A 56436-nucleotide genomic window follows, 5' to 3' on the forward strand; every position below is an offset into this window, starting at 1 on the left:
CGAGCTGAATGTTTACGCTTTCCACATGACGAGTGGTGCCGGCCCTGTTATTAACGTCGCCAAAATCGTGGCGGCGCAGCAGGGTGCGAATCAGCGACGTTTTTCCGGTGTTGGCGTGACCCACCACTAAAAGCGATATCGACACACATTACTCCTTGATTAACAGTGGGGAAAACGTCACCTGGGCTTCATTGGCCAGTCGTTGCCAGTCTTCCATAAAAGCGGCGGACTCGGCGTCTGCGACAACCAACATCAGCGCCGGATACGACTTGCTCGCTGCAGTAAAAAACCGTCGTGTGCCTCGATCTGGGCTTTGTGCGCCATTGACCAGCACATACACAGGCGATGGGCTGGACGACCCAAGAAATTGCGCCTGTTCATCACGGCTATTTAGGGTCGCCACCGATGAAACCTGACTCAGCTCGACAGGCGCGGCGTCGCTCCATTCGAACAGCTTCCAATCGCCAGACAGTGCTGCAGGGAAAATAGCACCCTGCTGGTGGGTGGAGTCGGTTAATGACACCGTTAGGTGAGGCTGTGTTTGTTCATCGATGATGTGTCGAGTCTGCGTTTCTTTTTGTTGGTAACGGCTTTGAATGATTCTTTCGGCGGTAGTGAGCGGCAAGGTCGCACGACGCCAGCGATAGATCAGACCACAAACAATCGCAAGAAAGAGTCGCGGTAAAACCCCATACAAGAAGATGCTGGCCAGCAGAAAGTTCGCCCAATGTTGTCGAGTGCTAGCGCTTTGCGATACCAAATCCACGCGGCTGGCCAATACATCCAACTTATTGGGGAGGGCTAAGCCAAACCACTGAGGAACAACGCTAAGCGACTGAGTGAGCTGAAGAAAGGCTTGATCGCTCAATAGTGTGGTTTCCCATACAAAATCCACCTGATTGGTGAGCAATAAAAGCAAGGTCATCAACCAGCCGGCGAATAAATAACCACACCATGCGGTGTGTGATACACCACTGACCAGCCAAGTGTTGCTGTGTGACGGACATTGCCACTGTAAAAAAGCGTCGCTGACGTGATGGTCTATGTTGGTGTGCTTGGCGATTTTCTTGTTGAGGAAAAGTAGGCTATTAAGCAAAAAACCTTGCCCAGCGGGACGACGTTTCATGGTCGCGACCAAGGTAATGCTCCAAATGAGCAGATTTAGGCAATGAAAGCCTAACATGACAATTAACAGCCAAAAAATATTGACCTGATTAGATTCGCTAGTGGCAAACGCTGAGGGCACAGCAAGAAACCCCAGCACAAAAGACACAACCAGCAAGATCAGCACTGCGCGATGAAAGTGGCGTATGAGCTGGCCAAACTGCGCTGCGTAGCTGTTTTCTAACGGATAGTTGTCTAACTTATCGAGGGCGCTGGGTAAATTTTCGGCATGAGTGGAGAGGCGAAAATCTGTGTGTGTTTCCAGCCAAGCGGCAAGCGCCAGTTTCGCTCTTGGCATCAAAAAGGTCATTTTATCGTGTTACCCTTAATCGCGTTGTCATAGTAGTCGCTGTTATCGCCAGTGCCATGGTGAAAAATGGGTTATCAAACTGAGCTAAAGTGTAGGTAATTGTTAATTCAGATTGCTTAGATTGATAAATCCACTCTACTATAAATTTCTATGTCGTAAAACGATGCTGTTTATTAAGGGACAAAGTCATGCGTTTCAATTCTATACGGGTCAAAAGTTCGTTGCCTATTATGGTGATGGGCATCACTTTTATCATTGCTCTTGTGTCAATGGGTTACATCATCAAGCAGTTGGGAGATGGACTCAATAACCAAGCGGATATTTACAGCAAAGCATCGTCGGTGATTTTAAACGCCGACCGAGATTTGTACCAAGCGAAATTGGCTGAGCAGCGCATTATTGTGGGTGTGGGCAATTTAGCTGATGAAGAGAAAGACCGTGTTGAAAACGCCGATCAAGTTAAAGAGCGCATTCAACTGTTCCGCCAATATTTGGCGATGGAGCCAGAGGTGCAAAAGTCATTGGGAGACATTGATAGTGCTTTTTCTATTTGGCTGAATGCGTCCAATCGCGTTGTGACTGCAGATGCCCAAGCGCCGTCTTTTCAAGCCGCTGAGCAAAAAGCCAACGCTAGCTTTCAAGCGTTAAGAGCGCGTTTAGACAAAGCCGGTGAAGCGGTGAACAATCACGCGGCATCGAGCAAAAGTAAATTGATCGCGCAAGAAGAAGCGTTTCTGAAGTTCGCCATCACCATAGTGGCACTTGGCTTAATCATCGCGATCTGGTTTAGCTACAAAACCCCGAAAACCTTAACCAATCAAGTCAGTTACCTTGCCCAGCGTATTCGTGAAATTTCCGAAGGCGATGGCGATTTAACCCAAAAAATCGACTTTACCACGAAAGATGAATTAGGTGATTTGGCTAATGAATTCAACGGATTTGTTGATCGTTTGCGCGGCATCATCAGCAGTATTCACAAGCAATCGGATGAATTGGGTGAAATGACCGGACAGCTGACTCAAGTTTCGAGTAAAACCTCGGGCATCACCACAGCATTGGCCAATGCGTCCGCGTCTATTGTGAGTGCCGGTCACGAAATGGACATGTCCAATCAACAAATGGCCACGGTGGCGCAAGACACTGCCAACGAAGCCAAAAATTCCAATAGTTTAACGCAAGACGGTATGGCGGCAGTGAATAAGTCTCAGCGCGCGATTACCGAATTGGTGTCAGACATTGAAAGTGCCCTTGAGCGTTCTGCTGAATTGCAACGCAGCTCTGAAAGCATCACCTCTGTGTTGGAAGTGATTGGTAACATTGCTGAGCAAACTAACCTACTAGCGCTGAATGCGGCGATCGAAGCGGCTCGTGCCGGTGAGCAAGGCCGTGGTTTTGCGGTGGTGGCTGACGAAGTGCGAACCCTAGCGACCCGAACACAAGACAGCACCAACGAAATTGAAACCATGATTGAAAAGCTGAAGCTCAATGTGACAGAGTCATCCAAAGCGATTCAAAGCAGCCGCGACAACGCGCAATCGACGGTGAGCAATTTTGGTGAAGTGACCGAGATTTTCAATAGCTTGCAAGCCTCTTTTGGTAAAGTGCAAGAAATGGCCGCGCAAACCGCACAAGCCACTCAGGAGCAATCTATCGTAGCCAACGACATCAATCGAAATATGGTGTCATTGAAAGATCAAACCGACTCGGTGCAATCGGTTTCCGATGTGCTCAAGCAGCAATCGGACGACATTACTAAGTTGTTCAAAGCGCTGGATCAGCAAGTGGGCAGCTTCAAGGTATAACTCTGGATTTATCCGCTTTTTGGCACGACAAAAGCGTCACAATTGGCGCTTAGTCGTAGCTGTACAAAGCGTATCCCGTTATCATACGCCGCTATTGAAGCGGCGTTTTTTGTTGCTTCACCCATAATGCGAACACGCTTAGGATTGTCATGAAAAAAAACTTTGTTCTTTCCCACCCTAAATTGTCTTACCAGCGCATCATCGAAGCGGCGAAAAACGAAGTAAAGCAATACATTAAGCAGCAAAGAACCAAAGCGCTACCAGAAGGCGCGGACTTTTGGGGGTTTAACTGCAAATTTGGCCAAGTGGCTGACAAAGCGCGCTCTATTCACGAAGGCGATATTAATACCAACATCAGCTCAGCTCAGAGCCAGCATTGGAAATCCTTTTACCTAGAAGTGATTCCAACGCCAAAAACACGCGCTAAAAGAACTCAAGATTAAACACAGATCAATGTCGATCACTCGCCGTATGAACAGCACAAGGATACTTTTTTGAAGGAATTCGAGTTAATTCAACACATCTTTCAAGCCTCTGTGATGGCCGATACGCGAGGCCGAGACGATATATTATTGGGCATCGGCGACGACTGTGCCCAAGTGGCTGTGCCGACGGGTCAAAGTCTGGTATTTTCCATGGACACCTTGGTGGAAGGGCGACATTTTCCTTTCGACGCGGACCCGGTCGACATTGGCTATCGTGCGGTGGCTTCTTGCGTGAGTGATTTGGCGGCCATGGGTGCTAAACCGGCGTTTTTCACTCTGGGGTTAACGATTCCTGACTCCGATCCTCAATGGTTGGCTGGACTGGCGCAAGGCATGGCAGAACTGGCAGAACCCATTGGTTTGGCGCTGGTAGGTGGCGACACGACCAAAGGCCCGCTGACCATCACGCTGCAAGTGCATGGTTACGTGGAAGCGGACTTGGCGGTGAAACGCAGTAGCGCGCAAGCGGGCGACGATATTTATGTGACTGGATTGCTTGGCGACGCCGCCGCTGCAGTGCCGATTGTGACTGGCGAATGGCAGGTGTCGAGCGAGCGCTTCGATTACTTTTATGAGCGTTATTGGCGACCAAAACATCGGCTGATTTTTGCGATGGCGATGAAACGAGTAGCTCACGCCATGATGGATATCTCCGATGGCTTGGCACAAGACCTTCAGCATATCCTCAAAGCTTCCGGCAAAGGCGCTATTTTAAACGCCAGTGCCTTACCTATTTCTACGCCCTTGCAACAATGGCAACCGGATGCGGCCATCGCGTTAGCACTTACCGGCGGCGACGATTACGAACTTTGCTTTACGGCCTCGAAAGCTCAGGCTGACGAAGTGTCTTTGATCGCTCAAACCCTTGGTTTGGAATGCACGAAAGTGGGTGAAGTGACCGAGGACGGTTTTAGCATTCAAGGCTACGACGGTGACATGACCGGCTGGCAGCATTTTTGATAGAGTGTGTTCGAGAGGCATTAACTCACACACGGTACGATTTCACGAACAAACAGGTAATTACACATGGCGAATTCAGCACCTGCGTCGGTTTGGCGTAACCCAATCCATTTTTTAGCCTTTGGTTTAGGCTCTGGCGCGGCACCAAAAGCCCCAGGTACATTTGGTACCCTTGCTGCTGTGCCGATTTTTATCTGGCTGTTGCAAGGCTTAGGCACTACCGAATACCTTTTCATGTTGGTTTCTACCTCGTTAGTGGGTATTTACTTATGTGGCAAAACTTCTAAAGACATGGGCGTACACGACCACTCTGGCATCGTGTGGGATGAATTTGTCGGTTATTGGATTACCATGTTCCTCGCCCCTGCCGGCTGGATGTACATAGTGTTAGGTTTTGTTCTATTTCGCCTATTTGATATCTTAAAACCTTGGCCGATTTCTTGGGTCGACAAACACGTACACGGCGGCTTTGGCATCATGTTCGACGACATATTAGCAGGCTTAATGTCATTTGTTGTCTTGCAGGCCTTGGTACACTTTGTTTTTTAAACATCTTTTTACACGCTAAGATGCTTATTATAGTAAGCCACAAAAGCACCTATCTCATTAGGTGCTTTTGTGGCTTTATAGAATGGATTCAAGGCCTTTTTTATCAATTAAATAGAGAAGTCGAGCGGCTGCGCCGTTTGGTTGAGATTTCCCTTGCTCCCACTTTTGTATGCTTTCTATACTCATGGCCAGCACACTAGCAAGAACACCTTGACTGATGTGTGCTTTTAACCTGATCTCTTTGATGCGTGATGCCGTCATTTCTATTGGTTTGTCATGCAAAGCTAGGGCATCTATTTTTCGCATTGTAATCTGGCTTACGGCTCCTTTTTCATGAAAGCGCCTTGCCATTACCTGCACACGATCAATACGTTCATCCTTCATAAGACACCTCTTTAAGCAGACCTGCTTCTATTATTTCAGCCATTTTTTGTTCTGACATTGTTAGTAAATCTTCAGCGAATAGTTTGTATGCTTCAAGCAGCTTATCTGGGATTTCTTTCCCCTTTTTAGGAATGTCTGCTTTACGCCAACCAGCAATAAAGATCATTCTCTCATGTAATTTAACGGCAACGATGCTTCTATTTGAGTCACGTTTACTTTGTTTTAGTGACGCGATTCTCTTTTTAAATGACTTATTAGGGACAAGTTCTCCATCATGGAGTCCAAAAGACAGTTCTTTCGCGGCAGCGGCTACTTTAGCGTCTATTAATTTGGCTCGTTTCATAAAAACTAAGAAATCATCGGTAACATACACTTTCATTGAATCGCATCCATTTCGAAACTATGGTAATTAATACTATGGTTTTATGAGGAGTCAAGTGAGTGAAGACGGGTGAAGAGAGTATTCGTTATTCAAGTTAAGTGATAGGCCCGCCAGCCTACCACTCTCCTTGTCTATCCATGCTAGCGTTGAACTGGCACTGGCTTATTGAGTTCTTTTCGTTTTCTCAAGGATTCATAAAAAGGTGCGTAGACAGGTCGGTCGACATATTGGCCATCGCCAGATTGGGCTATCAGGACGTTGTCGTGCCACGCCAGTTTGCCGTTGCAAATGGTGGTTTCAGGGACACCGTTTATTTCCATGCCTTCAAAAATGCTGTGTTCGATTTTCGAGTGATGGGTTTTGGCGGATAGGGTTTTGCTCGCTTTTGGGTTCCAAATGACGAGATCGGCGTCGGCACCTACCCGAATGCAGCCCTTGTTTGGGTAGATATTAAAGATCTTCGCGGTGTTGCTGGAGGTGAGGGCAACAAATTCGTTCATGGTGATTTTGCCCGCGTTGACGCCTTTTTCCCACAACACCATCATGCGTTCTTCTACCCCAGCGGTGCCGTTGGGGATCATCGCAAAGTTGTCTTTGCCCATGGCTTTTTGCTCGGCGCAAAAAGCGCAATGGTCGGTGGCGGTGGTTTGCAGTGTTCCCGCTTGAACGCCTTTCCATAGGGCATCTTGGTGTTGTTTAGGGCGAAATGGAGGGCTCATAACATGAGCGGCCGCAGTGGCCCAATCGGTGTTTTGGTACACGCTGTCGTCGACGGTTAAATGCCCCGCTAGCACTTCACCAAATACCGTTTGACCGTGATCCTTGGCGTAGCGAATGGCATCGACGGCTTCTTCTGTGGACACATGCACTAGATAAATTGGCGCTCCCAAGGTGTTCGCAATACTAATGGCACGATTCGCCGCTTCGCCTTCTACCGACGGTGGACGAGACAGCGGGTGCGCTTCTGGCCCTGTCATGCCTTCGGCTAATAATTTGTTTTGTAGGTGATACACCAACTCGCCATTTTCTGCGTGAACCGTCGGCACAGTACCCAGTTCTAAGCAGCGGGTGAAGCTGGAAACCAAGATGTCATCGGTGGCCATGATGGCGTTTTTGTAGGCCATAAAATGTTTGAAGCTATTCACACCGTGTTTTTCCACCAAGGTGCCCATTTCTTCGGCGACGCTGTCGTCCCACCAGGTAATCGCCACGTGGAAGCTGTAATTCGAGTGAGCTTTTTCCGCCCATTCGCGCCATTGTGCATAGGCTTCCAGCAGAGATTGCTGTGGGCTAGGGATAACAAAATCAATAATAGTCGTGGTGCCGCCAGCTAATGCGGCGGCTGTGCCTGAAGCGAAGTCGTCTTTGGCGACTGTACCCATGAAGGGCAACTGCATGTGAGTATGGGGATCAATGCCGCCTGGCATGATGAGCTTGCCTGTGGCATCGATGGTTTCGACACCGTCGGGCAGTACGTTAATGTCGCCAATTTCGACGATCTTGTTGTCTTTGCATAGAATATCGGCTTTGAAGGTTTCTTCATGGGTGACAATGGTGCCACCTTTAATCAACAAACTCATGAGTCGTCCTTTTTAAAAGTCGGCCCGAAGGCCGAGTGGATAAGATGAAATTAAACGGCGTATTCGCCAAAGATTAAGATTGCAGCGCCTCAGATTGGCTGGCGTGGGAAGCTTGCATATTGCCCAAGATGAAATACACCAAGGCACCCGTGAAAGCGCCTGTGAACCAGCCATAGCTATAAAACCAGCCCAACGCCGGCACGTTTAGCGCGACCAAGGTGATCAATACCGGCGCGGCAAAAGCCATTAAGCCCGCGGTGTTAAAAGAAGGGTACAAGCTATTTGGCGTGTAGAGGGCGACCAAATCTAGGTGCTGACGTTTGATCAGGAAGTAATCCACCATCATGATGCCAGCAATTGGGCCTAGTAAGCTGGAGTAACCCAATAACCAGTTGGAATACATGCTTTCAACGCTGACATCAGATTCCAACCAGCCCATTTTTTTCAGCAACTCCCAGCCCATCAGCAAGATGCCTACTGCACCGGTGAGTAATACGCCACGGGTGTGGTTGATGTATTTTGGCGCGATGTTTTGAAAATCATTGGTAGGGGAAACGATGTTGGCGGCGGTGTTGGTCGACAAGGTGGCGATGATGATTAATACCATGGCCACGGCGACCCAAGCTGGGCTGTCGATTTTGCCAATCAAGGAAATCGGATCGGAAATCGTCTCGCCAACAAGCGCGGTGGACGCAGCGGTCAATACCACACCTAAAGCCGCGAAGAAAAACATGGTGACAGGCAAACCAATGATTTGACCAATTACCTGATCTTTTTGTGATTTCGCGTAGCGGCTAAAATCGGGAATGTTGAGCGATAAGGTCGCCCAAAAGCCCACCATGGCGGTCAATCCACCAAAGAAATAGCTCATAAAACCGGCGTCTTCAGGACGGTTAGCAGGCGTTGCCAACACTTCGGTGAAAGACACTTTATCGCCTGCCCACATCATCAAGCCGATACTAACGATCAATAAAAGCGGTGCAGACAAGGTTTCCAGCCATTTGATGGACTCAGAACCACGAATTACCACCACCATTTGCAGTGCCCAAAAGAGGAAGAAGCCGATGACTTCACCCACGCCACCTAAGCTGGCCCAGCCAGATGAGATCGCGGACAAAAATAAGTGAATCGCCAAGCCGCCGAACATGGTTTGAATACCAAACCAGCCACAGGCGACAAAGCCACGAATCAGACAAGGAATGTTCGAACCCACTACGCCGAAAGATGAGCGCAGCAAGACAGGAAACGGAATGCCAAATTTAGTACCGGGAAAGGCGTTCAGTGTTAAAGGGAACAATAAGATGACGTTGGCGATGAAGATGGTAAACAGCGCTTCCATGACCGACAAACCAAAGTAGGCGGTTAACACGCCACCGAGCGTATAAGTGGGGACACAAATCGACATACCTACCCACAAGGCGGCAATGTTCCATTTGTTCCAAGTACGATCTTTGATTTTTGTTGGTGCTAAATCATCGTTGTATGCGCTGCTTTCCTGCAGATCGTTATCGACCTCCAGTTCGTAAAATTCCCCTTGCTTAACAGACTTGCTGGTCATGGTGCCACCTCTTCTATTGTTTGGATTGTTTTGGGTTATCTGGACGGTTTTAATTGGTTATTGCTTCTCTTGTTCGTTGGCGATGCGTTCGCTGGCTTCGAGCATGGCATGCAGCAACACATTAGCGCCGGCGGCGCATTCTTCAGGCGAGCTGTATTCCGCTTCGTTGTGACTGATGCCGTTTAAACAAGGAGTGAAAATCATCCCTGTTGGCACTAAGTCGGCCATGTAACAGGCGTCATGACCGGCACCCGCGTAAATGTCCATGTGGCTGTAACCGAGTTTTTCCGTGGCGGCTTTCACATCGTCGGAAGCATTAAATTCCACTGGTGCGAAATACCAGAAAGGGTCTAAATTGACGTCTAAGCCATATTCTTTGGCGATCTGATCACAAAATGTCACCAACTCTTCGTGCATGGTGAGCAATACATCGGGCTTGGGGTTGCGCAAATCAGCACTGAAATTCACCTTGCCAGGAATGGTGTTGCGCGAATTCGGCCAAACGTTCATATAACCCACGGTGCCCAAGCCATTGTCATAGCGCAGCGCGATCTTATTGATTTCAGTAACGATGGCCGACGCAGCGAGCATGGCGTCTTTGCGCAAATGCATGGGCGTGGTGCCAGAATGAGAAGGGCGACCGACGACTTCCACGTTGTACCAGCGAATGCCTTGGCCAAGTCGAACGATGCCGATGGATTTTTCTTCGTCTTCGAGAATTGGACCTTGTTCAATATGTGCTTCAAAAAACGCCCCCATGTGGCGGCTGCCAAGCTCCATCTCTCCTAAATAACCGATGCGCTCTAACTCGTCGCCAAGGCGGATGCCATCCACATCGGTTTTATTCAATTCGGTTTCCAAATCAAAGCGACCGACATAGGTGCCGGAACCTTGCATCGCCGGCTGAAAGCGCGAGCCTTCTTCGTTGGTCCATACCGAAAACTCCATTGCAGTGGGCGTTTCTATTTTGTTGTCATGTAGAGTTCGCAATACCTCAACACCGGCCAATACGCCAAAGACACCGTCGAATTTACCGCCCGTTGGCTGAGTGTCTAAATGACTCCCCGTGCCAACCGCTGGTAAGCTGTTGTCTGTGCCAGGGCGACGAGCGAAAATGTTGCCAATTTTATCCACTTCCACAGTACAACCACAGGCTTCGCACCAAGCAACAAACAGGTCACGGGCTTGCTTATCTAAGTCTGTGCCGGCAAGACGATTGCAGCCGCCTTTTTCTGTGCCGCCAATGTCACCCATTTCCATTAAGGTGTCCCAAAGGCGTTGCTCGTTAATGCGAAGATCTTGCATGGTGTGCTCCTATTACCGGTTAATATTTACCAAAAGGTAAAAAACAAAGACAAAAAAATTGCCGAATGACTTGTCTTAACGGTCAGCAATAAGCAGGCCAAGTTTTCAAGATGTTTGGAGTGAAAGGCTCGTTTGCCCGTTGTGAATGTGCTATTTTAAAGGGCGAAATTGAGATAATATTTAATAAAAACAGTGCTTTATAAATTTAATATTATTTTTAAAGCTTGCAAAGGCGGACGCCAGCGTGATGGAAAAGAAAACGAAACGCACCAAACAATCGATCAATCGTGAAGAATTAGAGTCGCGTATATTGCGCTCGGCGGAAGCTCTCTTTGCTGAAAAAGGCTACAGTGGCTCATCAATGGAAGCCATCGCAATGAGCGCTAATATTTCTAAACAAAACCTGATTTATTACTTTCCAAACAAAGAGTTACTCTACCAACGGGTGCTCAAAGAAATGCTCGACATTTGGATTGAAAAGCTGTCTTTTCTAGAGGCGCACGGCGATACGCCTGAAGCCGTTATTCGTCGTTATGTGCATGAAAAAATGCAGCTTTCCCGCCTGTATCCCAATGGTTCTAAAGTGTTTGCCCATGAAATCATCAGCGGCGCACCCGTGTTAAAAGAATACCTGATTAGTCATCTAAAGCCGCAATTTGACCGTGACGTAGAAATTGTTAAGTCATGGATAAATAAGGGGTTAATTCAAAATGTTGACCCAGAGCATTTGTTTTTTACCATCTGGGCGGCCACGCAAACCTATGCGGATTTTTCTGTGCAAATGGAAGTACTGTTAGGGCGAACCAAATTAGACGAAAACGATTTTTCCCGAGCGGAAGAAGCCGTGACCAGCTTTGTTATGCGCGCTATTGGTGCCAAAAAAAATAATGAATAATTTTTTTTGTCTTTTCTAAAGGAATAAAACGCCATATTGAATCGATTTCTCCTTCGTAAAATGTGTAAAAAAAGTGCGTTATTTCATAATCTTAACCATTTAGTTAACTTTTTGCTTATCTAAACTTTATTCGGCAAGAACCGTTTTAGTGCGCGTTTTGCACTAATAAAAACAATTTACTCTGCACAAAATGATTGCTATTAATTTTTATACCAAATGGTAAAAAAGTTAATTTTACGGTGTGTCCGTCTTTCATTGATAACCAACTGTGTGGAGTGAATATGATCTCTTTTTTTGATGCTATGTCTTATGAGTTTGCCACTGGGCCAGACTTGTATGCACTCTGCCAAGCGGCGGGAACCGTGCGAGACGCCGCTTGGGGTAAGCAGCTTACCTACTCCAAAAAAGTCTTCATTCCACTCACCAATATGTGCCGTGATCGCTGTGGTTATTGCACCTTTGTGCAGTCACCTGATTCGCCCGCTGCCAACTACATAACCCCAGCGCAAGTGCTGGACACCGCACGTCAGGGCGACAAACTCGACTGCAAAGAAGCGTTGTTTAGTTTGGGTGAACGCCCTGAACAGCGACATCAAAAAGCCCGCGATGTACTGGCGTCTTTGGGTTACGACAACACCCTAGATTACTTACACGACCAATGCGAAAGCGTACTCACTCACACCCGTTTGCTGCCTCACATCAATGCGGGAGCCTTGTCTTTTGCTGAGCTGAAACGCCTCAAACCCGTGGCCGCGAGCATGGGTATGATGTTGGAAAATATTTCTACTGATTTACTCAAAAAAGGCCAAGCGCATTATGGCTGCCCTGATAAAACCCCCAAACGCCGACTCGATACCATAGAACAAGCGGGACGTCTCGATATTGCTTTTACCACGGGGATTTTGATCGGCATTGGCGAAAACTGGGAGAACCGCGTACGCAGTCTAATCGCCATCCGTGATCGACATTTAGCCTATGGGCACATTCAAGAAGTCATCATTCAGAATTTTCGCGCCAAAGCAGGCACCGCCATGGCCGGTTGCCAAGAACCCGATTTAGACGACATGAAACGCACCATCGCTGTGGCACGTTTGATTTTACCCGATGACATCAGTATTCAAGCGCCACCCAATTTAGAAGTGGAATACGGCAGTTACATCAACGCAGGCATCAACGATTTTGGCGGCATTTCGCCCCTCACTAAAGATTTTATCAACCCAGAAAGAGCTTGGCCGCAAATCCAACAGGTGGCGACTGCCTGCGCCGGTTTGGGCTATTCCTTGGCGGAGCGATTGACGATTTACGATCGCTTTCATCGTCAACACGACAAGTACCTCACCGCGCCGTTAACCCAACGGGTTAGCCGCCAATTACAGGGAGCCATCGCATGAATTTATCACAGTTTACGTCTCATCAAGGGCACATCAGTGCGCCTATCAAAGCCATTTTAGCGCGCAGTTTATTAGGCGAAGAGCTGAGTGTAACCGACGCTTGTACCTTATTTGCTACCCAAGGCGCCGACGCTCAAGCGGTGCTGGACACCGCCAATCAGGTGCGTGAGAAACGAGTGGGCAATACAGGCACTTTCGTGATCACACGCAATATTAATTTTACCAATGTCTGCTACATGGGCTGTCGTTTCTGTAATTTTGCCAAGGAAAAAGGCGACAAAGAAGCCGAATTTTTAACCGTAGAACAGGTGGCCGATCGTGCCGAAGAAGCGTGGCAGCGAGGCGCTACCGAGGTGTGCATTCAAGGGGGCTTGCACCCAGACATTGGCCCAGATTATTACCGTGAGTTAATTATCGCGGTGAAAAAACGCGTGCCGGATATTCATATTCATGCCTTTTCGCCTTTTGAAATTTGGTATGGCTGTAAAAAAGGCCGCTTGGAACCAGAAGTGTTTTTGACTGAATTAAAAGCTTTGGGGCTAGGGTCCATGCCCGGCACCGCCGCCGAGATTCTGGACACCGAGGTACGCAAGCAACTCACCAAAAACAAGCTCACCACAGAAGAATGGGTGCGCATCATCAAGGCCGCCCATTCGGTAGGCGTGAAGACCACCTCGACCATCATGTACGGCCACGTTGATCAGCCGATTCACTGGGCAAATCACTTAAAATTATTGCGCGACATTCAAAAAGACACCGGAGGTTTTACCGAGTTTGTGCCACTGGGATTCATCCATTATGAAACCCGTTTGTACAAAGACAATCCAGACAAGGTGCGCCCCGGCCCCACGCAAGATGAGCACTTTAAAATGCACGCCATTGCCCGGCTAATGCTGCAAGGTCACATCGATAATATTCAAGCGTCTTGGGTCAAAATGGGCCCAGAAGTGGCGACTAAAATGCTGCAATCGGGCGCCAACGACTTAGGCGGCACCTTGATGAACGAAAGCATTTCTCGTGCGGCGGGGGCTACCCACGGCCAAGAAGTATTTCCAGAAGACATGGTGGCGAACATTCACGCTGCCGGCTTAAACGCCATACAGCGCACCACCAAATATGACACGGTGAAAGACTACGGCACGCGACCTCTGGCGACGAATCGTATCGCGATTCAAGGGGTGGCTTAATGAAGATTACCTTATTGGCTGGCGGGGTCGGCGGCGCAAAGGCCGCGGAAGGCTTAGCAAACAGTCGTTTTGCTGAGCACACCAAGATCATTGGTAATGTGGCCGACGACGACGAGTTTCATGGATTATGGGTATCTCCCGACATCGACACACTGATTTATTCCCTTGGTGATCAAATTGACCGCCAACAAGGATGGGGACGCAAAAATGAAAGCTATCAAGTGCTGGGTGAGCTGCGCGCTTTTGGGCAAGAAACCTGGATGACACTGGGGGATTTGGATTTGGCCACGCACATTTTTCGTACGCACCTGAGACGCTTAGGGGTCAGTGCCAGCGAGATCACTCAACGTCTGGCCATGCGTCATGGCGTGTCCATGCCTATTTTATTGCCCACCGACGATGTGGTGCAAACTCGAGTAAACACCCCAAAAGGCTGGTTGTCGTTTCAAGAATTTTTCGTTCGTGAACACTGCCAATTGGACGTTCTCGACATTGAATACCACGGCGTAGAAAAGGCCACACCGACTCCGTCAGCACTGGAACAAATTGTCCACAGCGACGTGATCGTGATCGCACCGAGTAATCCGATTGTCAGCATTGGCGCGATTCTCGCCGTCCCCGGTATTCAACAGGCCATCGAAGCAAGTTCGGCTTATGTTATCGGTATCTCTCCGTTAATTGGCGGTAAAACGGTAAAAGGCCCTGCGGATAAAATGCTCGAAAGTGCAGGGAAAAGCATCGATTCAAAAGGTATCTATGATTGTTATACGTCTTTCATAGACGCCTTAGTGATTGATGAAAGCGATAAACACGACGCCGCTTGGCTGGAGTCTCAAGGGATCAAGGTGCTGGTCACGCCCACTTTAATGGCCACCACAGAAGACAAAACACGCTTACTCACCGAGACGGTCGAGTTTGCCTTGTTACAGCAAAAGCAGAGGGCCGCCTAAATGATAGCCGTAATCGATCATATTTTAACCGACAAACTGTGTGTGGTGATTCCGATGAAAGCCCCCAAACGCGCTAAACAGCGCTTGATTGGCAGCTTGCCCAACACATCGCGAGAACAGTTAGCGATGACCTTATTTGAAAACACCTTACGTTTCTTTCAGCGCCATTTTCCGACCCTAGATGTGCTGGTGGTGAGTGAATCCCTTGAGGTGCTGCAAGTCGCACAAGGTTTCTCGGCCAATACTCTATTTGACGATGGTCAAGCGGGGCTAAATGGCGCGCTGACGTTCGCCTGCGATTGGGTAAAACAAAGCGGCTACGACAGTCAGCTGGTTATCCCGAGCGACATTGCGGTATTGGATAAACGTGAAATTCTCACCTTAATTGACGCTATGGCTCACGCTCAGGTGGCAATAGCGGTGGCCAAAGATGGCGGCACCAATGCCTTATTAACCTCGCCACCAGACGCCATCGATTTTGAATACGGCTGTGATTCGGCGGTGGCACATCAAACGAATGCACGCAATAACCGATTGGTTTGTCGTGCTTTGCATTTGCCTTACCTCGCGCTAGACATTGATCAAGGCGAGGACTTAAAGCAAGCCGCTGTGCAGTCTCCCGAGCGTTTTGCTGTGTGGAAAAAGTGTTTTATCTCACCCGTGAAGGAGCATCGCTATGTCTGACTCTATAAAAGACGAAATGACCATGTTTCGACTGATGGGCTTGCCGGATTTTCAAACTGGCGACGACTTGGCGCAAAAGATCATTGATACCTTTAGCGCGCAAAACAAGACCCTTCAGTCAGGGGATATTTTAGTGGTCGCTCACAAGGTGGTGTCGAAAAGTGAAGGCGCTTGCGCTTATTTAGACGACATTACACCGAGTGCCGACGCCATCGAGTTGGCAAAAAGCGTCAATAAAGACCCGCGCAAAGTGGAAGTGATCTTGTCCCAATCCAACCGCATTGTCCGTGCGATGAAGCGGCCCGACCAAGAGGAAGGCGTGCTGATTGCCGAGCACAAGAATGGTTATATTTGTGCCAACGCGGCGGTGGATGAATCCAATGCGGATCACCCTGGCCAACTGATTTTACTCCCTGATGATCCTGATAAAAGCGCGCGCGCATTGTGCCAACGATTGGAAACCCACTTCGGTTGCAATCTTGGTGTGGTGATCAGCGATACCTTTGGTCGCCCTTGGCGTTTGGGTCAAACCAATGTGGCGATTGGTCTTGCCAACGTGCCAGGAGTGATGCACATGTTGGGCGAGGCAGACGCATTTGGTCGCCCATTGAGCGTAACGGCACCGGCTTTTGCCGATGAATTGGCCGCCGCGTCCGGCTTATTAATGGCGAAAAGCGCCAAATCCCCCGTGATTATTTTTCGTGGCCTTTCTTGGCCAAAAACCGACAGCTCGAGCCGAGATCTTATTCGCGCTCACAATGAGGATCTTTTTCGATGAAAGCAGACACAACAAACACAGTGGCCATTATTGGTGGCACAGGCCCGCAGGGCAAAGGCTTGGCGTTACGTTTGGCGCAAGCGGGCGTGAGCGTGGTGTTGGGATCCCGTGATCCCTTCAAAGCACAAGAAACCGCCGAGGGTTTAAAAGCCTTGTTGACCGATAGCGAGGCAGACATTAGCGGCATGAGCATGGAAGACGCCACTCAAGCAGCGGGGGATTTGGTGATTTTGTCCGTGCCTTATTCCGCTCACGACACCACGCTGACCACCCTAGCGCCTTTGTTGGTGGGCAAGGTGCTGGTCGACATTGTGGTGCCACTGGCACCGGGGAATCCAAAAGCGGTGGTCATGCCCGAAGCCGGCTCGGTCACAGAGTCAGCACAAATATTGTTGGGCGACGATATTCCTGTTGTGGGCGCGCTGCATAACGTGTCGGCGATTACGTTGAACGATTTATCTAGACCGATTAACTGCGATATTTTGGTGTGTGGCAACGATTTGGACGCGAAAAAGCGCGTGATGGCCTTGATCGAAAAAATGGGCACAAAAGCCTACAACGCGGGACTGGCAGACAGCGCCCGCTGCATCGAAGCCATTACGCCCATTTTAATCCGCTTAAACATCTCGAAAGACGTGCCTTTTAGTCACGCGGGCATTCGTATTTGTCCCCCTGAGCATTGATTTAACATAACGCCATTTAGCACATTTTATTATTCATATAAGAGGAACACAGCATGGAATTTGGTATCACTTTTAAGGGCTTTGTTAGCCCAGATCGCGCGCGTAATTTGGTTCGTCAGGCCGAAGCGGCCGGCTTTGATTATTGCTGGTTTTACGACTCGCATATTTTATGGCGCGAATCGTTTGTGGCCATGGCCATGTGCATGGAACACACCACCAAGATGCGCTTTGGCCCTTGTGTGACCAACCCTAATATTCGTGATTGGTCTTTGTCAGCGAGCTTGTACGCCAGCTTGGCGCACCAGAGTAACGGGCGTTTTGATATTGGCCTCGGCCGTGGGGATTCATCCATGCGAGTGATGGGCAAAAAGCCGGCGACTTTGGCGCGTTTGGCGGAATTTACCACCAAGGTAAAAGCCATGGTGCGCGGCGACGAAGTAGAGTACGGCGAGTGTCCAGAGCCAGTAAAATTGCCGTGGGCGACGGGGTATGAATTGCCCGTATGGATTGGTGCTTATGGCCCGAAAGCATTAGCCACAGCGGGGGAAGTTGGCGACGGTTTGATTTTGCAAATTGGTGATCCGGATTTGGTGAAATGGTTTAAAGATCAGTCGATTAGTGCTGGTGAAGCGGTGGGTCGTGATATGTCTAATTTCAAGGTGCAGGCCGCGGCGCCGGCGTATTTCGGTGACATGGATTATTGTATCGAACACACCAAATGGTTCCCCGCGATGGTGGGCAATCACGTGGCGGACATCGTTGAAAAATATGGCAGTGATTCAGGCTTGGTGCCAAAAAGTCTGACTGACTACATCGAAAAACGTCGTGGCTATGACTACTCTAAACACGGCCAAAGCGATAACCCATTCTTAGATTTCATCACGGAAGACATAGTGAAAAGCTTCTGTGTGTTGGGTACTGTGGAAGACCACATTACTCGAATCAAAGCCTTAGAAGAAGCTGGCACCACTCAGTTTAATATCTATTTAGACAATGGCGACGAAGAGGAAATCATCGCGAAATATGGCCGCGAGATTATTCCTGTGTTTAACAGCTAACGGGCTGTCATCATCGGATCATCGACCGAATAACATTCCTTCTCGAAACTAGCGCCTCCCTCGTCGGAATGTTATTCGCTCTCGATATTAAGATGATCCATAGACATGACTTTATGGTCATCGACCGAATAACATTCCTTCTCGAAACTAGCGCCTCCCTCGTCGGAATGTTATTCGCTCTCGATATTAAGATGATCCATAGACATGACTTTATGGTCATCGACCGAATAACATTCCTTCTCGAAACTAGCGCCTCCCTCGTCGGAATGTTATTCGCTCTCGGTATTAAGATGATCCATAGATATGACTTTATGGTCATCGACCAAATCACACTCTTCTTCGAAACTAGCGCCTCCTTCGTCGGAATGTTATTCGCTCTCGATAAATTTCATGATGATATGGGCAAGTGGCTGCGGCATAACGATTTGTGGGAAGTGTCCACAAGGTAGTGTGGCAATGTCTGTGGTGCGGGTGAGCATGGTCATTTCGTGCTGGACTTCTGGTACAAGTGATCGGTCGTTTTCGGCTAGGATGTAATACTTTGGTATACGCCCCGCGTTTTCTGCTGTCCAGTTTAGGGTGACGACTCTGGCTGCGTTGGGCTGAATCACCATTTTGTTATTGGCCAATTCGATGGTTTCTTGTGTGGCGTCATGGAGAAAAATACCTGAAATACCTTTCGTGTGAACTTTGGTTCCATAGGGCGTTTGTTGTAAATAAGGCGCTATGCCTTGGGTGTCGACTCCTCTTTTGGAAACGATGCGGCATAAGTCTGTGAAATTTATTCCGCTGGGTAGCATCATGCCTGCAATGTAAATGATACCAGCGATTTTGTCGGGGTTTTGCTCTGCTACGGCCGTTGCGGTTATACCTCCTCCTGAGTGGGCGATGAGCCAAACGGGTTCGTCGATATGTTCGAGGTTATTTAGAACGTGAGAGGTGTATTGAGTTAGATCAGCTTGCGATTGTATAGACGCTTCATAGCTTTCACTATCGGGTAAATTGACAACATGGCATTGTATGACAGTTGAATCCAAGTATTTCAGTAGCGGTTCCCAGACCCAGCCGCTTGCCCAAGCCCCGTGAATAAAAAACAGATTGGTCATACTTATTTATCTCCATAGGTTTTCTGGTACATCTCGATCATGTGTTTTTCTACCGTCGTAGGGGGGTATTTTGGTTGTTCGTGCTCTAGTAAACAGGTGGGTATGCATTTCACTTCATGGTCCAAATGGCCACTGAAGAAAAAGGGAATGGAGTAGCGTTCGCCTCCGCTTTTGTTAATAACTCTGTGTAAGGTCGAGCGATATTGGTCATTTGTCCACCGAGCAATCATGTCGCCAATGTTGACCACGTAACTGCCTTTAATCGGTGGCGCATCGATCCAGTTGTTGGTTTTGTTTGACCAGACTTGCAGTCCACTATTTTCATCTTGTAGTAGGAGTGTTAGACCACCGAAGTCGGTGTGGGCGCCGCAGCCTTTTTCATTTTCCTGAGGATTAATCGGTTGGGGTGGGTAGTGGAGCAATCTTAGGGTCGCCAACGGGTCATGGCAGAAGTCGTTAAAATACGCTTCGGACAAGTTCAGTGAGAGTGCCACGAGAGACATGAGTTCTTCGCAAAGTGTCGTCATGGTGTTCAGGTAGTGAATGGCGAGAGGTTTAAGGTCAGGTAGCTCTACTGGCCACTGGTTTTGTCCAAAGTTAAACTTGTTCGCTTTGACCATTGGGTGTTCAGCGTTATGTTCAAAACCTATGTAAAAGCCTTCTTTTAAATCTGGCGGTGCTCCTGCCTCGAGTGTTTGGTTTTTTAGGGGTTCGTAGCCTCGGTTGGCCTTGGAAAGCTTTTTGTGCACCTTGAGTTTGCTTTCTAAAGGTAATTTGAACATTTTGGCGCTTTCTGAAAACAGTTGGGTTTGAAGAGATTCTTCAATGCCATGTCCGGTAATATAAAAAAATCCGAATTCTCTGCATGCCTCACCGATTGCCATGGCAAGCTCTTGTTTTTGTGTCTTTGATGCCTGCTGGTAGCCTGACAAATCAATAATAGGCAGTGTGGTCGATGTTGTATTTTGAGGTTTCATATATCACCAATGGTTCGAGTGTTTGACGAATGAACGGCCACTTTATCAATCGAACAGTGAGAGGTGATAACGCTTATTTACGATGAGAGTGTTGCCGAAAAAGCATCACCTGGCGTGATTGAGCCTGTGGCTTGATTAAGTTCATCAATGAGATCCCTGACAAAATAGTCTGCAGCGACTGGCAGTATTCTATTGGATCTGACATACACGCCAAGCTCAGAATTTATGATGCTGGGGCGCGTAATGGGAATATGACATAGTGTTTGCTTTGCTAGGTCTTCTTCAATGCCTATGATGGTTTGAAAGGCGACGCCCATGCCGCTGAGAGCCAGTTTTCGAGACAGTCCCACAGAATTAGTTTCAATGATCTGATGAGAAACCTCGATACGGTTAATGAAGTGGCTTAAATGAGTATGAATCGATAGACCTTTTTTACTTAGGATCAGTGGATAAGTCGTGCATTCTTGAAGGCTCACTTGGCTTTTATGTGCAAGTGGGTGATCTGGAGCGACGACGGCGCCAAGAGCATAGCGTTTAACCCATAATTGATTTAAATTTCTTAGGTTTTCAATATCAAAGGCCAGCCCTACATCGACTTCGCCATTGATGATCAGTTCTGGCATTTTTGCTGAACCTATCACGTGAATACCCACGGTGATATTGGGAAAGCGTGTTGTGAAATGTTTGACTATGCGAGGGATCAATTCAATTGAAGGGCCTTCGACTGTGGCCAGTTCGATGTGCCCTTTTTGAATACCTTTTATGGCATCGATTTCTGAGTAAAGTCGATCTGCATCTTTAAGTACAATCTGTGCATGTCTTGCAAAGCTTTCTCCAGCGGAAGTTAATGTCAATCCATTAGTAGAGCGCTCGAAAAGTTGGATGTCGAGATCATCTTCTAACTTTTGTATTTGTCGACTCACTGCCGAGGTTGCCATATTAAGTGAGCGTGATGCTTCCCTTATAGAGCCGAGTCGTCGAACACAGTCAAAGCAGTAAATGGCAGTGGCGTGGATGCGTCTTTTTGCTGTCAAATGAATGCTCCCATGAGTCGTGCAGTGAATTCAATGATGATCATTGCGCCGTAAATGCGCTTCGAAGGTGCGAATCAGTAACGACAGGCTCAGTGTGAGTACTAGGTACATGAAGGCGACGACGTTGTAGGTTTCGAAAAACTGGAAGGTGGAGGAGCTGTAGACTTTGCCAAGTTGGGTGATGTCTTGCACGCCAAGCACGGACACCAGTGCCGAGTCTTTGATCATGGCAACGAGGTCGTTGCCCAGTGGCGGTAAGATTTTGCGCATGGCCTGGGGCAAGATGATGAGTCGGAAGCGTTGCCAGTTGGATAATCCGAGAGCTTTGGCGGCTTCAACTTGGCCTTTGCTGACTTCTTGAATGCCGGCCCGAAATACTTCTGCGATGAAGGCGCTGTAGCTGATGGCGAGGGCGATGATGGCGCGCCACAGTAGGGTGAAGTCACGGGTGCGGGCTTTTTCTATCCAGCCCGCTTCAATGGGAATTTGCAACGCCCAGTTGTAGAGTTTGACCATTTCTGGCGCGCCGACGAAGGCGATGTAAAACAGCAGCACCAAGACAGGCACGCCACGAAACACTTCCACATAAAAACGCGCGCATTCACGTAATAAACGATGACGTGAAAACCCTGCCAACGCAATAAGTAAGCCCAATAAACTGGCGAGTATAAAGGCCGTGAAGGTCACACCAATAGTGGTGAGTAGCCCTTCACTTAACGCGCTGGCGATGCGTTGGTAACTTTGGTCTGCGACCATGTTCCACAGTAGAACCAAGGCAATAATAACGATGGCAAGGAGCCACCAAGGGGTGCGTTGTAAGGTATTTTTAAAGGGCATAGTGGGTTCGTTGTGAGACCGCTCCTTGGTCATCGTTGTTTGAGTATTTAATGGTTTATTGGATTATTGGTTGTAGTCAAAAAACCATTTCTTGTTCAATGCGTCCAGTGTGCCGTCGGCTTTCATGCTTTTAATAGCGGCGTTCATTGGTGCCAGTAAGTCGGAATTTGGCGTTAGGATGAAGCCAAAGTCTTCTGAGCCTAACGGGCCGCCGATGATTTTAAAGGCGCCCGGGTTTGCGCCAATGTAGCCGCGGGCAGAAGCGGCATCCATTAATACGCTGTCCACATCGCCAGATTTAAGCGCTTGAACGGATGCGCCAAAGGTATCGAGTAAGGTGATGCGGCGGTTGTTTTCGTCGCCATCTAGTACATCATACACGGCGACATAGAAGTTGGTGGTGCCTGCTTGTGCGCCAAAGTAGAGGTCGTCGTTGGCGGCAAAAGACGTCGCATCGGTAAAGCGGTCTTCGTCTGCACGCACCAACATGAATTGTTGTGAGGTCAAATAGGATTCGGTGAAGTCGATTTGTTGGGCGCGTTCTTCATTGATGGTGATGCCGTCCATGCCCACGTCATACTGGCCTTGTTTAACCGCTTGGATCATGGTGTCCCAGCTGCTTAGATGCCATTCAATGTTGGCGTTGAGGCGCTTGCCAATTTCGTTCATGGCGTCGTATTCCCAGCCTATGCCTTCTCCAGTTGCTGGATCGACAAAGTTCAGCGGCGTATAGGCGTTTTCGGTCACGGCTAAAATAGTGCGACCTTGTAGGTCAGGTAACTTGGTGTCTGGGTTGTTAGATAAGGTGTTTGCCAGGCTTAGGCTGCTAACAGACAAGGCTGCGATGGCGATCAATAAGCTAGACAACAAACGAGGCAATACAGGAACACGAGAGAGCAGAGATATCATGGCGTTAGTACCTTTTAGTAAGGGTTACAAGCAAAGGGCTATTTGCTCAATTGGGCGAGGATTATACCTAGTCGCGAAAGACTAAACCATGCAATCTTGCGGCCATTATGTGGTAAATTTGAGCATAAACACGTATATTTATTGGGTTATTTTAGCCTCGTTATTCTTCTACGTTTTAGACGATAAATACCGTCTCTATTAAGGTCATTATGTCCCGAGAATTGCTTCCTCAGCACGCTTTTCAAACGCATTGTCTTGCGCAAATGGGCGTGGTGTCTTGGTTATCGGCCCAAGAAACGAGTCAGGTAACGGGAACGGTTTATCTGCCAAGCCAGCCTTGGCCGATTGATCAAGCCTCTTCATCGACGGCGTCTTTTTCAGTTTCTCAGGCAACCGATGGGTTTCGCTCTGTAGAGCCAACACCTGCTCCCTCGTCGAACGTAGCACCGGCAGAAAAAGCGCCTTTGGTGCATCATTTACGTGAACAGCTTAACGCTGGCCCAGAAATTATCGTTGAAGATTTGCAGCCGATCGAAGAGTTGGCGGTGGATATTGTGGTGGAGCCTGAGCCAAATCGTCCGCATTCAATCAGTCGATTAGATGTGCGCGCTTATGCTTTGTCGAAAACCTTATTGATCCTCAGCGACGTGCCGCCGGTATTTTCTCAGGCGGACGATGTGGAGAAATTGGCGTTGAACATGGGTCGTGCTTTATTGAAACATTCCATCGATGAATGGCAAGCTAGTGCGTTTTCTTGGCCTGGAGAGCTGAAAAACCCTCAGTTTTGGCATCGCACAGACTGGTTGTTTGGGGCGATTGAAGGCCATGTGAGTCGTTTGGTTAAAGACTTCAACACCACACCCTTGCTGGTGTTAGCTGGGGCGAACATTACTCAGCTGGTGGATGATTTGCCTGATAGCAGCCCATTAAAACACTACCCAACGGCGCGTATTTTGAGTTTGGCTGAACTGCATCGTATTCCAGAATTGCGCAAAGACGCATGGCACATCATGCAGACGTCGCTCTTTTCCTAATTTCCGTGTTGTTTATCTTTTCTTTTATGATGTTGGTATGGTGCTAAACGTATGATGAATTCCGTGGTAATACGTCGTGCCTTGGCGTCTGATGTGCCGGCTATTTTGGCTTTGGATACCGAGTCTAACCCTCACCCTTGGGGGGCGAATTTGGTTGCAGATGCGTTGCAAACACGACTCAATTGGCTGGTTGAAACAACCGGCGATGACCCCTCTAAAGTGGTTGGCTGGTTGACCGCTTCCGTAGTGCTTGATCAGTCCGAATTAGAATTAATTGTGATTGATTCTGACGCCCGTAGACAAGGCTTAGCCAGAAGGTTGATGATGACTTGGTTGGCGGCTGTTGCCAAGCAAGGTGTGACAGAATGGCTGTTGGAAGTACGCGAATCAAACGTTGGCGCCATCGCCCTGTATCAGTCTTTGGGGTTTGAGTTGGTAGGCCGTCGTAAAAACTATTATGAAGCAAAGCAAAGTGATCAAGCAGAACAAGGCCGCGAGGCGGCGTGTTTGTTTACGCGGCAGGCACCTTAATTGTGCCTGCGTTAAAAAACAATGTGTTAGAGGTGAAGCATGAGCAAGGTATTGGTTCCCATTGCGAATGGCAATGAAGACATTGAAGCGATTACGATTATTGATGTGTTGCGTCGTGGTGGCGTAGAAGTAACCGTGGCGAGTATTCACGAATCCAAACAGGTGGTCATGGCCAATGGCACCAAGGTGGAAGGCGATGTGCTGCTGACAGAGGTGAGCGAGCAGTTGTTCGACGCCGTGGTGTTACCAGGTGGCATGCCGGGGGCGGAGCATTTACGCGACTGCAAGTTGTTGATTGATATGTTGGAAAAGCACGATGTGCAAGATGCCTTATTGGCGGCGATTTGTGCGTCGCCCGCTGTGGTGTTTGGTACTCATGGTTTTGTGGTGGATAAACAGGCAACCTGTTATCCAGGTTTTGAAGCAGGATTAATCGGCGCCGAATATATGGCCAATGAACCTGTGGTCATGGACGATAATATTCTAACGAGCAAAGGCCCTGCGACGGCGATGATTTTCGCTCTGACCGTTTTGGGTAACTTAAAAGGCTATGAAACCGCCCAAAGTGTGGCCGATGGTTTGTTGTGCTGAGTGTGCCTATTCGGCATTGATTATTCCTGACTAAGAAGTCAAGAAGAAATGTACGTTAATCGCATGTTTTTGCCGGATTTCTCGGCAATTCGGTGGACGAAAAATCGGTATCGGAGTAGAATTAGGCAGATTTTTTGAACGCGAGATTCATTGATTACTAATCATTGAATGAACGGCAAAAACGCAATTTCTTAAAAGCGAGATGAGCCGCCGGTTTATCTCGCTTTTTTGCAACCTGAAAGGCTCTAAATGGGAGGTTCCTTTGGCAACATCAGCGATTCTAGCTCTGGAAGACGGCACGGTTTTTAAAGGGGTGTCGATCGGAGCGGATGGCTCCTCAACAGCCGAGGTAGTGTTTAATACCTCGATGACTGGTTATCAAGAAATTCTTACTGATCCTTCCTATGCTCGACAAATGGTCACTCTGACCTATCCCCACATCGGGAATACAGGCGTCAACTCTGAAGATGAAGAATCCGATAATGTATGGTGTGAAGGTCTGATTATCCGTGATCTTCCGCTGACAGCAAGCAGCTGGCGTTCACAAGAATCATTAGATTCTTATTTGAAACGCAAAGGCGTAGTCGGCATCGCAGACATAGATACCCGCAAATTGACGCGTATTCTGCGTGAAAAAGGCGCTCAAGCAGGCTGCATTATGGCCGGTGAGAACCTTGACGAAGCCGCTGCCATTGCCGCCGCAAAAGCATTTCCTGGCCTAAAAGGCATGGACTTGGCGAAAGAAGTGTCAGCGAAAGCCGCTTACCCTTGGACTGAATCCACTTGGGACCTTGTCAAAGGGCACACGACACCAGACGCGTTTGATTTTCACGTAGTCGCTTACGATTTTGGTGTGAAAAGCAATATTTTGCGCATGTTGGTTGAGCGCGGTTGCCGCTTAACGGTTGTTCCAGCGCAAACGCCAGCGAAAGACGTGTTAGCCATGAATCCAGATGGTGTGTTCTTATCAAATGGCCCTGGTGATCCAGAGCCTTGTGATTACGCCATTCAAGCGATCAAAGAGATCCTAGAAACTGAGATCCCTGTGTTTGGTATCTGTCTTGGTCATCAGTTGTTGGCATTGGCGTCCGGTGCGAAAACTAAGAAAATGAAGTTTGGTCACCACGGTGCTAACCACCCAGTACAAGCGATTGAAAAAGGCACTGTCATGATCACCAGCCAAAACCACGGTTTTGCGGTAGACGAAGACACCTTGCCGGCGAATCTGGTGATGACACACAAATCTTTGTTTGATGGTTCTTTGCAGGGCATTTCCCGTACTGATAAGAGCGCGTTCAGCTTCCAAGGTCACCCGGAAGCGAGCCCAGGGCCGCACGACGTGGCGCCGCTGTTCGATCAGTTCATTGCAAACATCAAAGCCTCTAAAGCCTAAACGAAAGGACGGAACGAAACACTATGCCAAAGCGTACTGATATAAAAAGCGTCTTAATTTTAGGTGCAGGCCCTATTGTTATCGGTCAAGCTTGTGAGTTTGACTATTCTGGCGCTCAAGCCTGTAAAGCCCTTCGTGAAGAAGGCTTCCGCGTGATTCTGGTGAATTCCAACCCAGCGACCATCATGACCGACCCTGTAATGGCCGACGCGACTTACATCGAGCCAATTGAATGGCAAACGGTTGAGAAAATCATCGAGAAAGAACGCCCAGATGCGGTTCTACCCACCATGGGCGGACAAACGGCACTGAACTGTGCGTTGGATCTTGAGCGTCACGGTGTGCTCGAAAAATACAATGTTGAAATGATTGGTGCGACGGCCGATGCCATCGACAAAGCGGAAGACCGTAATCGTTTCGACCAAGCAATGAAAGCCATTGGTCTGGAATGTCCTCGTGCCGGTATCGCGCACAGCATGGAAGAAGCCTTAAAAGTACAATCTGAGTTAGGTTTCCCTTGTATTATTCGACCTTCTTTTACCATGGGCGGCACCGGTGGCGGTATCGCATACAACATGGAAGAGTTCGAAGAAATCTGTACTCGTGGTTTGGATTTATCGCCGACCAACGAATTGCTAATCGATGAATCACTCATCGGTTGGAAAGAATACGAGATGGAAGTTGTCCGCGACAAAAAAGACAACTGCATCATTGTTTGTGCGATCGAAAACTTTGACGCTATGGGCGTTCACACCGGTGATTCCATCACGGTGGCACCTGCACAAACGCTGACAGACAAAGAATATCAAATCATGCGAAACGCCTCTTTGGCGGTATTGCGTGAGATCGGTGTTGAGACCGGTGGTTCCAACGTACAGTTTGGTATGGATCCGAAAACTGGCCGTTTGGTGGTGATCGAGATGAACCCTCGTGTGTCTCGTTCTTCTGCCTTGGCGTCGAAAGCGACGGGTTTCCCAATTGCAAAAATCGCCGCGAAATTGGCGATTGGTTACACGTTAGACGAATTGCAAAACGACATCACTGGCGGTCAAACTCCAGCGAGTTTCGAGCCAGCGATTGATTACGTGGTAACCAAAATTCCACGCTTTACATTCGAAAAATTCCCAACCGCCAATGATCGTTTGACCACGCAGATGAAATCTGTGGGTGAGGTCATGGCGATTGGCCGTACTTTCCAAGAGTCTTTGCAAAAAGCCTTGCGCGGTTTGGAAGTAGGCTCTGATGGATTCAATCCGCAGTTGGATTTCTCGGAAGAAAACAGCAAAGAGAAATTGGCATACGAGCTACAAACACCGGGTTCTGATCGTATCTGGTACATCGGCGATGCTTTCCGCTCTGGTATGACAGTCGATGAGCTGTATGCGGCAACCGGTGTCGATCATTGGTTCTTGGTGCAAATCGAAGACTTGATCAAAGAAGAGTTGGCATTGTCAGACAAAGGTCTTGTAGACATGACGTACGATGTGATTCGTCGTCTAAAACGCAAAGGCTTTTCTGACTCACGCTTAGCCAGCTTGTTGAGTGTGACAGAAAAGTCCATGCGCGAACGCCGTTATTTGATGAAGGTGCATCCAGTTTACAAGCGCGTAGATACCTGTGCGGCGGAATTTGCGACCAACACGGCGTACATGTACTCCACGTACGAAGATGAGTGTGAAGCGGCGCCGACAGATCGTGAAAAAGTCATCATCCTTGGTGGTGGCCCGAACCGCATTGGTCAGGGCATCGAGTTTGATTACTGCTGTGTACACGCGGCCTTGGGTCTTCGCGAAGATGGTTACGAAACCATCATGGTGAACTGTAACCCTGAAACGGTTTCTACGGATTACGATACGTCTGATCGTTTGTACTTCGAGCCAGTCACACTAGAAGACGTGTTGGAAATTGTTCGTAAAGAAAAGCCAAAAGGCGTGATCGTGCAGTTTGGTGGCCAAACGCCGCTGAAAATTGCCCGTGCCTTACAAAACGAAGGCGTGCCTATCATTGGTACTACGCCGGAGTCGATTGACCGCGCCGAAGATCGTGAGCGCTTCCAAAGCATGATCCAGCGTTTAGGCTATAAGCAGCCACACAATGCGACGGTGCGCAGTGTTGAGCAAGCCGCTGCAAAAGCCGCTGTTATCGGTTATCCGCTTGTGGTTCGCCCATCCTATGTATTGGGTGGCCGTGCGATGGAAATCGTTTACAACGAAAAAGAATTGATGCGCTACATGACCAGTGCGGTAAAAGTATCGAATGACAGTCCTGTGTTGTTGGATCACTTCCTAAATGCGGCGATTGAGATCGACATCGACTGTGTGAGCGATGGCCATCAAGTGGTGATCGGCGGCATTATGCAGCACATTGAGCAAGCCGGTGTTCACTCTGGTGATTCAGCGTGTTCTTTGCCTCCGTATTCTTTGTCGCAAGAAGTGCAAGACGACATTCGTGAGATGATAAAAAACATGGCCCTGGAATTGGGTGTTATCGGTTTGATGAACACTCAGCTTGCGGTACAAGACGGTGAAATTTATGTGATTGAGGTGAACCCTCGTGCGTCACGTACCGTGCCTTTCGTCTCTAAGTGCATCGGTCGCTCCTTGGCACAGGTCGCCGCCTTGGTTATGGCAGGTAAAACACTGGATGAGATTGGTTTCACGAAAGAAATTATTCCTTCTTACTACAGCGTGAAAGAAGCGGTTTTCCCATTCAACAAGTTCCAAGGCGTCGACCCGATTCTTGGGCCTGAGATGAAATCCACCGGCGAAGTCATGGGTGTCGGCGATACGTTCGCTGAAGCCTTTGGTAAAGCGGTGTTGGGTGGCGGTACTGTCTTGCCTACGTCTGGTTGTGCTTTTATCAGTGTTCGCGATATGGACAAAGAAGGCGCAGTGAGCGTGGCTCGTCGTTTATCTGAGCTCGGTTTCGATATTGTTGGTACCGAAGGCACAGCGAAATACTTGACTGAGCAGGGTGTTGAAGTACGTAAGGTCAACAAGGTGAACGAAGGTCGTCCACACATTGTTGATATGATGAAAAACGGTGAGATTGACTACATCATCAATACCACATCAGGTACGCAAGCCATCACAGATTCGTCTTTGATCCGCCGTACAGCTTTACAGCGTAAGGTTTGTTACACTACGACATTGGCTGGTGCTGAAGCAACGAGTATGGCGATCAGCCTAACGGGTGAAACCAAAGTTAGAAGACTGCAAGATTTGCACTTGGGGAAATAATGAAAAAAGTACCAATGACAGTAGAAGGTGAAGCGCGTCTTAGAGAAGAGCTGAATCACTTGAAAACTGTCGTCCGTCCTCGCGTGATTGCAGATATTGCAACCGCGCGCGAGCATGGCGACTTAAAAGAAAACGCAGAGTATCACGCCGCTCGTGAAGAGCAGGGATTTGCTGAAGGTCGAATTAAAGAGATCGAAGGCAAATTGTCTGACTCACAAGTGATTGATGTCAAAACCTTACCCGCAACAGGTAAAGTGATTTTTGGCACAACCGTGACACTTTATAATGTCGATACGGAAGAAACTGTGACGTACAAGATAGTCGGCGATGATGAAGCAGACGTGAAAGTGAAAAAAATCTCTTACGCGTCCCCGATTGCTAAAGCGATTATTGGTAAAGAAGAAGGCGACGAAGTGGCCATTCAAGTACCAAGCGGTGAAGTTGTGTACGAAATCGAAAAAGTCGCCTACCTTTAAAACGGCTGTGAGTGACGCTTTTCTGAAACCACGATGTGAAAACATCGTGGTTTTTTTATGTCTCCTTTCATTGTGTATAAATACCTATGTTATTAACATGTCTTATTCAACGTGTATAAAAAGGATGTTTCATGGTTAGCCGAATTTTATTGTCAGACTCCCACGACCCTCATTTTAACCTTGCGGTTGAAGATGCCATTTTTCGTTCTATGTCATCCGACCAGCGTGTGTTGTTTTTGTGGCGAAACCAAAATACCGTGGTGATTGGTCGCTCTCAAAATCCATGGAAAGAATGCAATATCGCCAAAATGGAACAGGACGATATTCAACTTGCTCGTCGCCAAAGTGGCGGGGGCGCCGTATTCCATGATTTGGGGAATACCAACTTTACTTTTATGGCTGGAAAGCCTGGATACAGCAAAGAAGTGTCGACCGATATCGTGCTGCAGGGCCTGAAAAACCTAGGGATAGAAGGTTATGCAACAGGTCGTAACGACTTGGTAATTGGTGAAGGTGAGGCAATGCGCAAGTTCTCTGGATCGGCTTATAAAGAGACCAAAGATCGAGGTTTTCATCATGGCACCTTGTTGTTGAATGCGGACTTGAGCCGTCTGGCAAACTACCTTAACCCTGATCCGAAAAAGCTTCAATCTAAAGGCATTACTTCCGTTCGTTCGCGAGTGACAAACCTAGTTGAAGTGTTGCCAGAGATTAACCATGAAGCCGTGACAGACGCTATCATAGACGCGTTTTGCGACTACTACGGCGAAACGCCAGTTATTGAAACTATCTCACCGGACGCTTTGCCAGATTTGCCTGGTTTTGTGGATAAATTTGCCGAACAGCAAAGCTGGGAGTGGAATTATGGAAAGTCCCCTCAGTTCACCCACACTCTGGATGAGCGCTTTAAATGGGGCGGTGTGGAAGTGCATCTTGATCTGAAAAACGCTCGGATCACGGCAGTCAAAACCTTTACCGACAGCTTGTACCCTGACCCTATTGAAGCACTTGCCACTCAATTGGTTGGTGTAAATTATCAGCCTGAAGCGATTGGCGCTTGTGTTGATGCACTGATAGAAGACTTTCCAGACCACACAGCGGACTTAACTGAGATGAAAAGCTGGCTGGTGACAGCAGTTTCTTAGTCATTACAGGCGATCAAAAATGAAAATGAGCCGAATAACTCACTTAATCGGCTCATAAAATAATGTTATTCTGAGCCGAATAATTCATTTAATTGGCTCATGTTATGAAATACAGCTGGCAACACCCTGATTGGCCCAACTTTATCTTTGACGAAACACTCTGCAAAGAGGCTTTGTATCAGTACGCGTTAGAGGCGGGTCGTTTGTCTGGTGGAGTGAGCCAGCTTGAAAGCGCCTTGCAGTATGACGCTTATATCGATCTCATGGTGAGCGAAGCCATCAATACTAGTCAAATAGAGGGTGAGCGCTTAGACCGCGAAGATGTGCGCTCCTCCATTAAAAATTTTTTAGGGTTGAGCAATCCACCAACGCGAGTCACTAATCCACGAGCAGAAGGCATGGCCGCCTTGATGATCGATGTGCGAAATGGCTTTGCTGGTGAGCTCACAAAAGCCACGTTATTTCATTGGCATCAATTAGTCCTTCCGCAGCAAGAAAATAGTTTATTACCTCGTAACCTAAAGGTGGGTCAATGGCGAGATTCCGAAGAGCCGATGCAAATTGTCTCAGGTCCTATTGGTTACGAGAAAGTTCATTACGAAGCACCGCCAGCACATCAAGTCGATGCAGAAATAAATCAGTTTCTACATTGGTTTAATCGCTCTAACCCATTAAAAACAGAGCGAGAGATTATCCTTACAGGACCCGTTCGCTCAGCGATCGCACATTTATGGTTTGAAACTATCCACCCATTTGATGATGGCAACGGCCGAGTAGGGCGAGCGATTGCCGAAATGGCCTTGGCTCAAGATCTTAATAGACCGCCATTATTGAGCTTGTCTACAGTGATAGAGAAAGACAAAAACGCCTATTACAACGGACTAAACAGAGCCAGCCAGTTCGACTTAGAAATCTCAGATTGGGTAACATGGTTCGTCAACTCGGTTTTATTGGCACAGCAAGAAGCGGCCCAGAAAGTTGACTTTGTACTAAAAAAAGCCAAATTCTGGGAAAAACATCAAAATACCGAACTGAACGAACGTCAAAAGAAGGTGCTTAATAAACTCTTTAAGGCAGGATCTGACGGCTTTGAAGGTGGACTAAGCGCCAAAAAATACATCGGCATCACCAGTAGTTCCAAAGCCACCGCTACCCGAGACCTAAGCGACTTAGTTGAGAAAGGTTGTTTGTACCGCCTAGAAGGTGGGGGCAGAAACGCGAGGTATGGATTGGCGTTACCTAATTAGGATGGCTAAAGTTTGTGATGATCATTCGCCAGTCATTATTACGCGCAAAAGCGAAAGCCCAGTTGTAATGATGTCGCTAGAAGATTATGAGGCCATGCAAGAGACTACCTATTTGCTACGTTCACCAGCAAACGCAAGAGTATTGCTGGAATCCATTGCTGAGCTGGAAGCGGATAAAGGCGTTGAGAGAGAGTTGGTCGAGTGAAACTCATGTTTTCAAGCGCGGCTTGGGATCAGTATCTTTACTGGCAAGGCACGGATAAAAAAGTATTAAAGCGGATTAATTTGCTGATAAAGGGTATTCAGTGTGAGCCTTGTGAAGGAATTGGCAAGCCAGAACTTTTAAAGCACGGTCTTGCTGGCTATTGGTCTCGCCGCATCAATGATGAACACCGAATTGTTTATAAATATCAAGATAATGCCATCTTGATAGCGCAGTTAAGGTATCACTATTAGGTTTTTACTTTAGCTCGTTGCTCGATAATTATTTTCATCAAGCCAAGCGGCGTTTCGATGAGGTAGGCGGTAGTTTCGAAGAGAAACGCCACCTGGCTTGGTGTCATGTGGAGAGCTTGTCGGGCTGAAGGGGCGATTTACATGAAAGCTTCGCTTTCTTCTGCACATTACGCTGTCGCTTATGATGCACTACGATTTGTTCTGTTTCTAAGATAAATAAAAACACCAGCCGAGGCTGGTGTTTTTAATAGCGCTGTATGAAAAGCGAAACGGCTCTTTTTAAGTTAAGCTTGAGCTTTCTTGAAAGCTTCTATCAAGGCTTGGGTCGAAGCATCCAGTGCGCTGTTGTCGCTGTCGCTAACAAGGCGGTTGAAGATGTCGGTGCCCAATACTTTACCAAGCTCCACACCCCATTGGTCGAAGGAGTTGATGCCCCAAATGGTGCCTTGTACAAAAGTACGATGCTCATAAAGGGCGATCAAAGCGCCGACAGTCGCCGGTGTCATTTTGTTGGTCAGCAAAGTGTTGCTCGGGCGGTTGCCCTTGATGACCTTATGAGGTGTAATCTTAGCAATTTGCTCATCGGTGGCACCCGCGTCGCGTAATTCTTGCTGTGCTTGCTCAAGAGTTTTGCCGACCATTAAGGCTTGGGATTGGCTTAAGCAGTTAGCAAATAATTGCGCGTGATGGTCCTTGATCGGATTATGGCTGGCCAGTGGTGCAATGAAGTCCACAGGCACAAGGCGCGTGCCTTGATGCAATAGCTGGTGGTAAGCATGTTGACCGTTGGTGCCAGCACCACCCCAAATAATAGGGCCTGTGTCGGTTTCGACGCCATCGCCATTCAGTAGATTCGCCTTACCGTTACTTTCCATGTCCAGCTGTTGGATGTGAGCAGGCATGGCACGTAGGTAATGGTCATAAGGAATCAAGGCATGAGTTTGCGCGTTGTGGAAGTTGATGTACCACACCCCAAGTGCGCCCATGATAACCGGCAGGTTTTCGGCTAATGGCGCGGTACGAAAGTGCTCATCCATTTGATGCGCGCCATCGAGCAATTCGTAGAAATTATCCATGCCAACCGCAATCGCGACAGGCAAGCCAATGGCTGACCAAAGTGAATAACGTCCGCCAACCCAGTCCCACATTGGGAAAATGTTTTCTTCTGCCATTCCAAATTCGACGGCTTTTTTGACGTTCGAACTAACCGCCGCAAAGTGTTTGCTGACAGACGCTGCTGATCCGCCGTGACTGAGAAACCAATCACGTGCCGCGTTGGCATTGGATAAGGTTTCTAGTGTGCCAAAGGTTTTCGATGAGATAACAAAAAGAGTGGTTTCTGGATCAAGTTGTTTGAGCTTGCCAGTGATGTCGGAGCCGTCGATGTTGGCAACGAAATGCACCTTAATGCCGTCTTTTTTATAGGGAGTTAAGGCTTCTGCGACCACTTTTGGCCCTAGGTAAGAGCCGCCTATACCGATCGACACCACGTCGGTAATGGTTTTGCCGGTATGGCCTTTCCATTCACCGCTGTGAAGTTGAGCGACGAAAGCGTCCATTTTTTTGAGTGTCGCACGAACCTCTTCCAGTACGTTGACGCCATCTACCATAAGGGTGTCTTGTGCGTGACTAGCACGAAGGGCGACATGCAGTACAGAGCGGTCTTCGGTATTATTGATGTGCGCGCCGCTGAACATGCCTTTAATGGCGTCTTCGATACCGGCTTCTTTTACCAAGTCGATAAGCAGCGTAAGCGTGTGTTTAGTTGCGCGGTTTTTTGAATAATCTAATGTCCAGCCTGCCGCGCTTGCGGTGAAGTCTTGAGTGCGAGTGGCATCGTCTTTGAACAAAGACGCCATATCTGTAGCCGACATGTCTTTTTGATGTTGTGTCAGTGCTTGCCAAGCGCTTAATGTGGTAGGTGAGTGCATTACAATCTCCCTTAGTCTTAAAGTGAATTAGGCCAGTTCAATGCGAATATTATCGATTAAACGTGCGTTGCCTAGGTAAGCCGCGGCTAAAATAACCAAGCTCTTCTCTTCTTCTGACGGTGTTTGTAAATTATCTTGTGCGCGTATTTCAAAATAATCACGACGGAAACCAACCGCTTCAAGCTTCTGTTGAGCTTGTTCGCGAATGTCCTCGTGACTCGCACTGTTTGTTAGGAGCGCCTCTTTCGCCCATAACAAAGTTTGATACATGGCCGGAGCAATGCGTCTTTCTTCTTCGGTTAAATAGCCATTGCGTGAACTCATGGCCAGCCCATCGTCGTTGCGTGCGGTATCTATGCCGATAATGCGCACGTTAGAACTTAGGTCGCGAACCATGTCTTCAATGACTTTTAATTGCTGGAAGTCTTTGTTGCCAAAGATTGCACAGTCGGGCTGCACGATATTGAATAATTTTGTCACAACAGTGGAAACACCGACAAAGTGTCCTGGGCGTGATGCGCCACATAAAATATCGGATAAGCCCACGACTTCGATTTGCGTCTGGCTGCGTTTGCCATCTGGGTACATTTCTAAGGCGTCTGGTGCAAATAAATAGTGGCAGCCGTTGGCTTCAAGTAGACGTTTATCTTCTTCGAGTGTTTTTGGGTAGCGTTCTAGGTCTTCGTTAGCAGAGAACTGCATTGGGTTGACGAAAATCGACGACACAACCACATCACCTTCGGTAACGGCACGGCGAATCAAAGACATATGGCCGTCGTGCAAGTTGCCCATGGTGGGAACGAAAATAATACTCTTGTCTTGTAGGCGCTCGATTTTTAGCGCGGCACGAAGTTCAGCAATCGTGTGAAAAGTGTTCATTATTTGAATCCGTGCTCTGGTCCTGGGAAGGTCGTGTCTTTGACTTCTTTTACATAGGCTTCAAAGGCTTGGGTAACATTACGACCTTCAGTTAAGAAGTTTTTAACGAATTTTGGCGTGTGGCCAAGGTTGATGCCGAGCATATCGTGCATCACCAATACTTGACCGTCGGTATGATGACCAGCACCAATGCCGATGGTGGGAACTGGCACCGCGTCGGTGAGCGTCTTGCCCAGTTCTGTTGGGATGCACTCGTACAACAAGATGTCGGCCCCCGCCGCAACGAGATCAAGGGATTCTTGCAGCAACAAATCGGCTGCGTCTTGGCTTTTGCCTTGTACCTTATAGCCACCAAACTTGTGAACCGACTGAGGCGTTAAGCCTAAATGTGCGCACACGGGAATACCGCGCTGACTCAACAGTTTGATGGTGTCCGCCAGCCAGCTGCCACCTTCGAGTTTCACCATGTTGGCGCCCGCTTGCATCAGTCTAGCGGCATTGTCGAGGGCTTGCTCAGGTTTGCTGTAACTCATAAAAGACATGTCGGCCAAGATAAAGGCATTGCTGTTACCGCGCTTAACCGCTGCCGTGTGGTAGCACATGTCTTCGATGGTGACAGGCAATGTGCTGTCTTGACCTTGAATGACCATGCCAAGAGAGTCACCAACTAAAATGGTTTCCACGCCTGCGACATTCATCACGTTGGTAAAAGAAGCGTCGTAACTGGTTAAGCAGGTGATTTTTTCTTTATCGGCTTTCATTTGTTTTAATGTGGATAAAGTAACCGGCTTAGTTAGCTTTTTTTGTGCGTTATCTGAATACATAATTTTATTCTTCTTTGATAAAGACCAAGTCACTGGTGTCAAGTTGCTGTAACTGCTCGTGGACCTTGTTGCCATTGGCAAGAAGAAGGTCAGGGGCTAGGTCGTTTAATGGCTTTATAACAAAGCCTCGCTCTAGCATAAATGCATGGGGAACAACGAGCCTCGGTAATGCTATGGTTTCTTGGCCATACAATAGCAGATCTAAATCTAGGGTGCGCGGCCCCCAATGGCGTTCTCTTACTCGACGTTGAGCTTGTTCAATACGTTGCAAAAGGTCGAGTAGATCAAGGGGGGCAAGCGAGGTGTCGAACGACGCCACAGCATTGACGTAGTCAGGTTGATCTTGTGGACCAACCGGCTTGCTGCCGTAAATAGAAGAAACACGAAGATGATGAAGATCGTCGTGTTTCTTTAGGGCATCAATGGCGCGATCAAGTTGCGCCACTGGATTGTCAAGATTACTGCCAAGGCCAATATAAGCGTGTATCACCGCGTCCTCTTATTCGTCAGAAGTGTCTCTTTGTGAGCTGGCTGTGGTGTTTTGTGAACTATTGCCATTACTTTTTCTGCGACGACGTGGACGGCGTTTTTTAGGGCCTTCTTTGTCGCTCGCACGGTTATCAATGCTTTTGATGAGGTCTCTTTGCTGGTTTTCTGTACCATGCTGGAAGGCTTCCCACCAAGCGCCAAGGTCGTCCAACTTGGTGCCACTCAATTCCCTAATCAATAAGAAATCAAAACCGGCGCGAAAACGAGGGTGCTCTAGTAGCAAGAAAGCACGTTTGCCATAACGTTTAGGTAAACGGAATTGCATGTCCCAGATTTCACGCATGGGGGTCGAGAAGCGACGAGGAATGGCCGTAGAAGCCACCTGATTGTCCAGCACCATGTTAGCCGCTTGATGCAATGCCGGTGTTACCGGCATGCCTTGCGCCTGAAATTCATCATGACGCAAACACACACTTGGCCACAATAGAACGGCGTATAAAAAATACGGCGCGGTGGTTTTGCCGCTTTGAATTCGATCGTCGGTATTTTTTAAACCCTGAAGAATAAAAGCTTCTGGGTCAATGTCGTCACGTTTCCAGCCACTTTGCAGCAAAGCCTCGGTGTCTGGGAACAAGTAACGAAACAAACCATACTGGCGAAGGAGTGCAAAGGTAGCAATGCCATTACCACTGCCGAGCAGTTTGAGGACTTCTTCAAACAGGCGAGCAGGAGGAATGTGATCCAACAGGTGTGCCATCTCTTTAATGGGAGCGGCAGTTTCTGCTTCTAAATCAAACCCTAATTTGCCGGCAAAGCGAATCGCTCGCAGCATGCGTACAGGGTCTTCTTGGTAGCGTTGTCGAGCATCACCAATAATGCGAATTTGTTTGTTGGCAATGTCTTTAAGGCCACCGCAATAATCATGGATGCTGAAGTCTTGGACGTTGTAATACAGTGCATTAAAGGTAAAGTCTCGGCGCTCAGCGTCTTCTTCTATACTGCCATATACATTGTCTCGTAAGACGATACCATGGGCTGATCTCGCTGAGTCTTTGCCTTTAAGGGAGGTGTTTTGTGTGTCGTTTTTGTTGTCGTCTTGGGCGGAATTGGCTCTAAAGGTCGACACTTCAATGATTTCACGGCCAAAGGTGACATGAACCAGTTTGAAACGACGGCCAATGAGTCTTGAATTAGAGAAAATACCGTGGACTTCTTCAGGTGTCGCGTTGGTGACGACATCAAAATCTTTCGGCTCCATACCAATTAAATGATCACGAATACAGCCACCGACAAGAAAGGCGTCATAGCCAGCTTTGTTAAGGCGATACAGCACTTTAACCGCATTAGGGCTTAAATTTTGACGTGACAAACTGTGATCACTGCGAGGGATGATAATAGGGTAAGTCTGAGCCTTTGGTGAGGCAAGCAGAGAGGTAGCTTTACGTACCAAAGATTTTAATCCTGTAAGCATTAGACAACAAATTTTAAAGTTAACGAAAGAAGGTATTCTACACGTGAAAAAGGTTTTTTACACGAGTATTGGGCAGTAAGGATAAACAGGGGTATTACACAATGAAGAGAAAACTGAAGCGATTATTCACGGGGAGTAAATAAAATAATCGCTTTGGATACGTGAAGATATGAGTTCCGAAAACAAAGTGGGTGCTGCTTCTGCAGTTCTACTCAGGTTTTATTTTTATTATTGCATTGTCTTCATTGCCCGAAGGCTGAAATATCTAAAAAGATCAACTATCCAAAGCGATTTTCCATCCATGGCCTCAAATTTTTATTTTTGTTTGAAGAGGCCACGGTGTTCTTAGCTATTATTGTTATTTTTAAGAACTTACATACGACGATTAACTTATTTTTATTCTTGGTCAATCTTCTTATCGTTGTGATCTATATAGAGCATTTGTTGTGCCAAAAATGATAACTTACTGATTTTAATGGTTTTTAGTCAAAATTAGTGCACTTTTCCTGCAGAATCTTGATTCTTTTTTGGGTATTTTAGTATCACTTGTTACTTAATTTTTGTTACTTTTTTGCTATCCCTAGTTTTTGTCGTCTTTCCCATAAGCTTTTTCTCGATATGCCCAAGGAATGTGCAAGTTGTGTTTCTGTCATCGTTTGTTGGTGCGTCTGCACAAAGTGTTTTAGGTATTCATCAAGGCTGGTGCCAGTGAAAACGTCGCCATTGGCGTTGGTTGTGTTTATTGGTACTTGCGCCGAAGTTTGATGGCTGGCTAATTTAAGGTTAGCGGCTTCTACTCGCTCTGGCGGGCTCAGAATCACCGCGCGCTCAATGGCATTTTCCAGTTCTCTTACGTTGCCGGGCCAATGATGAGAGCGGATGGCTTTGTCGAATGCACGATTGTAGTGATATACCGGGCGATTATGCTTTTTACAGGCTTTTTCAAGGAGTGTTTGTGCTAGCACCGAAATATCATCCCCCCTGTCTCTTAACGGAGGTAAGAGTAACTCCATGACATACAGTCGATAATACAAATCTTCTCGAAATTGGCCTTTTCTAACCATGGCGATAAGGTCTCTGTGCGTTGCTGTCACAAGACGAATGTTGACCTTGGTGGATTGAGTTGCGCCTACTTTGCGTATCTCACCTTCTTGTAATACACGAAGTAACCTTGCTTGTGCTTCTAAGGGGAGTTCGCCAATTTCATCTAAGAATAAAGTGCCTTTGTTTGCAGCGTAAATGAGGCCGTCGTGTGACGTGCTGGCACCGGTAAAGGCACCTTTTTCGTGACCGAACAGCTCAGACTCGATCAAATTATCGGGAATAGCGGCGCAGTTGACACTGATAATAGGTTGGTTGTGCCGCTGACTTAAGTTGTGCAGCGCCTTGGCGACCAATTCTTTACCTGTGCCCGATTCACCGCGAATTAACACAGTAACGTCGGTGCCGGCAATTTTTCGCATGTCGCTGAAAAGATCCTGCATCGGCGGGCATTGCCCTATGATGCCGCTGCTGGCGGTACCGAGGGTAACGGCGTCTTCGGCTGATTGCTGAGAGGGCGTGTGAGTTGTTTCTGGTGCGGCGGTATCGTGTTGCTCTAGGGCGTTGACAACGTGCTTGAGCAGGGTTTCTGAGTCTGTCGGCAAAGGCAAATAATAAATAGCGCCTTGGGCCATACAGTTAACACCCGTGCTTAAGCTTGGCTTGGTATCGAGTACAATACGGCGTAATGAATTAGGCAGGGTATTGTCGTCGGCGCTTAAGCCCGCGATGGCGTCTTGGTCAATCAGTAATAAATGAAACTCTGACAGTTCGTAGTAACGATTGGCTTGCTCAACCGATTGGCTGGTATTAACGTGAAAACCATAACGGGACAGCCATTTCTCCGACTCTTTGAGTGGCGAATGGTCAGGGCAAATGATCATGATGTTGTGCATTAACTGTCACCTCTTGTAACTAATGTAACGATTATACACACACGATGTTAATTAAAGAAAATGCAGGTCTTGTTGCTCAAGAGGAAGGTCTTTGATGCCTTTTAGTCGGCTCGGTTGCCAATGGCGAATAGCGTAAGTCAGTGCACTTTCTATGGAGTTTGCCTGTTCATCGCCGGGGGAAAAGTCGATGCGCAAATAATGCAAAGCACGCAATAGGGTAGGAAGGTGACCATTTTGAATGGCTTTGGCGTGGTTTTGTTTGCTGATTTTATCACCAGTGTGATTGGTGATTAGAGGAATATGACACATCTCTGGCGCCTGCCAGCCAAACAGGTCGTACAGGTAAAGTTGTTGCGCTGTGGTGTCGATGAGGTCGGCACCGCGCACAAGATGTGTGATTTGCTGCAAATGGTCATCGACTACAACGGCGAGCTGGTAGGAAAAGTAACCATCTTTTCTTTTTAGTACCGGCGCATTGCTGGCGAGGTCATTTTCAAACAATAACTCGCCTTGTATCGCGTCTTCACAGCAATAAGCCTGACCACTGGTGTGCAGTCGCCATGAATGAGCAAGGTCAGTGGTACTATGGCAAACATGAGGATGTTGCCCATGATAGTCGGCTAATGATTGACGAGTGCAGTTGCAAGCAAACACTGCATGACGTTTTTTAAGGAGCAGTAAATATTGCTCGTATTGATCGCTGTGTTGGCTTTGAACGCGAATTAGCTCGTCTGATACCAAGCCATAACTGTGCAGTGTGTGGAGGATTTGCTCGGCGTATTGCGTTTTGCAACGGCTGCCGTCTACATCTTCTAAGCGGACAATCCACTGTCCGTGATGTTTTTTGGCATCCAAATAGCTCGCCAGTGCGCTGACAAGCGAGCCAAAATGGAGTGGACCGGTTGGCGAGGGTGCGAATCGGCCACGGTAGTGCGTGTCGTTGGTAGCGTGGTGGGTGACCAAACTTAACCGCCGATTTGTCTCTCTTTGATTTCAGCCAGTGTTTTGCAATCAATGCACATGGTAGCCGTGGGGCGTGCTTCTAAGCGACGAATGCCGATTTCGATGCCGCACTCTTCACAGAAACCGTAATCATCAGAATCGATCAATTCAATGGTCTGAGAAATCTTCTTGACCAGCTTGCGCTCGCGATCACGGGCACGCAGTTCAAGACTAAATTCTTCTTCTTGGCTGGCGCGGTCATTGGGGTCGGCGTAGTTAACTGCTTCTTCTTTCAGGTGGTTAACCGTACGGTCGACTTCTTCCATAAGGTTTTGCTTCCAGTTGAGAAGGATGCTTTTAAAGTGCGCCAACTGGTTCTCGTTCATGTATTCTTCACCGTCCTTAGCAACGTAAGGGGTGAAGTCTTTCATTAATGATTCAGGATTCATTTTTGGCATTAGCATTGCCTCACTTCGCAGGTTTCCATTGTGGTAGCCTGTAACCGATAAAATTGGGTGGTTTATTTTTCGGGCGGAAACTTACCAGATAACGTTACGCTTAACCACTTTTTTCGCGTATATGGTCGCGATATTTTTAAAACGAGCAGAGAAAGGCAGAGAAAACGCAATGGAAAAGCATAAGTTAGCAACAAGAGTCGGTGAGATTGCCCCTTTTCAAGTAATGGTGGTTTTGACAAAAGCCAAACAACTTGCGGCACAAGGGGAAGATGTTATTCACCTTGAAGTAGGTGAGCCGGATTTTGTTGCTGTGGACGCTGTCGCTGCGGCGGGAGTGGATGCGATTCAACAGGGTAATACAGGTTATACCGCAGCCACGGGGTTGCCGGAATTAAAGCAAGCGATCAGTGACGATTACCAACAACGTTACGATGTTCATGTTTCGCCGGAGCGTATTATTGTCACGCCAGGCGCATCGGGTGCCTTGTTGTTAATGGCATCGTTGATGGCAAACGCGGGGGAAGAAGTGCTGATGCCCGATCCTTGCTACCCTTGTAATCGCCACTTTTTGATCCAAACCGGTGTGAAAGCCAAGTTGGTAGAAACGCGCTCAGAAGATGGGTTCGAAATGGATCTAAACACATTGTCGGATCACTGGAATGACAATACATCCGGTCTTTGGCTGGCGTCGCCTTCTAACCCCACTGGTGCGGTGTTGAGTAAGGCTTATTTGACTCAGGCGTGGCAAGAAGTGCAAGCCTTGGGTGGGCATTTACTGGTCGATGAAATCTATCAAGGTTTGGTGTACGAGGGCGACGATTTCTCGGCCTTGTCGATTGCAGACGATATTTTTGTTATCAACAGTTTTTCCAAATACTTTGCCATGACAGGCTGGCGTTTGGGTTGGTTGGTTGTGCCAGAATGGGCGATTGAAGGGGCGACCAAGCTGGCGCAAAATTTGTTTATTTCCGCGCCAACGGTGTCTCAATACGCTGCGGTTCGCGCTTTCCAACCAGATGTATTGGCGGAGTGTGAGGCGCGTCGACAGATATTAAATGCGCGTCGCTTGGCGTTGTTAGCTGGGTTGAAGCGCATTGGTTTGCCGGTGGTAGCGCCAGCACAAGGGGCGTTTTATGTGTATGTGGATGTGTCGAGTGTGACCAAAGATGCTATGGCCTGGTGTCTAGACTTACTGGAAACAGAGAAGGTTGCGCTTACGCCGGGTGCGGATTTCGGCATGAAAGACGCTCATAAATACGTACGATTTGCCTATACGTGCGATGAGTCACGCTTGGAAGAAGCGCTGGCTCGTATCGCTCGGTTTATCGCGGCGTAAACAGAAAAAGTGCTCGCCTAAAGCAAGACGCAGTAGGCATTAGCCTCTGCGTCGAACCAATATAAAGCCGGCAATTAAACAAATGACGATAGGAATACTGACGCCAATCACTGGCGGAAAACTGATTGCCACGCTCATTCTACCAAAGAGATTCAAGGCGTTTTGAAATGCCAAGCCAATAATCACCCCAGAGAAAATTCGCCCACCCATGGTGGAAGAGCGTAACGGCCCAAACACACTCGATAATGCGACCAACACCAGTGCCAGCGATGCGATAGGGCGAAGTGCGGTGATCCAAAATTCCAATTCGTATTGAGAGCCATCAAGGTTTTGCTGGTTTAAGTAGGTTTGATAGCTGTGCAGTTGGCTGAGCGATAAAGTATCGGGTTCCTGTGAGGCCAAAAACAAATGTTCGGGCTTGATGCTCACGTCCCAGTCAGCGTGTTCCATTTGGATTTTATCGATATGGTCCGCGGCAAAACGCGTTTCTGTGACCTTGTTGAGTCGCCATTTTGAGCCTTCGATGTGTTGCGCGGTTTCTGCGGTTCGGATGCTGGTGAGAGTTTGTCCATCAGGCGAAAACACTTGCAGGTTGTACAGGGTGCCTGTGTTGTCCGCGGCGTCAATGTACACAAAGTCTTGATCTGCTTTTAGCCAAACGCCTCCCGTGAGAGAAAAAGTGCCAGCCTCTTGATCCTGAAATTTTTCGATAAGATTGGCTTTTTGGCCTGCAATCGGTGCCACAAATTCAGAAATACCCATGCCCATTAACGACACCAATACAATCGGCTGGCACGCCGCGAAACCAATGCGCCAAATAGGCATACCGGCAGCGCGCATCACGGTTAATTCAGAGGTGGCGGCCAACGTCCCCAAGCCCATCAAGGTGCCGATCAAAGAGGCCACCGGAATGTACTCGGCTAACTTGCCGGGCAGGCGAAATAAGATCACCTGCATAAGGGATTGGATCGTGTAATTGTCGTTTACCTTTTTGATTTGCTCGATAAAGGTCAGGGCGAAATCCAACCCAAGCAAGACTACAGCGACAACCAAAAATGACCACAAAACACTGTTTGCAATGTATCTGTCTATTTTACTCATGACGTAAGGGACTCGTTTGAAGCGGCGCTGGGCAGTCTGGCTTTACGGCGGGCAAAGACCTGATTGTATTGGGCGAATAAAAGCGCCCCTACTAATATAAAGAGGCCGTGAATCCACCACAGCCCCAGTGAGATAGGAATCTTGCCTTTTTCTAAGCCGGTTCGCCCCCAAATTAGCAGGGCGATATACAGAATCATCAGCAAAATTGCCGGCAGCATTTTAAAAAATCGGCCTTGTCTTGGGTTTACCTGACTGAGTGACAAGCCAATAATCGCCAAAATTGGAATGATAATAACTAACGAAATACGCCATTGTAATTCCACCTGATCATCGAGCTCGTTGCTGCGAATAAGGTCGAGGGTGCTTTTCGTGTAAGGTTCGTCGATGACGCCGCTGTCCTGAGTTTCCATACGAACCGCGTAGGTGTCGAATTGGGTGATGCTGTATTCGGCGCTGCCGGGTTTGCCTTCGTAGCGAGTGCCATCTTTAAAGACGAGATAGTTTTGGTTGCCTTCAGAGCTGATGCGGATTTGCTCGGCGTAGGCGGCAAACAATTGTGTTGGCACATTACCTTCTTTACCGCGGACGATGTCGGATAAGAAAATTTGGTTCATCCAGCCTTCGTTAGGAGTGAAGCTGTCTATGTAAGTGGTGCGTTGTCCGCTGCCTTCAAATCGACCTGGTATTAAGAAATCGAACGCAGAGAGCTGATCTTGAGCTTGAGACGCTTCGGCGGCACGATATTCACTGTAAGGCGCAAGCCAAAAGTTGATGGTGCCGCTGGCAATGCCAACAAGCCCGGCGATGCCGAGGGTGTAGGCGGCCAATTTGAGCTTGCTGACGCCACTGGAAAATAATACGGACATTTCATTTTCGATGTACAAACGACCGAAGGCTAACAACAAAGAAAGGAAAAACGCCAAGGGCAAAATCATTTGTACAAAACTGGGGATATGAAAGCCAAGGATCACGAAAAGGAACTCGAAGGTCATTTTCCCTTCGGCGATTCGGCCCAAATAACTTGAAAAGCGACCACTTAGGATTACGAGCAGTAAAATTAGCGTCACGCCGGCGGTTGACACCAGCACTTCTTTCGCTAAGTATCTGAATAGTCTCAAGGTCACCTCTGGATCAATACAGCCTTTTAAAGCGTAGAGTTGATTACACGTCTAAAGCCCCCATTATCTCGTGGTAAGAAGGACATTATCCAGTTTTTTTTAAAAAGTTATTTTTTGAGGGTTTTTTCATGAATATGGCGTTATTTGATCGTTTATCCACAGTGCAAGCGGACTTGCTTGTGGCGTTTGTTCCTAGCGAAGGTGCATTGTCTGAATCGGCCGCTTGGATTGACGAAAATACCCAAGGGCAGATTTCTCAACTACGTGAAACGAGCGTATTTAAAGCTGGCGTTGGTCAAACCTTGTTGTTACCGGGTGTGTCACAAGACTTTGCTCAAGCGGTATTGCTAGTTGGTATTGGCAAAGACGCGGCATTAAGCGACATGCAGGCGCGTAAAGTAATAGCGGCGGTTGCGGCGCAAATCAAAGGCTTGCCATTTGCGTCTGTGGCCATTGCCAGCGGCGAAGTGGAATTGAAAGGTCGTTCACCAAGCGATGCGCTTGCTTTGGTGGCTCAGTGGGTCAACGAAGGCTTTTATAACTTCCTTGGATTCAAAAAGGACGACGCTGAAAAAGCCACAAAAGTTACCACTATTCAATTACAGGGTACAGATGAAGCGGCTTTGGCTATTGGCACAGCAACGGCAAAAGGTTCGGCCTTTGCGCGTCAGCTTGGTAACTTGCCTGGTAACGTGTGTACGCCAAGCTATTTGGCATCCAAAGCACAGCAGTTGGGTGAAGATTACAGCATTGAGGTGGAGTTGTTAGACGAGACCAAGATGGACGAATTAGGCATGCATTGTCTTTTGTCGGTAGGTCGTGGCAGCGCGCAACCCAGTTACTTAATCGTCATGCATTACCGTGGCGGTAACGAAGGCGAAGCGCCTCACGTCTTGCTTGGTAAAGGTATTACCTTTGATACCGGTGGTATTTCGTTGAAGCCTGGGCCAAAAATGGACGAAATGAAATACGACATGTGTGGCGCGGCCAGCGTGTTCGGCACCATGAAAGCCATTTGTGAGCTTAAGCCAAACGTTAACTTTACTGCAGTGATTGCCGCAGCAGAAAACATGCCAAGTAGCCGAGCAACCAAGCCTGGCGATATTGTGAAAACCATGTCGGGTCAAACGGTTGAGATTCTGAATACCGACGCCGAAGGCCGTTTGGTATTGTGTGATGCCTTGACGTACATCGAGCGTTTCAAACCAAAATCAGTCGTGGACATCGCGACCTTGACCGGTGCCTGTGTTGTGGCGTTGGGCAGTGTGAATTCTGGTATGTACGCCAATAACGATGACTTGGCGGCTGAACTTAAAACTGCCAGCCAAACCTCAGCCGATAAAATCTGGCAGATGCCGTTGGATGAAGAATACCAGCAGCAGCTAGACAGCAACTTCGCCGACATTGGTAACATCGGTGGTCCAGAAGCCGGCTCGGTTACCGCGGCGTGTTTCTTGTCGCGCTTTACGGGTTCTTACTCTTGGGCGCATCTGGACATTGCTGGTACGGCATGGACTGGCGGCGCCGCGAAAGGTGCAAGCGGTCGTCCGGTTGCCTTGTTAACGCGTTACTTGTTGAACAAGTAAGTGATCTATTAGGGTGTTTCGTTAAGAAGCACGCCTGACGGTTCGGATTAGACGCAAAAATCGTACTTAAAAAGCAGTGGTTTATGGCCACTGCTTTTTTTGACTGAATTGTACCGATTGAAAGACGACATGCCGTTGATATCGCCGATTGATGATCGATGGCTGAGGGTGGACTTTTGTTATTTTCAATGCGAAAGTTGATGGCTATACATAACGAGTTATGCGAGGCATTTCGCCGAGCACTTGTGTTTTTGTTTTCTTATTGTTGGTTTTTCTTATGTCAGATCTAGCCACTTCCCATGATGATGGTACTTTCGAGCCAGACGAAGACGCCTTGATGTCCGCGCTGCGTAATCAGGACGATATTCCTATCTTAATGGACATCGTTGTGGATGGCGCTGCGGCGTCGTATCCCCGTTCGACCAGTCAAGAAGCGCACTTGCAGCACTCTTTCGATGTGAAAGACGCACCGCTTGATAACGAAACGACTGAGCTAAGTCCACCTGCACAGACGACACACACCGAAAAACCAATCACACAATCCGACACATTGATCGTATCATCGGAGCAGATTAACCGCGCCATTGTTGATGTGTTGGAAAAGCGCTTGCCAGAACTTATGACGGCGCTGGTGGCGGAGGTCATGCAAAATTTACAGGCTTCGACGACCGCCGAGGACACAGCAGGGGCAAAGGCGTCTACAGATTCTCAACCTCGACCTTAATTGCGCCACTGTTGTTCTTTATCTTGCGCTGACACGTTATAATTTCCCCATTAAATATTGACCGCTACCTAAGAGCTTTAGACATCACAATGGAAAAAACTTACCAACCTCAAAGTATTGAACAACCTATTTATCAACGTTGGGAAGAGGGCGGTTACTTTGCCCCTCAAGGCGATGGCACCCCTTTCTCTATTATGATTCCACCGCCAAACGTCACAGGCAGTTTGCACATGGGTCATGCTTTTCAGCACACCTTAATGGACGCCATGATTCGCCGTGAGCGCATGAAAGGTAGCCGCACCTTATGGCAGCCAGGCAGCGACCATGCGGGCATCGCCACGCAAATGGTGGTTGAGCGTCAGCTTGCTGCACAAAACACCACGCGTCATGAGCTAGGCCGTGAGAAATTCCTTGAAAAAGTCTGGGAATGGAAAGATCAATCTGGTGGTACGATTTCCGATCAAATGCGTGTATTGGGTGACTCGGTAGATTGGCAAAAAGAGCGCTTTACTATGGACCCTGGCATGTCGGCCGCGGTTCAGGATGTGTTTGTACGCTTATACGATGAAGGCATTATTTACCGTGGTCAACGCTTGGTAAACTGGGACCCTGTATTACACACGGCGATTTCCGACCTTGAAGTGGTGTCTGAAGAAGAAAACGGTTTCATGTGGTATTTCCGTTATCCGCTTGCCGATGGCGTAAAAACAGCGGATGGCAAGGATCACATCGTTGTTGCAACGACTCGCCCAGAAACCATGTTTGGTGACGCTGCCGTTGCGGTGGCTTTAGACGACGAGCGTTTTACCGACCTTGTTGGTAAATTCGTCGAATTACCTCTTGTTGGTCGTCGCATCCCGATTGTGGCCGATGAGTATGTCGACAAAGAGTTTGGTACGGGTTGTGTGAAAATCACCCCTGCGCACGATTTCAACGATTACGAAGTTGGCAAACGTCATGACATGCCGTTGATCAATATTTTCAATGACGATGCGGCGGTGAACGATGTTGCGCCAGAAAAATACCGCGGTATGGATCGATTTGTTGCTCGTAAAGCGGTTGTTGCCGATTTTGAAGCGCTGGGTTTGCTAGAAAAAATTGTCGACCATAAGCTAAAAGTACCGCGCGGTGAGCGTGGTAATACGGTCATTGAGCCGTATTTGACGCAGCAATGGTACGTAGCGGTAGAGTCTTTGGCGAAGCCTGCTATTGAAGCCGTTGAAAACGGCGACATTCAGTTTGTGCCGAAACAATGGGAAAACACCTATTTTGCGTGGATGCGCGATCTAAATGACTGGTGTATCTCGCGTCAACTTTGGTGGGGACACCAAATTCCAGCGTGGTACGATGCCGACGGTAAATTCTATGTGGGTAAAGACGAAGCAGAAGTACGCAGCAAGTACAATTTGGCCGCTGATCTTGAATTAGTCCAAGACGAAGACGTGCTAGACACCTGGTTCTCTTCAGCCCTCTGGACTTTTGCCACCCAAGGTTGGCCAGAAGAAACCCAAGATTTTGCCGAGTTTAGTGAATCAGACGTCTTGGTAACGGGTTTCGACATTATTTTCTTCTGGGTGGCCAGAATGATCATGATGACGTTGAAATTCACCGATAAGGTTCCGTTCAAAACCGTTTACATTACTGGGCTGATTCGCGATGAACGCGGCGATAAAATGTCGAAATCCAAAGGCAATGTAATCGATCCATTGGATTTGATCAACGGTATTGACCTTGAGTCTTTGGTGGCAAAACGCACCTCTGGCATGATGCAGCCACGTCTTGCACAAAAAGTCGAAAAGAATACACGTGATACTTACCCAGATGGCATTCAAGCCTACGGAACAGACGCGCTCCGCTTTACTTTGTGCTCTTTGGCGTCGGGTGGCCGCGACATCAAATTCGACCTAAATCGCTTAGAAGGTTACCGAAATTTCTGTAACAAGATTTGGAACGCAACCCGCTATGTATTGATGAACACCGAAGATCAAGACTGTGGACAACATGGTTCAGACGTTGAGTTGTCGTTGGCGGATAAATGGATCATTTCTCGTCTGCAACATGCAGAAGACGCAGTGAATCGTGCGTTCGACACCCATCGTTTTGACTTGGCGGCGCAAGCGTTATACGAATTTATGTGGCACGAATACTGTGATTGGTATTTGGAATTGTCTAAGCCAGTATTGTGGGACGAAAACGCCACCACAGCTCAGTTAACCGGCACTCGTCGTACCTTGGTGCGCGTACTGGAAGCCTTTTTGCGTCTTGCGCATCCGATGATGCCGTTCTTGACCGAAGAAATTTGGCAGCGCGTTAAACCATTGGTGGGTGTGGAAGGCGATTCCATTATGATTAGTCAGTACCCAAGCGCCGACGAAGCGAAAAAAGACCAGCAAGCCGAAGCGGATGTGGAATGGCTAAAAGGCGTCATCGAAGGCATTCGTAATATTCGTGGCGAAATGAACATATCACCGTCTAAGCCATTGGCTATCTTGATGCGCAATGGCGCTGAGCAAGACAAAACGCGTTTAGACGCGAACTTAACCTTCTTGCAAACCTTGGCAAAATTGGAATCGGTCACTTGGTTGAATCCAGGCGACGAAGCGCCTATGTCAGCCACGGCGTTGGTGGGTGATATGGAAGTCTTGGTGCCGATGGCGGGTTTAATCGACAAAGCAGCCGAGTTGGCTCGCTTGCAAAAAGAAATCGACAAGGCCACAAAAGATTTGCAGCGCATTCAAGGCAAACTGTCTAACGACAGTTTCATTGCCAAAGCGCCGGTAGAGGTGGTCGAGAAAGAACGCGCTAAGTGCGACGATTTGCAATTGGCCGTCAGCAAACTGGAAGAGCAAAAAATCAGTATTGAATCCTTATAATGACAATGTAAACAGACAAAAGCGGATTCTCTAATCGGGACTCCGCTTTGCGCTTACTTTAATAAAAATAAAAAAGAGGCGAAAAAATGCAACGATTAATCGGTAAGGTGAAATGGTTTAACGACGCCAAAGGCGTGGGATTTATTCAGCGAGAAGACGACGTGGATGTGTTTGTTCACTATAAATCCATAGTGTGCGATGGCCACAAAACCCTTCGTAAAGGTCAGGTGGTCAGTTTTGAGCTGACAGAAACAGACTTTGGTGTGCAGGCAGTTGATATTCGACAAGAGAAAGAAACGAAAACGGTTCTTTCTCATTTGCATGTGCAGCAGGCCAGTGGCTAACTTATCTTCGCCGAGTAGGTGAAAAGGCTTAAGTTGGTTTGTTTAGCATGCTGTGGGCGAGTTTCACAAAGTCCACAGGCGTTAAAATGCCAATCAGTTTGTCGTCTTTGGTGACGGGCAGGCAGCCATATTTGTTTTCAATAAAAAACTCAGCGGCCATGTCTAAGTCTGTATCCGGTGAGACGGTTAAGATGTCTTTGTTCATGGCGTTGGCGATTGGGGTCTGCTGTTCTTTCTTGGACAAAAGTTGCGTGCCAAACTGGCTCACCAAATAAAAAGCATGACGAAGATATTCTCGTTGTGTCAGCATGCCCACACATTGGCCTTCTTCGTTTGTGATGGGGATGTTACGGATGTTTTTTTCCTGCATGAGTTCTTTGGCTTTCGCTAAAGAGTCATTTTCCTTCAAAGTCACTAAATCGGTAATCATCAGGTCTGCCACAGTGCGCATGAATGAATCTCCTTATGTTTATTTTGGCGTGAGCATCGAGTGTAGAGCTTTACCTGTATGAAAGGCAATCCTGTGTTTGCGCCAATCTCGCTTGGTTGAGGTAAATCAACAATGACAGATCAAGAAACGACAGATCAAAGATGGATGGCACGGGCCATTGAGCTAGCCGCCATCGCGGGGGCTGAAAGTGAAATTCCTGTGGGCGCCATTGTGGTGTTGAATGATGAGATTATTGGTGAAGGCTACAATGCGCCGATTTCGTCTTGCGACCCGACGGCTCACGCAGAAATTCAGGCCATTCGCATGGCGTGTCAGCACCTTAATAATTATCGCTTGCCTGGTGCCACTTTATACGTGACTTTAGAGCCTTGTTCTATGTGTGCGGGTGCCATGGTGCACTCGCGAATTGAACGCGTGGTGTACGGCGCGACGGAACCGAAAAGCGGCGCGATAAAAAGCCAAGGGCGGTTTTTCGATGCGCCTTTTTTAAATCACAAGGTCGTGGCAACAGGAGGCGTATTAGCAGAAACGGCGTCGATACAGCTCACGCAGTTCTTTCAATTTCGTCGCGAACAAAAAAAGAAGTTAAAACAACAGGCAAAAAACGCCATTTAATCTGTTTATTCGTGCATTTTTGCTAGAAATTTCAGACTCTACTGGCCTCTATTTGCCTCCTTGATTTAAAATACCCCATCATTTCCCCAAAACTACCAAGTGAGGCAATACTCAACATGCTAACTCTGCATGGTTCCGCGGCGCTATCTGCGTTTCGCAAGGCAAAGTTATTAGCCAATATGCAAGCATCTATTCCGTCTGTAACAGATGTGGATGCGCAATTTCTCCATTTCGTGGAGCTGGCTGATAATCAAACGCTGACGACTGAACAGGATACTGTTCTACAACGCGCTTTGGCCTACGGTCCTAAATCCTCCCAAGTCAGTTCATCTGATCAAAGTATATTAGTGGTTCCTCGTTTGGGCACCATTTCACCTTGGTCATCGAAAGCAACCGATATCCTTCATAACTGTGGCCTTGCGGCTGTGTCTCGAGTGGAGCGCGGTGTGGAATACTTTATCCACAGTTCAGCGCCATTGAGCCTTGAAGACTTGGATGTCTTGTCCGAGATGTTGCATGACCGCATGACAGAAAGCGTGCTTCCGGCATTGAGCGACGCGTCTGTGATGTTTTCCCATGCTGAGCCGGCTCCAATGACCAGTGTGGATGTGCTGGGCGGCGGACGCGAAGCCTTGGTTGAGGCAAACCAAGCGCTGGGTCTGGCATTGGCGGCGGATGAAATCGATTATTTGGTGACGTCTTTTATTGAGTTGGGGCGCAACCCAATCGACATTGAATTGATGATGTTTGCACAAGCGAACTCCGAACATTGTCGCCACAAAATTTTTAATGCGTCTTGGACAATCGATGGCGAAGAGCAAGAACGTTCTTTGTTTAAGATGATCAAGAACACCCATGAACATAATCCAGATGGCACCTTGTCAGCTTACAAAGACAATGCGGCGGTGATGGAAGGTAGTTTTGCAGGGCGTTTTTTCCCCGCGCCAGGCACGCGCGAATACGACTTCAGTCAAGAAAATATCGACATCTTGATGAAGGTGGAAACACACAACCACCCGACGGCCATTTCACCATTTTCGGGTGCGGCAACCGGCTCCGGCGGTGAAATTCGTGACGAAGGCGCGACCGGTATTGGTTCAAAACCCAAAGCGGGTTTGAGTGGTTACACGGTTTCTGATCTAAAAATTCCAGGTTTTGAACAGCCATGGGAAAGTTACTACGGTAAGCCTTCTCGAATTGTGACGCCTTTGGACATCATGATTGAAGGTCCTATTGGTGGTGCGGCGTTTAACAATGAGTTTGGTCGTCCAAACTTGTTGGGGTATTTCCGCAGTTACGAACAAAAAATCCAAGGTGCAACCAAAGAAGAAGTCCGTGGTTACCATAAGCCCATTATGTTGGCGGGTGGTTTGGGCAATATTCGTCGTGAGCACGTTGAGAAGAAAGAAATCAAAGTCGGCGCTAAGTTGATCGTGTTGGGTGGCCCAGCCATGCTAATTGGTCTAGGCGGTGGCGCGGCGTCTTCTATGGCATCGGCAGATGGTAACGAAGACCTAGACTTTGCCTCTGTACAGCGCGGTAATCCAGAAATGGAACGCCGTTGTCAGGAAGTTATCGACCGTTGTTGGCAGCTTGGCGACAACAACCCAATCAGCTTTATCCACGATGTGGGTGCTGGTGGTTTGTCGAACGCGTTGCCTGAATTGGTAAAAGACGGCGAACGTGGCGGCAACTTTGATCTACGTAAAGTGCTAAACGATGAGCCGGGCATGTCACCGCTTGAGATTTGGTGTAACGAATCCCAAGAGCGTTACGTGATGGCGGTATCGCCTGAGCGTGTTGAAGAATTTACCGCTATTTGTGAGCGCGAGCGTTGTCCGTTTGCCATTGTTGGCGATGCGAAAGAAGAGCTTCATTTAGAAGTAGCTGATCCGCACTTTGGCAACAAGCCTGTTGATCTGCCCATGTCTGTATTGTTCGGTAAGCCACCTAAAATGCACCGCGAAGCGAATAAAGCGGTTATCGAAGGTGATGATTTCACCGCGGTAGATGTAGACCTTGTTGATGCGGCGCAGCGCGTTTTAAGCTTGCCGACCGTGGCCAGCAAAAACTTCTTGATCACCATTGGCGACCGTTCTATTACAGGTATGGTTGCTCGTGATCAAATGGTGGGCCCTTGGCAGGTGCCAGTTGCCGATGTGGCTGTGACGACCTCGTCATTAGACAGCACAACCGGTGAAGCCATGACCATGGGCGAACGTACGCCTATTGCCTTGTTAAACGCGCCTGCTTCAGGCCGTATGGCAGTTGGTGAAGCCTTAACCAACTTGGCGGCCGCGCAAATTACTAAGCGTAATCATATTAAGTTGTCTGCAAACTGGATGGCCGCAGCGGGCCATGAAGGCGAAGACGAAAAACTTTACCAAACCGTGAAAGCGGTGGGTATGGAATTGTGTCCTGCCTTGGATATCGCTATTCCAGTGGGTAAAGATTCCATGTCGATGAAGACAGTATGGAAAGAAGACGGCGAAGAAAAAGCCGTGACCTCGCCATTGTCTTTGGTGATTACCGCGTTTGCTCCTGTAGCCGACGTGCGTAAAACTCTGACCCCAGAATTGCAAAACAAAGCCGACACGCGTTTGTTGTTGATCGACTTGGGTGCCGGTCAGAATCGCCTAGGGGGTTCTGTTATTGCTCAGGTTTACAACAAGCTGGGTCAGCAAGCACCAGATGTTGACAATGCTGCTGCCTTAGCTGGTTTCTTCGATACAACTCAAGCCTTAAATGCAGAGGGTAAGTTGTTGGCTTACCATGACCGTTCTGATGGTGGTGTGTTTGCTACCTTGACAGAAATGTCCTTTGCGAGCCACTTGGGTCTGAATATTGATCTTGATGAGACAATTAGTCAGCAAGCTCAAATTGCGCCAGCGTTATTCAGTGAAGAGTTGGGTGCTGTAATTCAGGTGAACGACAGTGATGTCGCTGACATTGTTGCGGCTTACGAAAAAGTGGGTGTTAAGGTGACATCGATCGCAACTCTATCCGGTGATGACAGCATTCGCGTTCGTTTTGCTGGTGAAACCGTGTTGGAAGAAACGCGCATTAACTGGCAGCGTGTTTGGTCTGAAACCAGCTACCGTATTCAAGCATTGCGTGATAACCCAGAGTCTGCACAACAAGAGTTTGATAACTTGTTAGATGCGAAAGACCCAGGGCTTTCCGCGCAAGTGAGTTTCGACCAAAACGAAGACATAGTGGCCGCCTTCATTGCATCTGGTGTGAAACCTAAGATCGCTGTATTGCGTGAGCAGGGTGTGAATGGTCAAGTGGAAATGGCTGCTGCCTTCCATAAAGCCGGCTTTACACCGATCGATGTACATATGAGCGACATCTTATCCGGTCGTACTACGTTAGATGAGTTTAGTGGTTTAGTTGCTTGTGGTGGTTTCTCTTACGGTGATGTACTGGGAGCAGGTGAAGGTTGGGCGAAGTCTATCCTTTTCAACCCAGTAGCGCGTGAGCAGTTTGAGTCATTCTTCAAGCGTCCAGATACCTTCTCATTAGGGGTGTGTAACGGTTGTCAAATGCTATCTAACTTACACGAGCTGATTCCTGGTGCAGGTCATTGGCCGAAGTTTGTTCGTAACCAATCTGCACAATTTGAAGCTCGCCTTGTACAGGTAGAAGTTCAGAAGTCGAACTCTATTATGTTGGCTGGGATGGAAGGGTCGCGTTTGCCGATAGCGGTTGCCCATGGTGAAGGACAAACGGAATACCGTGATGATCAAGACATGGCCGCACTTGTGTCTTCTTCTCAGGTGGCATTGCGCTACGTTGATAACTACGGTCAAGCAACGGAACGTTACCCATTCAACCCGAATGGTTCGGCACAAGGTATCACGGGATTAACCTCTGAAGACGGTCGTGTGACTATCATGATGCCTCACCCAGAGCGTGTTTACCGTACGGTTCAGCACAGCTGGCACCCGAGCGAATGGCAAGAACAAGCGCCTTGGCTACGATTGTTCCAAAACGCAAGAAAGTGGCTGGGTTAATCTAGCACTTTTTTAAAAGCCCTCTTATCGTAAGATGAGAGGGCTTTTTAGTTTTTAACCTAGGTAGATTATAAATAAGTAGTAAGTTGATCATCTTTTGAGCAGGTTTAGCTCTGTTTTGTTGGTTTTTTGACCGCTTTAAGTGTTGTTTTAAATTAATTAGCTTAATTCGCACATTTCTTCAAAAAAGAGCTTGCACTAAATCTGTAGATCCTTAATATACGCCCTCGCTGACACGGACAAGGCTTCAGAGCAACGAAG

At 48.0% G+C, this 56436-nt stretch carries 52 protein-coding genes (1 of these 52 cut by a window edge); 29 read left to right on the forward strand and 23 right to left on the reverse strand.

Going from position 1 to position 56436, the window contains the following annotated elements; all coding sequences use genetic code 11:
- A protein-coding gene (locus J9B83_RS16005) for a DUF3482 domain-containing protein (protein WP_211536228.1) crosses the window boundary here: on the reverse strand, nt 1-145 show its 5' portion. Its footprint begins 1199 nt before the window's first position; 145 of the gene's 1344 nt are visible here — the first part of the coding sequence; its start codon is at nt 143-145; the stop codon falls past the left edge of the window.
- Between the two features lie 3 nt (nt 146-148).
- On the reverse strand, nt 149-1474 hold the full coding sequence (locus J9B83_RS07995; protein ID WP_211536229.1) for a DUF2868 domain-containing protein: 1326 nt from the start codon (nt 1472-1474) through the stop codon (nt 149-151).
- Between the two features lie 188 nt (nt 1475-1662).
- Between J9B83_RS07995 and J9B83_RS08000 the strand changes: the two genes are divergently transcribed.
- From J9B83_RS08000 to J9B83_RS08015, 4 genes are all read left to right on the forward strand, one after another.
- On the forward strand, nt 1663-3276 hold the full coding sequence (locus tag J9B83_RS08000; protein WP_211536230.1) for a methyl-accepting chemotaxis protein: 1614 nt from the start codon (nt 1663-1665) through the stop codon (nt 3274-3276).
- A gap of 149 nt (nt 3277-3425) precedes the next feature.
- Complete coding sequence (locus J9B83_RS08005) at nt 3426-3719, forward strand: DUF6172 family protein (protein ID WP_211536231.1); 294 nt, start codon at nt 3426-3428, stop codon at nt 3717-3719.
- A gap of 51 nt (nt 3720-3770) precedes the next feature.
- Nucleotides 3771-4721 (forward strand): thiamine-phosphate kinase, encoded by a 951-nt coding sequence (gene thiL, locus J9B83_RS08010; protein ID WP_211536232.1) that lies wholly within the window; start codon nt 3771-3773, stop codon nt 4719-4721.
- Nucleotides 4722-4787: 66 nt separating this feature from the next.
- Nucleotides 4788-5270: a phosphatidylglycerophosphatase A family protein gene (locus J9B83_RS08015; protein WP_211536233.1), complete on the forward strand. Its 483-nt coding sequence runs from the start codon at nt 4788-4790 to the stop codon at nt 5268-5270.
- Nucleotides 5271-5345: 75 nt separating this feature from the next.
- Here the strand turns inward: J9B83_RS08015 and J9B83_RS08020 are convergent, their stop codons facing one another.
- The 5 genes from J9B83_RS08020 to J9B83_RS08040 form a co-directional block, all read right to left on the reverse strand.
- The gene (locus tag J9B83_RS08020) at nt 5346-5654 is read right to left on the reverse strand and encodes a helix-turn-helix domain-containing protein (RefSeq protein WP_211536234.1); all 309 of its coding nucleotides are present in this window, start codon (nt 5652-5654) and stop codon (nt 5346-5348) included.
- A complete protein-coding gene (locus tag J9B83_RS08025; RefSeq protein ID WP_211536235.1) occupies nt 5644-6033 on the reverse strand; it encodes a type II toxin-antitoxin system RelE/ParE family toxin in 390 nt (129 codons plus the stop codon). The genes J9B83_RS08020 and J9B83_RS08025 overlap by 11 nt, the downstream gene beginning before the upstream one ends.
- Before the next feature lie 143 nt (nt 6034-6176).
- Nucleotides 6177-7616: a dihydropyrimidinase gene (hydA, locus tag J9B83_RS08030; RefSeq protein WP_211536236.1), complete on the reverse strand. Its 1440-nt coding sequence runs from the start codon at nt 7614-7616 to the stop codon at nt 6177-6179.
- A 73-nt stretch (nt 7617-7689) separates the two neighbouring features.
- Nucleotides 7690-9174 carry an NCS1 family nucleobase:cation symporter-1 gene (locus J9B83_RS08035; RefSeq protein WP_211536237.1) on the reverse strand — a complete coding sequence of 495 codons (1485 nt, stop codon included), beginning with the start codon at nt 9172-9174 and terminating at the stop codon, nt 7690-7692.
- 57 nt (nt 9175-9231) lie between these two features.
- A complete protein-coding gene (locus J9B83_RS08040) occupies nt 9232-10479 on the reverse strand; it encodes a Zn-dependent hydrolase (protein ID WP_211536238.1) in 1248 nt (415 codons plus the stop codon).
- Between the two features lie 247 nt (nt 10480-10726).
- Between J9B83_RS08040 and J9B83_RS08045 the strand changes: the two genes are divergently transcribed.
- The 8 genes from J9B83_RS08045 to J9B83_RS08080 all read left to right on the forward strand — a co-directional run bounded on the left by J9B83_RS08045 (nt 10727) and on the right by J9B83_RS08080 (nt 18105).
- The gene (locus J9B83_RS08045) at nt 10727-11374 is read left to right on the forward strand and encodes a TetR/AcrR family transcriptional regulator (protein WP_236037194.1); all 648 of its coding nucleotides are present in this window, start codon (nt 10727-10729) and stop codon (nt 11372-11374) included.
- Between the two features lie 281 nt (nt 11375-11655).
- Nucleotides 11656-12765 (forward strand): 7,8-didemethyl-8-hydroxy-5-deazariboflavin synthase CofG, encoded by a 1110-nt coding sequence (gene cofG / locus J9B83_RS08050; protein WP_211536240.1) that lies wholly within the window; start codon nt 11656-11658, stop codon nt 12763-12765.
- Entirely contained in the window at nt 12762-13952 is a 1191-nt protein-coding gene (gene cofH, locus J9B83_RS08055) for a 5-amino-6-(D-ribitylamino)uracil--L-tyrosine 4-hydroxyphenyl transferase CofH (RefSeq protein WP_211536241.1), read from the forward strand. The genes cofG and cofH overlap by 4 nt, the downstream gene beginning before the upstream one ends.
- Nucleotides 13952-14902 carry a 2-phospho-L-lactate transferase gene (gene cofD, locus J9B83_RS08060; RefSeq protein ID WP_211536242.1) on the forward strand — a complete coding sequence of 317 codons (951 nt, stop codon included), beginning with the start codon at nt 13952-13954 and terminating at the stop codon, nt 14900-14902. The genes cofH and cofD overlap by 1 nt, the downstream gene beginning before the upstream one ends.
- A complete protein-coding gene (gene cofC, locus J9B83_RS08065) occupies nt 14903-15586 on the forward strand; it encodes a 2-phospho-L-lactate guanylyltransferase (RefSeq protein WP_211536243.1) in 684 nt (227 codons plus the stop codon). It begins immediately after the preceding gene.
- Nucleotides 15579-16364 (forward strand): coenzyme F420-0:L-glutamate ligase, encoded by a 786-nt coding sequence (cofE, locus tag J9B83_RS08070; RefSeq protein WP_236037195.1) that lies wholly within the window; start codon nt 15579-15581, stop codon nt 16362-16364. Before cofC ends, cofE begins: the two co-directional genes overlap by 8 nt.
- Nucleotides 16361-17047 carry an NADPH-dependent F420 reductase gene (gene npdG, locus J9B83_RS08075; RefSeq protein ID WP_211536244.1) on the forward strand — a complete coding sequence of 229 codons (687 nt, stop codon included), beginning with the start codon at nt 16361-16363 and terminating at the stop codon, nt 17045-17047. Before cofE ends, npdG begins: the two co-directional genes overlap by 4 nt.
- A 53-nt stretch (nt 17048-17100) precedes the next feature.
- A complete protein-coding gene (locus tag J9B83_RS08080; RefSeq protein WP_211536245.1) occupies nt 17101-18105 on the forward strand; it encodes a TIGR03842 family LLM class F420-dependent oxidoreductase in 1005 nt (334 codons plus the stop codon).
- A 368-nt stretch (nt 18106-18473) separates the two neighbouring features.
- Here the strand turns inward: J9B83_RS08080 and J9B83_RS08085 are convergent, their stop codons facing one another.
- From J9B83_RS08085 to J9B83_RS08105, 5 genes are all read right to left on the reverse strand, one after another.
- On the reverse strand, nt 18474-19211 hold the full coding sequence (locus J9B83_RS08085) for an alpha/beta fold hydrolase (protein WP_211536246.1): 738 nt from the start codon (nt 19209-19211) through the stop codon (nt 18474-18476).
- A gap of 2 nt (nt 19212-19213) precedes the next feature.
- Nucleotides 19214-20188 carry an isopenicillin N synthase family dioxygenase gene (locus J9B83_RS08090; protein ID WP_211536247.1) on the reverse strand — a complete coding sequence of 325 codons (975 nt, stop codon included), beginning with the start codon at nt 20186-20188 and terminating at the stop codon, nt 19214-19216.
- Nucleotides 20189-20265: 77 nt separating this feature from the next.
- Nucleotides 20266-21222, reverse strand: coding sequence for a LysR family transcriptional regulator (locus J9B83_RS08095; RefSeq protein WP_211536248.1), 957 nt, complete (start codon nt 21220-21222; stop codon nt 20266-20268).
- A 30-nt stretch (nt 21223-21252) separates the two neighbouring features.
- Nucleotides 21253-22059 (reverse strand): amino acid ABC transporter permease, encoded by an 807-nt coding sequence (locus J9B83_RS08100; RefSeq protein WP_211536249.1) that lies wholly within the window; start codon nt 22057-22059, stop codon nt 21253-21255.
- Nucleotides 22060-22122: 63 nt separating this feature from the next.
- Entirely contained in the window at nt 22123-22968 is an 846-nt protein-coding gene (locus J9B83_RS08105) for a transporter substrate-binding domain-containing protein (RefSeq protein WP_211536250.1), read from the reverse strand.
- A gap of 209 nt (nt 22969-23177) precedes the next feature.
- Between J9B83_RS08105 and J9B83_RS08110 the strand changes: the two genes are divergently transcribed.
- From J9B83_RS08110 to J9B83_RS08155, 10 genes are all read left to right on the forward strand, one after another.
- On the forward strand, nt 23178-24002 hold the full coding sequence (locus J9B83_RS08110; RefSeq protein WP_211536251.1) for a hypothetical protein: 825 nt from the start codon (nt 23178-23180) through the stop codon (nt 24000-24002).
- A 51-nt stretch (nt 24003-24053) separates the two neighbouring features.
- On the forward strand, nt 24054-24533 hold the full coding sequence (gene rimI / locus J9B83_RS08115) for a ribosomal protein S18-alanine N-acetyltransferase (RefSeq protein ID WP_211536252.1): 480 nt from the start codon (nt 24054-24056) through the stop codon (nt 24531-24533).
- A gap of 39 nt (nt 24534-24572) precedes the next feature.
- Nucleotides 24573-25124, forward strand: coding sequence for a DJ-1 family glyoxalase III (locus J9B83_RS08120; protein WP_211536253.1), 552 nt, complete (start codon nt 24573-24575; stop codon nt 25122-25124).
- 262 nt (nt 25125-25386) lie between these two features.
- On the forward strand, nt 25387-26517 hold the full coding sequence (gene carA / locus J9B83_RS08125; protein WP_211536254.1) for a glutamine-hydrolyzing carbamoyl-phosphate synthase small subunit: 1131 nt from the start codon (nt 25387-25389) through the stop codon (nt 26515-26517).
- 23 nt (nt 26518-26540) lie between these two features.
- On the forward strand, nt 26541-29756 hold the full coding sequence (carB, locus tag J9B83_RS08130; protein WP_211536255.1) for a carbamoyl-phosphate synthase large subunit: 3216 nt from the start codon (nt 26541-26543) through the stop codon (nt 29754-29756).
- On the forward strand, nt 29756-30232 hold the full coding sequence (gene greA, locus J9B83_RS08135; RefSeq protein ID WP_211536256.1) for a transcription elongation factor GreA: 477 nt from the start codon (nt 29756-29758) through the stop codon (nt 30230-30232). Before carB ends, greA begins: the two co-directional genes overlap by 1 nt.
- 131 nt (nt 30233-30363) lie before the next feature.
- Nucleotides 30364-31377, forward strand: a complete 1014-nt coding sequence (locus tag J9B83_RS08140) for a lipoate--protein ligase (protein WP_211536257.1) — start codon at nt 30364-30366, stop codon at nt 31375-31377.
- 104 nt (nt 31378-31481) lie between these two features.
- Nucleotides 31482-32624, forward strand: coding sequence for a Fic family protein (locus J9B83_RS08145; RefSeq protein WP_211536258.1), 1143 nt, complete (start codon nt 31482-31484; stop codon nt 32622-32624).
- Nucleotide 32625: 1 nt separating this feature from the next.
- Nucleotides 32626-32829: a type II toxin-antitoxin system Phd/YefM family antitoxin gene (locus tag J9B83_RS08150; protein WP_236037196.1), complete on the forward strand. Its 204-nt coding sequence runs from the start codon at nt 32626-32628 to the stop codon at nt 32827-32829.
- Complete coding sequence (locus J9B83_RS08155; RefSeq protein WP_211536260.1) at nt 32826-33080, forward strand: Txe/YoeB family addiction module toxin; 255 nt, start codon at nt 32826-32828, stop codon at nt 33078-33080. Before J9B83_RS08150 ends, J9B83_RS08155 begins: the two co-directional genes overlap by 4 nt.
- A gap of 284 nt (nt 33081-33364) precedes the next feature.
- On the opposite strand, the gene pgi is transcribed toward J9B83_RS08155, so the two are convergent.
- The 8 genes from pgi to dksA form a co-directional block, all read right to left on the reverse strand.
- Nucleotides 33365-35011, reverse strand: a complete 1647-nt coding sequence (gene pgi / locus J9B83_RS08160; RefSeq protein WP_211536261.1) for a glucose-6-phosphate isomerase — start codon at nt 35009-35011, stop codon at nt 33365-33367.
- A 27-nt stretch (nt 35012-35038) separates the two neighbouring features.
- Nucleotides 35039-35890 (reverse strand): pantoate--beta-alanine ligase, encoded by an 852-nt coding sequence (gene panC / locus J9B83_RS08165; RefSeq protein WP_211536262.1) that lies wholly within the window; start codon nt 35888-35890, stop codon nt 35039-35041.
- A complete protein-coding gene (gene panB / locus J9B83_RS08170; RefSeq protein WP_211536263.1) occupies nt 35890-36714 on the reverse strand; it encodes a 3-methyl-2-oxobutanoate hydroxymethyltransferase in 825 nt (274 codons plus the stop codon). The genes panC and panB overlap by 1 nt, the downstream gene beginning before the upstream one ends.
- A 4-nt stretch (nt 36715-36718) precedes the next feature.
- Nucleotides 36719-37201 carry a 2-amino-4-hydroxy-6-hydroxymethyldihydropteridine diphosphokinase gene (folK, locus tag J9B83_RS08175; protein WP_211536284.1) on the reverse strand — a complete coding sequence of 161 codons (483 nt, stop codon included), beginning with the start codon at nt 37199-37201 and terminating at the stop codon, nt 36719-36721.
- Between the two features lie 12 nt (nt 37202-37213).
- Nucleotides 37214-38674: a polynucleotide adenylyltransferase PcnB gene (gene pcnB, locus J9B83_RS08180; RefSeq protein WP_211536264.1), complete on the reverse strand. Its 1461-nt coding sequence runs from the start codon at nt 38672-38674 to the stop codon at nt 37214-37216.
- A 563-nt stretch (nt 38675-39237) separates the two neighbouring features.
- The gene (locus J9B83_RS08185) at nt 39238-40611 is read right to left on the reverse strand and encodes a sigma-54-dependent transcriptional regulator (RefSeq protein ID WP_211536265.1); all 1374 of its coding nucleotides are present in this window, start codon (nt 40609-40611) and stop codon (nt 39238-39240) included.
- Nucleotides 40612-40662: 51 nt separating this feature from the next.
- Nucleotides 40663-41574, reverse strand: a complete 912-nt coding sequence (gluQRS, locus tag J9B83_RS08190) for a tRNA glutamyl-Q(34) synthetase GluQRS (protein ID WP_211536266.1) — start codon at nt 41572-41574, stop codon at nt 40663-40665.
- Nucleotides 41575-41576: 2 nt separating this feature from the next.
- Entirely contained in the window at nt 41577-42011 is a 435-nt protein-coding gene (gene dksA, locus J9B83_RS08195; RefSeq protein ID WP_407944020.1) for an RNA polymerase-binding protein DksA, read from the reverse strand.
- A 169-nt stretch (nt 42012-42180) separates the two neighbouring features.
- On the opposite strand from dksA, the gene J9B83_RS08200 reads away from it, so the two are divergent.
- Entirely contained in the window at nt 42181-43347 is a 1167-nt protein-coding gene (locus J9B83_RS08200; protein ID WP_211536268.1) for an aminotransferase class I/II-fold pyridoxal phosphate-dependent enzyme, read from the forward strand.
- Nucleotides 43348-43386: 39 nt separating this feature from the next.
- Here J9B83_RS08200 and lptG read toward each other — a convergent pair whose 3' ends face one another.
- Both lptG and lptF read right to left on the reverse strand, forming a co-directional pair.
- Nucleotides 43387-44448 (reverse strand): LPS export ABC transporter permease LptG, encoded by a 1062-nt coding sequence (gene lptG, locus J9B83_RS08205; protein WP_211536269.1) that lies wholly within the window; start codon nt 44446-44448, stop codon nt 43387-43389.
- The gene (gene lptF, locus J9B83_RS08210) at nt 44445-45572 is read right to left on the reverse strand and encodes an LPS export ABC transporter permease LptF (protein WP_328797718.1); all 1128 of its coding nucleotides are present in this window, start codon (nt 45570-45572) and stop codon (nt 44445-44447) included. The genes lptG and lptF overlap by 4 nt, the downstream gene beginning before the upstream one ends.
- A 122-nt stretch (nt 45573-45694) precedes the next feature.
- On the opposite strand from lptF, the gene J9B83_RS08215 reads away from it, so the two are divergent.
- From J9B83_RS08215 to J9B83_RS08230, 4 genes are all read left to right on the forward strand, one after another.
- Nucleotides 45695-47152, forward strand: a complete 1458-nt coding sequence (locus tag J9B83_RS08215; RefSeq protein WP_211536271.1) for a leucyl aminopeptidase — start codon at nt 45695-45697, stop codon at nt 47150-47152.
- Nucleotides 47153-47429: 277 nt separating this feature from the next.
- A complete protein-coding gene (locus J9B83_RS08220; RefSeq protein WP_211536272.1) occupies nt 47430-47876 on the forward strand; it encodes a hypothetical protein in 447 nt (148 codons plus the stop codon).
- An 89-nt stretch (nt 47877-47965) separates the two neighbouring features.
- Nucleotides 47966-50749 (forward strand): valine--tRNA ligase, encoded by a 2784-nt coding sequence (locus J9B83_RS08225; RefSeq protein WP_211536273.1) that lies wholly within the window; start codon nt 47966-47968, stop codon nt 50747-50749.
- A gap of 86 nt (nt 50750-50835) precedes the next feature.
- Nucleotides 50836-51093 carry a cold-shock protein gene (locus tag J9B83_RS08230; RefSeq protein WP_211536274.1) on the forward strand — a complete coding sequence of 86 codons (258 nt, stop codon included), beginning with the start codon at nt 50836-50838 and terminating at the stop codon, nt 51091-51093.
- Nucleotides 51094-51121: 28 nt separating this feature from the next.
- Here J9B83_RS08230 and J9B83_RS08235 read toward each other — a convergent pair whose 3' ends face one another.
- Complete coding sequence (locus J9B83_RS08235; RefSeq protein ID WP_211536275.1) at nt 51122-51544, reverse strand: CBS domain-containing protein; 423 nt, start codon at nt 51542-51544, stop codon at nt 51122-51124.
- Nucleotides 51545-51655: 111 nt separating this feature from the next.
- On the opposite strand from J9B83_RS08235, the gene tadA reads away from it, so the two are divergent.
- Both tadA and purL read left to right on the forward strand, forming a co-directional pair.
- Nucleotides 51656-52159: a tRNA adenosine(34) deaminase TadA gene (tadA, locus tag J9B83_RS08240; protein WP_211536276.1), complete on the forward strand. Its 504-nt coding sequence runs from the start codon at nt 51656-51658 to the stop codon at nt 52157-52159.
- Nucleotides 52160-52275: 116 nt separating this feature from the next.
- Nucleotides 52276-56175, forward strand: coding sequence for a phosphoribosylformylglycinamidine synthase (gene purL / locus J9B83_RS08245; protein ID WP_211536277.1), 3900 nt, complete (start codon nt 52276-52278; stop codon nt 56173-56175).
- Nucleotides 56176-56436: the final 261 nt, after the last annotated feature.

Origin of the sequence: Marinomonas vulgaris (assembly GCF_018145875.1) — a bacterium.
Lineage (GTDB): Bacteria > Pseudomonadota > Gammaproteobacteria > Pseudomonadales > Marinomonadaceae > Marinomonas > Marinomonas vulgaris.

What these genes read in the sequence shown, in the direction of transcription:
- J9B83_RS07995 (WP_211536229.1), bottom strand. Translation starts at nt 1,474, where the DNA reads ATGACCTTTTTGATGCCAAGAGCGAAACTGGCGCTTGCCGCTTGGCTG.
- J9B83_RS08000 (WP_211536230.1), top strand. Translation starts at nt 1,663, where the DNA reads ATGCGTTTCAATTCTATACGGGTCAAAAGTTCGTTGCCTATTATGGTG.
- J9B83_RS08005 (WP_211536231.1), top strand. Translation starts at nt 3,426, where the DNA reads ATGAAAAAAAACTTTGTTCTTTCCCACCCTAAATTGTCTTACCAGCGC.
- J9B83_RS08015 (WP_211536233.1), top strand. Translation starts at nt 4,788, where the DNA reads ATGGCGAATTCAGCACCTGCGTCGGTTTGGCGTAACCCAATCCATTTT.
- J9B83_RS08020 (WP_211536234.1), bottom strand. Translation starts at nt 5,654, where the DNA reads ATGAAGGATGAACGTATTGATCGTGTGCAGGTAATGGCAAGGCGCTTT.
- J9B83_RS08025 (WP_211536235.1), bottom strand. Translation starts at nt 6,033, where the DNA reads ATGAAAGTGTATGTTACCGATGATTTCTTAGTTTTTATGAAACGAGCC.
- hydA (WP_211536236.1), bottom strand. Translation starts at nt 7,616, where the DNA reads ATGAGTTTGTTGATTAAAGGTGGCACCATTGTCACCCATGAAGAAACC.
- J9B83_RS08035 (WP_211536237.1), bottom strand. Translation starts at nt 9,174, where the DNA reads ATGACCAGCAAGTCTGTTAAGCAAGGGGAATTTTACGAACTGGAGGTC.
- J9B83_RS08040 (WP_211536238.1), bottom strand. Translation starts at nt 10,479, where the DNA reads ATGCAAGATCTTCGCATTAACGAGCAACGCCTTTGGGACACCTTAATG.
- J9B83_RS08045 (WP_236037194.1), top strand. Translation starts at nt 10,727, where the DNA reads ATGGAAAAGAAAACGAAACGCACCAAACAATCGATCAATCGTGAAGAA.
- cofG (WP_211536240.1), top strand. Translation starts at nt 11,656, where the DNA reads ATGATCTCTTTTTTTGATGCTATGTCTTATGAGTTTGCCACTGGGCCA.
- cofH (WP_211536241.1), top strand. Translation starts at nt 12,762, where the DNA reads ATGAATTTATCACAGTTTACGTCTCATCAAGGGCACATCAGTGCGCCT.
- cofD (WP_211536242.1), top strand. Translation starts at nt 13,952, where the DNA reads ATGAAGATTACCTTATTGGCTGGCGGGGTCGGCGGCGCAAAGGCCGCG.
- cofC (WP_211536243.1), top strand. Translation starts at nt 14,903, where the DNA reads ATGATAGCCGTAATCGATCATATTTTAACCGACAAACTGTGTGTGGTG.
- cofE (WP_236037195.1), top strand. Translation starts at nt 15,579, where the DNA reads ATGTCTGACTCTATAAAAGACGAAATGACCATGTTTCGACTGATGGGC.
- npdG (WP_211536244.1), top strand. Translation starts at nt 16,361, where the DNA reads ATGAAAGCAGACACAACAAACACAGTGGCCATTATTGGTGGCACAGGC.
- J9B83_RS08080 (WP_211536245.1), top strand. Translation starts at nt 17,101, where the DNA reads ATGGAATTTGGTATCACTTTTAAGGGCTTTGTTAGCCCAGATCGCGCG.
- J9B83_RS08085 (WP_211536246.1), bottom strand. Translation starts at nt 19,211, where the DNA reads ATGACCAATCTGTTTTTTATTCACGGGGCTTGGGCAAGCGGCTGGGTC.
- J9B83_RS08090 (WP_211536247.1), bottom strand. Translation starts at nt 20,188, where the DNA reads ATGAAACCTCAAAATACAACATCGACCACACTGCCTATTATTGATTTG.
- J9B83_RS08100 (WP_211536249.1), bottom strand. Translation starts at nt 22,059, where the DNA reads ATGCCCTTTAAAAATACCTTACAACGCACCCCTTGGTGGCTCCTTGCC.
- J9B83_RS08105 (WP_211536250.1), bottom strand. Translation starts at nt 22,968, where the DNA reads ATGATATCTCTGCTCTCTCGTGTTCCTGTATTGCCTCGTTTGTTGTCT.
- J9B83_RS08110 (WP_211536251.1), top strand. Translation starts at nt 23,178, where the DNA reads ATGTCCCGAGAATTGCTTCCTCAGCACGCTTTTCAAACGCATTGTCTT.
- rimI (WP_211536252.1), top strand. Translation starts at nt 24,054, where the DNA reads ATGATGAATTCCGTGGTAATACGTCGTGCCTTGGCGTCTGATGTGCCG.
- J9B83_RS08120 (WP_211536253.1), top strand. Translation starts at nt 24,573, where the DNA reads ATGAGCAAGGTATTGGTTCCCATTGCGAATGGCAATGAAGACATTGAA.
- carB (WP_211536255.1), top strand. Translation starts at nt 26,541, where the DNA reads ATGCCAAAGCGTACTGATATAAAAAGCGTCTTAATTTTAGGTGCAGGC.
- greA (WP_211536256.1), top strand. Translation starts at nt 29,756, where the DNA reads ATGAAAAAAGTACCAATGACAGTAGAAGGTGAAGCGCGTCTTAGAGAA.
- J9B83_RS08140 (WP_211536257.1), top strand. Translation starts at nt 30,364, where the DNA reads ATGGTTAGCCGAATTTTATTGTCAGACTCCCACGACCCTCATTTTAAC.
- J9B83_RS08145 (WP_211536258.1), top strand. Translation starts at nt 31,482, where the DNA reads ATGAAATACAGCTGGCAACACCCTGATTGGCCCAACTTTATCTTTGAC.
- J9B83_RS08150 (WP_236037196.1), top strand. Translation starts at nt 32,626, where the DNA reads ATGGCTAAAGTTTGTGATGATCATTCGCCAGTCATTATTACGCGCAAA.
- pgi (WP_211536261.1), bottom strand. Translation starts at nt 35,011, where the DNA reads ATGCACTCACCTACCACATTAAGCGCTTGGCAAGCACTGACACAACAT.
- panC (WP_211536262.1), bottom strand. Translation starts at nt 35,890, where the DNA reads ATGAACACTTTTCACACGATTGCTGAACTTCGTGCCGCGCTAAAAATC.
- panB (WP_211536263.1), bottom strand. Translation starts at nt 36,714, where the DNA reads ATGTATTCAGATAACGCACAAAAAAAGCTAACTAAGCCGGTTACTTTA.
- pcnB (WP_211536264.1), bottom strand. Translation starts at nt 38,674, where the DNA reads ATGCTTACAGGATTAAAATCTTTGGTACGTAAAGCTACCTCTCTGCTT.
- J9B83_RS08185 (WP_211536265.1), bottom strand. Translation starts at nt 40,611, where the DNA reads ATGCACAACATCATGATCATTTGCCCTGACCATTCGCCACTCAAAGAG.
- dksA (WP_407944020.1), bottom strand. Translation starts at nt 42,011, where the DNA reads ATGCCAAAAATGAATCCTGAATCATTAATGAAAGACTTCACCCCTTAC.
- J9B83_RS08200 (WP_211536268.1), top strand. Translation starts at nt 42,181, where the DNA reads ATGGAAAAGCATAAGTTAGCAACAAGAGTCGGTGAGATTGCCCCTTTT.
- lptG (WP_211536269.1), bottom strand. Translation starts at nt 44,448, where the DNA reads ATGAGTAAAATAGACAGATACATTGCAAACAGTGTTTTGTGGTCATTT.
- J9B83_RS08215 (WP_211536271.1), top strand. Translation starts at nt 45,695, where the DNA reads ATGAATATGGCGTTATTTGATCGTTTATCCACAGTGCAAGCGGACTTG.
- J9B83_RS08220 (WP_211536272.1), top strand. Translation starts at nt 47,430, where the DNA reads ATGTCAGATCTAGCCACTTCCCATGATGATGGTACTTTCGAGCCAGAC.
- J9B83_RS08225 (WP_211536273.1), top strand. Translation starts at nt 47,966, where the DNA reads ATGGAAAAAACTTACCAACCTCAAAGTATTGAACAACCTATTTATCAA.
- J9B83_RS08230 (WP_211536274.1), top strand. Translation starts at nt 50,836, where the DNA reads ATGCAACGATTAATCGGTAAGGTGAAATGGTTTAACGACGCCAAAGGC.
- J9B83_RS08235 (WP_211536275.1), bottom strand. Translation starts at nt 51,544, where the DNA reads ATGCGCACTGTGGCAGACCTGATGATTACCGATTTAGTGACTTTGAAG.
- tadA (WP_211536276.1), top strand. Translation starts at nt 51,656, where the DNA reads ATGACAGATCAAGAAACGACAGATCAAAGATGGATGGCACGGGCCATT.
- purL (WP_211536277.1), top strand. Translation starts at nt 52,276, where the DNA reads ATGCTAACTCTGCATGGTTCCGCGGCGCTATCTGCGTTTCGCAAGGCA.